The organism is Flavobacterium sp. RSSA_27 (assembly GCF_051547125.1).
Taxonomy (GTDB): domain Bacteria; phylum Bacteroidota; class Bacteroidia; order Flavobacteriales; family Flavobacteriaceae; genus Flavobacterium.
In genome coordinates, this window is the sequence record NZ_JBPTTN010000006.1 from 115,343 (window position 1) to 173,013 (window position 57,671).

Annotated in this window: 54 protein-coding genes and 1 tRNA gene (1 of these 55 cut by a window edge); 15 read left to right on the forward strand and 40 right to left on the reverse strand. The window is 37.1% G+C overall.

Features of this window, described 5'->3' with window-relative positions; genetic code table 11:
* Nucleotides 1–258 carry the beginning of a glycine--tRNA ligase gene (locus ACSVH5_RS09790; protein ID WP_438061257.1) on the reverse strand. 1,284 nt of this gene lie to the left of the window's left edge, so 258 of the gene's 1,542 nt are visible here — the first part of the coding sequence; it begins with the start codon at nt 256–258; its stop codon lies off the left edge, out of view.
* 97 nt (nt 259–355) lie between these two features.
* Here ACSVH5_RS09790 and ACSVH5_RS09795 point away from each other — a divergent pair, with 97 nt between their 5' ends.
* Both ACSVH5_RS09795 and ACSVH5_RS09800 read left to right on the forward strand, forming a co-directional pair.
* Nucleotides 356–1,039 carry a ComF family protein gene (locus tag ACSVH5_RS09795; protein ID WP_438061258.1) on the forward strand — a complete coding sequence of 228 codons (684 nt, stop codon included), beginning with the start codon at nt 356–358 and terminating at the stop codon, nt 1,037–1,039.
* Nucleotides 1,040–1,211: 172 nt separating this feature from the next.
* Nucleotides 1,212–1,820 (forward strand): superoxide dismutase, encoded by a 609-nt coding sequence (locus ACSVH5_RS09800; RefSeq protein WP_438061259.1) that lies wholly within the window; start codon nt 1,212–1,214, stop codon nt 1,818–1,820.
* 269 nt (nt 1,821–2,089) lie between these two features.
* Here the strand turns inward: ACSVH5_RS09800 and ACSVH5_RS09805 are convergent, their stop codons facing one another.
* The 16 genes from ACSVH5_RS09805 to ACSVH5_RS09880 all read right to left on the reverse strand — a co-directional run bounded on the left by ACSVH5_RS09805 (nt 2,090) and on the right by ACSVH5_RS09880 (nt 21,290).
* The gene (locus ACSVH5_RS09805) at nt 2,090–4,036 is read right to left on the reverse strand and encodes a prolyl oligopeptidase family serine peptidase (RefSeq protein ID WP_438061260.1); all 1,947 of its coding nucleotides are present in this window, start codon (nt 4,034–4,036) and stop codon (nt 2,090–2,092) included.
* Nucleotides 4,037–4,042: 6 nt separating this feature from the next.
* Entirely contained in the window at nt 4,043–4,984 is a 942-nt protein-coding gene (locus ACSVH5_RS09810; protein WP_438061261.1) for a DMT family transporter, read from the reverse strand.
* 4 nt (nt 4,985–4,988) lie between these two features.
* Nucleotides 4,989–5,789 carry an SDR family oxidoreductase gene (locus tag ACSVH5_RS09815; protein ID WP_438061262.1) on the reverse strand — a complete coding sequence of 267 codons (801 nt, stop codon included), beginning with the start codon at nt 5,787–5,789 and terminating at the stop codon, nt 4,989–4,991.
* A gap of 39 nt (nt 5,790–5,828) precedes the next feature.
* Nucleotides 5,829–7,040 carry a gliding motility-associated C-terminal domain-containing protein gene (locus ACSVH5_RS09820; RefSeq protein WP_438061263.1) on the reverse strand — a complete coding sequence of 404 codons (1,212 nt, stop codon included), beginning with the start codon at nt 7,038–7,040 and terminating at the stop codon, nt 5,829–5,831.
* A 10-nt stretch (nt 7,041–7,050) separates the two neighbouring features.
* Nucleotides 7,051–8,904, reverse strand: a complete 1,854-nt coding sequence (locus ACSVH5_RS09825; RefSeq protein ID WP_438061264.1) for a hypothetical protein — start codon at nt 8,902–8,904, stop codon at nt 7,051–7,053.
* Between the two features lie 25 nt (nt 8,905–8,929).
* Nucleotides 8,930–9,478, reverse strand: coding sequence for a hypothetical protein (locus ACSVH5_RS09830; RefSeq protein WP_438061265.1), 549 nt, complete (start codon nt 9,476–9,478; stop codon nt 8,930–8,932).
* Between the two features lie 23 nt (nt 9,479–9,501).
* Nucleotides 9,502–9,819, reverse strand: a complete 318-nt coding sequence (locus tag ACSVH5_RS09835; RefSeq protein WP_438061266.1) for a hypothetical protein — start codon at nt 9,817–9,819, stop codon at nt 9,502–9,504.
* Between the two features lie 121 nt (nt 9,820–9,940).
* Nucleotides 9,941–10,396, reverse strand: coding sequence for an META domain-containing protein (locus tag ACSVH5_RS09840; RefSeq protein ID WP_438061267.1), 456 nt, complete (start codon nt 10,394–10,396; stop codon nt 9,941–9,943).
* Between the two features lie 22 nt (nt 10,397–10,418).
* Complete coding sequence (locus ACSVH5_RS09845; RefSeq protein WP_438061268.1) at nt 10,419–12,149, reverse strand: amidohydrolase; 1,731 nt, start codon at nt 12,147–12,149, stop codon at nt 10,419–10,421.
* Between the two features lies 1 nt (nt 12,150).
* Nucleotides 12,151–12,513, reverse strand: a complete 363-nt coding sequence (locus ACSVH5_RS09850) for a hypothetical protein (RefSeq protein ID WP_438061269.1) — start codon at nt 12,511–12,513, stop codon at nt 12,151–12,153.
* A 12-nt stretch (nt 12,514–12,525) separates the two neighbouring features.
* Complete coding sequence (locus ACSVH5_RS09855; protein ID WP_438061270.1) at nt 12,526–14,391, reverse strand: amidohydrolase; 1,866 nt, start codon at nt 14,389–14,391, stop codon at nt 12,526–12,528.
* Nucleotides 14,392–14,675: 284 nt separating this feature from the next.
* Nucleotides 14,676–17,057, reverse strand: a complete 2,382-nt coding sequence (locus ACSVH5_RS09860; RefSeq protein WP_438061271.1) for a M28 family peptidase — start codon at nt 17,055–17,057, stop codon at nt 14,676–14,678.
* A gap of 19 nt (nt 17,058–17,076) precedes the next feature.
* Entirely contained in the window at nt 17,077–17,424 is a 348-nt protein-coding gene (locus ACSVH5_RS09865; protein WP_438061272.1) for a hypothetical protein, read from the reverse strand.
* Nucleotides 17,425–17,842: 418 nt separating this feature from the next.
* On the reverse strand, nt 17,843–18,250 hold the full coding sequence (locus ACSVH5_RS09870; RefSeq protein ID WP_438061273.1) for an endonuclease domain-containing protein: 408 nt from the start codon (nt 18,248–18,250) through the stop codon (nt 17,843–17,845).
* 548 nt (nt 18,251–18,798) lie between these two features.
* Nucleotides 18,799–20,337 (reverse strand): GNAT family N-acetyltransferase, encoded by a 1,539-nt coding sequence (locus ACSVH5_RS09875; protein WP_438061274.1) that lies wholly within the window; start codon nt 20,335–20,337, stop codon nt 18,799–18,801.
* Between the two features lie 56 nt (nt 20,338–20,393).
* Entirely contained in the window at nt 20,394–21,290 is an 897-nt protein-coding gene (locus ACSVH5_RS09880) for a restriction endonuclease (RefSeq protein WP_315142811.1), read from the reverse strand.
* Between the two features lie 213 nt (nt 21,291–21,503).
* Here ACSVH5_RS09880 and ACSVH5_RS09885 point away from each other — a divergent pair, with 213 nt between their 5' ends.
* Nucleotides 21,504–21,845 carry a single-stranded DNA-binding protein gene (locus ACSVH5_RS09885; protein WP_438061275.1) on the forward strand — a complete coding sequence of 114 codons (342 nt, stop codon included), beginning with the start codon at nt 21,504–21,506 and terminating at the stop codon, nt 21,843–21,845.
* 2 nt (nt 21,846–21,847) lie between these two features.
* On the forward strand, nt 21,848–22,270 hold the full coding sequence (locus tag ACSVH5_RS09890) for an HRDC domain-containing protein (protein WP_438061276.1): 423 nt from the start codon (nt 21,848–21,850) through the stop codon (nt 22,268–22,270).
* 115 nt (nt 22,271–22,385) lie between these two features.
* Here ACSVH5_RS09890 and ACSVH5_RS09895 read toward each other — a convergent pair whose 3' ends face one another.
* From ACSVH5_RS09895 to ACSVH5_RS09940, 10 genes are all read right to left on the reverse strand, one after another.
* Complete coding sequence (locus ACSVH5_RS09895) at nt 22,386–23,828, reverse strand: NADP-dependent isocitrate dehydrogenase (protein ID WP_438061277.1); 1,443 nt, start codon at nt 23,826–23,828, stop codon at nt 22,386–22,388.
* A gap of 115 nt (nt 23,829–23,943) precedes the next feature.
* Nucleotides 23,944–24,843, reverse strand: coding sequence for a histone deacetylase family protein (locus tag ACSVH5_RS09900; RefSeq protein WP_438061278.1), 900 nt, complete (start codon nt 24,841–24,843; stop codon nt 23,944–23,946).
* A 42-nt stretch (nt 24,844–24,885) separates the two neighbouring features.
* Complete coding sequence (locus ACSVH5_RS09905) at nt 24,886–25,080, reverse strand: hypothetical protein (protein WP_438061279.1); 195 nt, start codon at nt 25,078–25,080, stop codon at nt 24,886–24,888.
* Between the two features lie 121 nt (nt 25,081–25,201).
* The gene (locus tag ACSVH5_RS09910) at nt 25,202–25,723 is read right to left on the reverse strand and encodes a ferritin (RefSeq protein ID WP_438061280.1); all 522 of its coding nucleotides are present in this window, start codon (nt 25,721–25,723) and stop codon (nt 25,202–25,204) included.
* 92 nt (nt 25,724–25,815) lie between these two features.
* Nucleotides 25,816–27,186 carry a hypothetical protein gene (locus ACSVH5_RS09915; RefSeq protein WP_438061281.1) on the reverse strand — a complete coding sequence of 457 codons (1,371 nt, stop codon included), beginning with the start codon at nt 27,184–27,186 and terminating at the stop codon, nt 25,816–25,818.
* A gap of 61 nt (nt 27,187–27,247) precedes the next feature.
* The gene (locus tag ACSVH5_RS09920; RefSeq protein WP_438061282.1) at nt 27,248–27,877 is read right to left on the reverse strand and encodes a CatA-like O-acetyltransferase; all 630 of its coding nucleotides are present in this window, start codon (nt 27,875–27,877) and stop codon (nt 27,248–27,250) included.
* Complete coding sequence (locus ACSVH5_RS09925; RefSeq protein ID WP_438061283.1) at nt 27,877–28,566, reverse strand: HAD family hydrolase; 690 nt, start codon at nt 28,564–28,566, stop codon at nt 27,877–27,879. Before ACSVH5_RS09925 ends, ACSVH5_RS09920 begins: the two co-directional genes overlap by 1 nt.
* Nucleotides 28,567–28,708: 142 nt before the next feature.
* Nucleotides 28,709–29,698: an aspartate-semialdehyde dehydrogenase gene (locus ACSVH5_RS09930; protein WP_438061284.1), complete on the reverse strand. Its 990-nt coding sequence runs from the start codon at nt 29,696–29,698 to the stop codon at nt 28,709–28,711.
* Between the two features lie 191 nt (nt 29,699–29,889).
* Nucleotides 29,890–30,270, reverse strand: coding sequence for a large conductance mechanosensitive channel protein MscL (gene mscL, locus ACSVH5_RS09935; RefSeq protein ID WP_438061285.1), 381 nt, complete (start codon nt 30,268–30,270; stop codon nt 29,890–29,892).
* 53 nt (nt 30,271–30,323) lie between these two features.
* A complete protein-coding gene (locus ACSVH5_RS09940) occupies nt 30,324–32,765 on the reverse strand; it encodes a bifunctional UDP-N-acetylmuramoyl-tripeptide:D-alanyl-D-alanine ligase/alanine racemase (protein WP_438061286.1) in 2,442 nt (813 codons plus the stop codon).
* Nucleotides 32,766–33,080: 315 nt separating this feature from the next.
* Here ACSVH5_RS09940 and ACSVH5_RS09945 point away from each other — a divergent pair, with 315 nt between their 5' ends.
* Complete coding sequence (locus ACSVH5_RS09945; protein WP_438061287.1) at nt 33,081–33,818, forward strand: hypothetical protein; 738 nt, start codon at nt 33,081–33,083, stop codon at nt 33,816–33,818.
* Here ACSVH5_RS09945 and ACSVH5_RS09950 read toward each other — a convergent pair.
* From ACSVH5_RS09950 to ACSVH5_RS09975, 6 genes are all read right to left on the reverse strand, one after another.
* A complete protein-coding gene (locus tag ACSVH5_RS09950) occupies nt 33,813–34,511 on the reverse strand; it encodes a porin family protein (protein WP_438061288.1) in 699 nt (232 codons plus the stop codon). The genes ACSVH5_RS09945 and ACSVH5_RS09950 overlap by 6 nt on opposite strands.
* Nucleotides 34,512–34,617: 106 nt before the next feature.
* On the reverse strand, nt 34,618–35,574 hold the full coding sequence (locus ACSVH5_RS09955) for a TIGR01212 family radical SAM protein (RefSeq protein ID WP_438061289.1): 957 nt from the start codon (nt 35,572–35,574) through the stop codon (nt 34,618–34,620).
* 95 nt (nt 35,575–35,669) lie between these two features.
* Nucleotides 35,670–35,756 (reverse strand) — tRNA-Ser (locus ACSVH5_RS09960).
* Between the two features lie 56 nt (nt 35,757–35,812).
* Nucleotides 35,813–36,841 (reverse strand): asparaginase, encoded by a 1,029-nt coding sequence (locus ACSVH5_RS09965; RefSeq protein WP_438061290.1) that lies wholly within the window; start codon nt 36,839–36,841, stop codon nt 35,813–35,815.
* Nucleotides 36,831–37,967: a 1-acyl-sn-glycerol-3-phosphate acyltransferase gene (locus tag ACSVH5_RS09970; RefSeq protein WP_438061291.1), complete on the reverse strand. Its 1,137-nt coding sequence runs from the start codon at nt 37,965–37,967 to the stop codon at nt 36,831–36,833. The genes ACSVH5_RS09965 and ACSVH5_RS09970 overlap by 11 nt, the downstream gene beginning before the upstream one ends.
* Before the next feature lie 64 nt (nt 37,968–38,031).
* On the reverse strand, nt 38,032–38,799 hold the full coding sequence (locus ACSVH5_RS09975) for a TatD family hydrolase (protein WP_438061292.1): 768 nt from the start codon (nt 38,797–38,799) through the stop codon (nt 38,032–38,034).
* 84 nt (nt 38,800–38,883) lie between these two features.
* Between ACSVH5_RS09975 and ACSVH5_RS09980 the strand changes: the two genes are divergently transcribed.
* Nucleotides 38,884–39,330, forward strand: a complete 447-nt coding sequence (locus ACSVH5_RS09980) for a retropepsin-like aspartic protease (RefSeq protein ID WP_438061293.1) — start codon at nt 38,884–38,886, stop codon at nt 39,328–39,330.
* A 111-nt stretch (nt 39,331–39,441) separates the two neighbouring features.
* On the opposite strand, the gene ACSVH5_RS09985 is transcribed toward ACSVH5_RS09980, so the two are convergent.
* From ACSVH5_RS09985 to ACSVH5_RS10000, 4 genes are all read right to left on the reverse strand, one after another.
* Nucleotides 39,442–39,672: a ferredoxin gene (locus ACSVH5_RS09985; RefSeq protein WP_024980634.1), complete on the reverse strand. Its 231-nt coding sequence runs from the start codon at nt 39,670–39,672 to the stop codon at nt 39,442–39,444.
* Nucleotides 39,672–40,913 carry a peptidase U32 family protein gene (locus ACSVH5_RS09990; protein ID WP_438061294.1) on the reverse strand — a complete coding sequence of 414 codons (1,242 nt, stop codon included), beginning with the start codon at nt 40,911–40,913 and terminating at the stop codon, nt 39,672–39,674. Before ACSVH5_RS09990 ends, ACSVH5_RS09985 begins: the two co-directional genes overlap by 1 nt.
* A gap of 137 nt (nt 40,914–41,050) precedes the next feature.
* Nucleotides 41,051–42,409, reverse strand: coding sequence for an oxygen-dependent tRNA uridine(34) hydroxylase TrhO (gene trhO / locus ACSVH5_RS09995; RefSeq protein ID WP_438061295.1), 1,359 nt, complete (start codon nt 42,407–42,409; stop codon nt 41,051–41,053).
* A gap of 85 nt (nt 42,410–42,494) precedes the next feature.
* The gene (locus ACSVH5_RS10000; RefSeq protein ID WP_438061296.1) at nt 42,495–42,848 is read right to left on the reverse strand and encodes a potassium channel family protein; all 354 of its coding nucleotides are present in this window, start codon (nt 42,846–42,848) and stop codon (nt 42,495–42,497) included.
* A gap of 448 nt (nt 42,849–43,296) precedes the next feature.
* Between ACSVH5_RS10000 and ACSVH5_RS10005 the strand changes: the two genes are divergently transcribed.
* Genes ACSVH5_RS10005 through ACSVH5_RS10015 form a run of 3 tightly spaced genes read left to right on the forward strand, consistent with a single transcriptional unit; the run spans nt 43,297 to nt 48,969 of the window.
* Complete coding sequence (locus ACSVH5_RS10005) at nt 43,297–44,436, forward strand: efflux RND transporter periplasmic adaptor subunit (RefSeq protein ID WP_438061297.1); 1,140 nt, start codon at nt 43,297–43,299, stop codon at nt 44,434–44,436.
* Nucleotides 44,437–44,438: 2 nt separating this feature from the next.
* Entirely contained in the window at nt 44,439–47,612 is a 3,174-nt protein-coding gene (locus ACSVH5_RS10010) for an efflux RND transporter permease subunit (protein WP_438061298.1), read from the forward strand.
* Entirely contained in the window at nt 47,602–48,969 is a 1,368-nt protein-coding gene (locus ACSVH5_RS10015; RefSeq protein ID WP_438061299.1) for an efflux transporter outer membrane subunit, read from the forward strand. Before ACSVH5_RS10010 ends, ACSVH5_RS10015 begins: the two co-directional genes overlap by 11 nt.
* A gap of 221 nt (nt 48,970–49,190) precedes the next feature.
* Here ACSVH5_RS10015 and ACSVH5_RS10020 read toward each other — a convergent pair whose 3' ends face one another.
* Entirely contained in the window at nt 49,191–49,601 is a 411-nt protein-coding gene (locus ACSVH5_RS10020; RefSeq protein ID WP_159689320.1) for a BrxA/BrxB family bacilliredoxin, read from the reverse strand.
* Between the two features lie 99 nt (nt 49,602–49,700).
* Nucleotides 49,701–51,755, reverse strand: coding sequence for a methionine--tRNA ligase (gene metG / locus ACSVH5_RS10025; RefSeq protein ID WP_438061300.1), 2,055 nt, complete (start codon nt 51,753–51,755; stop codon nt 49,701–49,703).
* A gap of 155 nt (nt 51,756–51,910) precedes the next feature.
* On the opposite strand from metG, the gene ACSVH5_RS10030 reads away from it, so the two are divergent.
* The 3 genes from ACSVH5_RS10030 (at nt 51,911) to ACSVH5_RS10040 (ending at nt 52,954) form a co-directional block, all read left to right on the forward strand.
* The gene (locus ACSVH5_RS10030) at nt 51,911–52,138 is read left to right on the forward strand and encodes a CDGSH iron-sulfur domain-containing protein (protein ID WP_438061301.1); all 228 of its coding nucleotides are present in this window, start codon (nt 51,911–51,913) and stop codon (nt 52,136–52,138) included.
* A 20-nt stretch (nt 52,139–52,158) separates the two neighbouring features.
* Nucleotides 52,159–52,338 (forward strand): hypothetical protein, encoded by a 180-nt coding sequence (locus tag ACSVH5_RS10035; protein WP_438061302.1) that lies wholly within the window; start codon nt 52,159–52,161, stop codon nt 52,336–52,338.
* Between the two features lie 76 nt (nt 52,339–52,414).
* Nucleotides 52,415–52,954 carry a DMP19 family protein gene (locus ACSVH5_RS10040; protein ID WP_438061303.1) on the forward strand — a complete coding sequence of 180 codons (540 nt, stop codon included), beginning with the start codon at nt 52,415–52,417 and terminating at the stop codon, nt 52,952–52,954.
* Between the two features lie 54 nt (nt 52,955–53,008).
* On the opposite strand, the gene ACSVH5_RS10045 is transcribed toward ACSVH5_RS10040, so the two are convergent.
* Nucleotides 53,009–53,512 (reverse strand): outer membrane beta-barrel protein, encoded by a 504-nt coding sequence (locus tag ACSVH5_RS10045; RefSeq protein ID WP_438061304.1) that lies wholly within the window; start codon nt 53,510–53,512, stop codon nt 53,009–53,011.
* A gap of 519 nt (nt 53,513–54,031) precedes the next feature.
* On the opposite strand from ACSVH5_RS10045, the gene serS reads away from it, so the two are divergent.
* The 3 genes from serS (at nt 54,032) to ACSVH5_RS10060 (ending at nt 57,602) form a co-directional block, all read left to right on the forward strand.
* Complete coding sequence (serS, locus tag ACSVH5_RS10050) at nt 54,032–55,303, forward strand: serine--tRNA ligase (protein WP_438061305.1); 1,272 nt, start codon at nt 54,032–54,034, stop codon at nt 55,301–55,303.
* Nucleotides 55,304–55,427: 124 nt separating this feature from the next.
* Nucleotides 55,428–57,206 carry a tetratricopeptide repeat protein gene (locus tag ACSVH5_RS10055; RefSeq protein WP_438061306.1) on the forward strand — a complete coding sequence of 593 codons (1,779 nt, stop codon included), beginning with the start codon at nt 55,428–55,430 and terminating at the stop codon, nt 57,204–57,206.
* 84 nt (nt 57,207–57,290) lie between these two features.
* The gene (locus ACSVH5_RS10060) at nt 57,291–57,602 is read left to right on the forward strand and encodes a DUF4286 family protein (RefSeq protein WP_159689293.1); all 312 of its coding nucleotides are present in this window, start codon (nt 57,291–57,293) and stop codon (nt 57,600–57,602) included.
* The last annotated feature ends 69 nt before the right edge of the window (nt 57,603–57,671 follow it).

Below are 57,671 nucleotides of genomic sequence, written 5' to 3' on the forward strand. Positions count from 1 at the left end.
AAAAGCATCAACGTGGCCTGAAGCCTTCCAAGTGGTTGGATGCATCAAAATGGCAGCGTCGAGACCTACAATGTTCTCGTTCATTTGTACCATCGATTTCCACCAATATTCGCGTATGTTCTTTTTTAATTCTACACCGTTTTGTGCATAATCATAAACTGCACTCAAACCATCGTATATTTCGCTTGACGGAAAAATAAATCCGTACTCTTTTGCGTGCGAAACTACATTCTTAAATAAATCTTCTTGTTTTGCCATAGTGATGCAAAAATATAAAAAGTGGATTTAAAAAAAACAAAAAAGCAAAAGTTTGAAGCATTGATTTGCTTATTTTTATCAATAAAATTTGGATTAGATGCTCAAAAACCTTGTGAATTTATTTTTTCCACCAGTTTGTTCTGGATGTCACTCTTTTTTATTGACAAATGAAACAGTAATTTGTACTAAGTGCAGGCACGATTTGCCACAAACAAATCACCATATCCATACAGAAAATGAAGCTTTCAAGAAATTTTATGGCAGGATTCCTGTAATTCATGCTTCCGCTTTTTTGTATTTTCATAAAAAAGGGATGGTGCAAGAATTGATTCATAACTTAAAATACCGTGGGCATCAGGAAATTGGTACACAATTGGGATATTGGTATGCGCAAGATTTAAAAAATAATCTGGCTCTAAAAAATGTGGACGCAATTATACCCGTTCCTATTCATAAAAAAAGATGGCGTAAAAGAGGCTATAATCAAGTGGACACTTTTGCAGAAGCATTATCAAACGAATTGAACATTCCTGTCCAAAAAGAGGTTTTAATTCGGAAAATTGATTCGAAAACACAGTCCAAGAAAAATCTATTGGGAAGAAGCGAAGGAATTCATCATGTTTTTGATGTTCATTTTTCAGAAGAAGCGCACAACAAACATTTTTTAGTACTCGATGATGTTTTAACAACAGGCGCTACCCTAGAAGCCTGCTCAAGAGCACTTTTGACAATTCCTGGAGCCAAAATCAGCATTGTTTGCATGGCCATGGCGCATTCTTAATATTCTGTTTTCATCAAAATAGGAATCTTAAATTGAGCCTTTTACATTTTTCCTTTTAAAAAATAAGGATTCCAAAAACAAAATAGGAATTATAACAAAATTGTTTTTTAAAGTATAAAGTTAATTGTATAAATTTGGATAAATTTTTATAAATCAATTAAACTACGATATCATGGCATTTGAATTACCTCAATTACCTTATGCATACGATGCATTAGAACCACATATTGATGCTAGAACAATGGAAATTCACCATTCTAAACATCATAATGCCTATACCACTAACCTGAATGCAGCCATTGCAGGAACAGATATGGAGGGCAAAACCATCGAAAATATTTTAATCAATTTGGATAAAACCAATGCTGCTGTTCGTAACAACGGAGGAGGGTATTACAATCACAATTTGTTCTGGACTGTTATGTCTCCAAACGGTGGCGGACTTCCAACAGGCGAATTATTAGAAGCTATCGAAGCTTCTTTCGGTACATTTGATGAATTCAAGGCTAAATTTGCTAAAGCTGGAGCAACACAATTTGGTTCTGGATGGGCTTGGTTATGTGTGCAAAAAGGTGGAAAATTAGAGGTTTGTGGTACTCCAAATCAAGACAATCCCTTAATGCCTGGTGTAGGTTGTGGAGGAACTCCAATCTTAGGAATGGACGTTTGGGAACACGCTTACTACTTGCACTACCAAAACAGAAGACCGGATTATATTGAAGCTTTTTTCAATGTGATCAACTGGACGGAAGTAACAAGACGTTTTGTTTTGGATAAATAGAAAAATTGTATTCCAAACAAAAAGGAGGCTGTCAAAAATTTGACAGCCTCCTTTTTATTTTACTGATATTCCAAAAAATAGAGGTATTATTCTTTAGAGTTTCAATAGAAGAAGTATCCTTACTTGGTCTTATTTTTTTTGTGACCAAATAAGATATAGCTGGACACGAAAAATGACAAAGATTTCAGCAACTCCGCATCACAAAACTGCTTTTTAGTGTTTTCATCTACCAACAAAAAACCCACTCGCAGTGAATGGGTTTTGTTGGATTATTTTAAAAGATACTCTTGCATAAATCGGATAACGGCCAGTCGTTGGTAATCGACATTGGCTTTTTTCTTGAAGCCGTGACCTTCGTCTTTGGCCTCGAGGTACCAAACCGTATTGCCTTGTGCTTTGAGTTTGTCGCGCATTTGAAGGGCTTCGGTCACGGGAACGCGAGGGTCGTTGGTGCCTTGAATGATAAACAATGGTTTTTTGATTTTATCGGTATTGTTTAAAGGCGCCATTTTATCAAAAAAAGCGGCCATTTCCGGGATGCGTTCATCGCCATATTCTACTCTTCGCAGGTCGCGACGGTATTCCTCGGTGTTTTTGAGGAAGGTATTGAAGTTGGAAATCCCCACAATATCAACTGAACATCGGATTTTGTCGGCATAGTGAAAGGCCGTAGCCAAGGTCATATAACCGCCATAACTTCCGCCCATAATCATAATGCGGTCTTTGTCGAGTTCGGGTTGTTGGGCAATCCAATCCAATAGCGCGCCGATGTCTTTTACAGAATCTTCACGTAACATCCCGTTGTCTTTGGCCAAATAGGTTTTACCAAAACCCGCAGAGCCTCTCACGTTCGGGAAAATCATCGCTACGCCCATTTCGTTGGTGTAAAAATTGCTTGCTCCCAAGAAAGACGCTTGCGATTGTGCCTCTGGTCCACCGTGAATCTGAATCAGCACAGGTCTTTTTCCGGTGAATTTTGAAGCGGCTGGGTAATAAAATCCTGAAATGCCCAAACCATCAAAACTTTTCCATTCGATAAATTTTGGCAATGCCATATCAGATGCTTGCATTTCGCCCAATTCGCTTGCCGTCCATTGTTCGATTTTGCCGTTTTTTAGCGAAAGGCGGTATACATCCGAAGCGGTTTGTGCTGTCGATTGCGTAAAAAACAAACTTTGGTTGTCCTTGGTAAACTCCGCTCCGCCAATCAATCCTGTTGGAATATTTTTGACTTCGCTGTAGGATTGGTCTTTGGTATTCATCAAATACATTTTGTTGCGACCCGCTTCGTTAGTGATGAACACCAGTTGTTTTTTGTCTTCCGAAAAAGAAAAATTTTCTACATTCCAATTGATTTTAGAGGTTAGATAGTTCACTTTTTTGGTCTTCACGTCCAAAATAGCCAAACGCTCAAACTCATTGTCTTTATCAGTCAAAAACCAAATTTCGTTGGTCGAATTTCCAAATTTAGCTCCGCTTTGAATCACGCCTTTGCTGGCCCTGTCGGTTACTTCGGATAATTTACCAGAAGCGATATCCAAAGACCAAATATGAGATTCATTGGCCGAAATGTATTCGCCAATCAACAGTTGTGAATTGTCTTTGGAAAGGTCCAAAATACCCCATCCGCCACCTTTTACTTGCAACACCATTTTGGCCGCCGAAGGATTTTTTGGGTCCATATAATAAATATCGCGGTCTCCGCCGTTGCGTTTGGTTGAGGAGAAATAAAACCCTTTTCCATCGGCTCTCCAAGTAATGCCTCCGTTTTGTGAACGGCCGCCATCAGTCAGTAAAGTCGATTGCAGGGTTTTGAGGTCTAATTGATACAATTGCCCAAACTCATTACCGCCCACGTCTTTAGAATAAATCAGATACTCGCCTTTGGTAGGTTCGTAGCTCACGCCACTAACAGGTTCGTCGAAAAAAGTAATTTGGGTTCTCGCGCCCAAGGGTTGCACCACGCGATGCAATTGAGCTGTAGAACCAAAACGTGTCGTAATGATAATATCGTTTTTTACGGGATGAATTTCTGCCAAAGAAGCACCACGAGCCTCGGAGTATTTTTTTACTTGAACGGCTAATTCTTTCGGAATGAAAGCAATGTTTTCGGTAATCAAATTTTCGTTTGGCAAAATACCCGTGTTTTTTTGCTGTGCTTGTACTAAAGTCAAGCCGAGAAAAGTCGGGATTAAAATAAATGCATTGAATTTCATATTATTTTAGTTTTTGATTAGTATTCGTTTTCGTTGGCGTTGCATCGCAAAATTAATGATGTACAAGCCCGTTAAAGTGACCGTTCCGCCAATAATGATGGCCGCGGTAAGAATTTCGTCAAACAAAAAAGCGCCCAAAAGCACCGCCACAATCGGATTGATATAGGCATAAACGCTACTCAATTCGGTAGGTAAATGTTGCAAGGCATAAATGAAAGCAATAAATGTCAACACCGAACCAACGCCTACCAAATAGGCAATCGCCCACCAAGAAGCGGCAGGAATTTGTGTCAGCGGAATATTTGTGCCTGTAGCTCCTGTGAAAGCAAAAAGGCATACGCTAGAAATCAACATTTGTAATCCTAAACTAAAATAGGGATTAAAACTCGCGGCTTTTTTCTTGGTGTACAAGGTACCAAAAGCCCAAGTAATGGTAGCTGCCACCGACAAGACTATTCCAAACTGAAAATCAGGTCGAATAAAATCGGCCAAATGCTCATAGAAAATTACGCATACTCCTGCAAAAGCAATGGTGATACCAAAAACAGCCAATCGGGTAATGCGTTCACCATTGAAAAAGCTAATCATCGCAATCCAAATAGGTACCATTGCGCCAATAATCGCTCCTAACCCACTGGGAATGAATTTCACGCCCCATGTACTCAGTCCGTTGCTCAACGCAAAATTAAGCATACTCAAAATCAAGATGGATTTCCATTGTTTGCCTTTGGGCCAAGTTGTTTTTTTAACCAAAAAGAAACCCACATACAAAGCACCGCCCAAAAACTGACGGATGGCAGCCAACTGCAGTGCAGGCATATGTTTTACGCCTTCTTTAGACGCCAACCAAGTCGTACCCCAAGCAATACTTACCCAAGCCAAGGCCAACATAGGTAGCCCCAACGAAGTAAAGGGAGCCGTAACGGTATTTTTAATTTTTGTTCTCAAAAGATTATGGAGTTTCTACAAAAGTATACTTTAAAATCGTTTGTAGTTTATCACTACTAATCCTTTTTCCGGTTCCCGAAGAAATCGGGTCAAAAGTTGGCGCTACCAATTGCCATTCGAGCGCTTTTTTAGTATAATATTCTTCTCTGCTAGGATGATAAGGCGAGACAGCGTTGAAAGTTTCGTTCCAACACTTCAACCCTATAATTTTTTGAATGATGCCGATGCAATCCGTTTGATGAATGAAATTAATAGGCGCCTTGCCATTGGGTAGATTTTCTTTGCCCGATAACATTCGTATTGGATTTCGATCAGATCCTACGAGTCCACCAAAACGAAGGATAGTGGTTTGAAAATGAGGATTGCTTTGCAAAAGTTGCTCTACGATTACCAATTGGCGACCGCCTTCGCTATCGGGATTCAAAGGCGTAATTTCGGTAACCACATCATTATCTTCTCCGTAGACTGAGGTAGAACTTACAAACAGTACCTTTTGAACCTCAGATTGTGCGATAAACGGAATCAAGGTTTGCATTTTACCCACAAAATCCTCGCTGTTGTTGCTTCTTACTTTGGGCGGAATATCAATAATCACTATTTCGCTTCCTTTTAGAAAGGTTGTGACATCACCAGCAATGGTATTGGGTTGCAATTCCATCAAATACGGAAGAATCCCTAGCTTTTCTATTTGAGCTAGTTTTGAAGAAGAAGTTGTCGATCCTTTCACCGAAAAACCGTTTTTTATCAAGGCTTCCGCCAAAGGCAAACCTAGCCAACCGCAACCAAGAATACTAATTTGTGTCATTGTTACCCCTCTTTTTAGGATAACAAAGTTGAGTGAAAATTAATTCATAAACAAATAACCTGACTTTGAAAAGCCTTCCCCGATTTTTAAAATATAAAAGTAAGTCCCATTGGGCAACTTGGTGATTTTGGAATCTTCTACATTACAATTTGAAATTCCAGAAAAAACATTGGATGCACTGCCATAATTTTTGGTGGCATATACCTTTTTCCCCCATCGATTATAAATTTCAACTGAATTTGCAAGTCCACATTCTAGTAATCCATCAATTCTAAAAAAATCATTAAAACCATCTTCATTTGGCGAAACAAAAGTATAGATTGCTAATTTATTGCAAGGAGAAATTATGCCAGCATCATCGGTTCGACCGAGGGTAAAAATGCTAAAACCAGACACCTCATAAGGCGTAGTTATGGTTAATTTATCCTTATCGACAATACCTCCTTCATCCATCCATTTTTGTGAAGGAACATCCCAACGAACAATTCGTAGGGCATCGAGTGGTGTTCTAACAATGGCATCTGCAGTTGTTGCATTTTCAAAACTTAAAGTCAAAACCATTGCTGCTGTCCCGCCAACATTGTTTACTTCCCAATATTCAGTTGTACTGATCTCTTTGATAATCCCTGCGCGATTGCTGTGTGGATAAAGACCATTGGAGTTAGCCTCAAAAAACTCACCTGAATAAACTTGATTACTAGCTGAGATATCGCTTATGGTAGCTGCACGGTAGTTTGTGCTTTTACCAATTGGAAAATCAAAATCATCAGCTCCTTTTTTGAACGTCTTCCCTGCTATAAAGCTAGTAGTACTGGCATTGGTAGCAGTGGCATTTGTTTCAAAAAAGGGAATACCCAAATTGGGTTGTGCCGTAACAATTCCATCTTTGAAATCTACATTTTGATAAAAAGTAAGCGTGTTGCTTACATCAAAGCCTTGAGCATTATCAAAAATTGTTTTGTTCAAATCAATGGCACGCTGTCCCGAAATTTGTTGTTTTACAGCACCTTGAAAATAAGTACGTCCTTGTTGGTTTGCAGTAAACGAAAAAATACCATCATTGCTCACATTCTTAGTAAAAATCACTGTGCCATCATTACTAAAATTCCCTGATGCATTATTGGCAAAGGATTCATTACTGAAAACTATTGTATTGGGTAAAATAGTCATCTGTTCATTATTGATCCATTGCGCAAGTAGTGGCATTTCCAATAAAAAAAACAATCCCAAAGTATATAGAAGTTTTTTCATTGCCTCAAATTTATAAGGCTCTCCAGCCAGTATCACCTTTTGTTCCATCTCCATTAACGTCTTCTACGTACACTTCTACTCTACCTAAATCCGAATTGTAGCGCATTTGTCCAAAAACTGGTGTTGCAGGTCTTTCTCCCGTAGTACCTGACGGCAATTGAATCGCTCCCGTTGCTGGCATAATTTTCAAAATTCCTGTACTGCTAAGGGTAACCAATTTATTGGAGGCGTCACCTTCACTATCGATGAGTTTAGTAGGATCAGCGAGTTCACGAATTCTAACTTTACCCACTCCAATATCCAATCGTTCGGAAGGTTTATGCAAGGTGCTTTGGTCCAACCCAATACCAACTTTACCGCTTTTTAAAATGGTTAAGGCGTTTCTTCTATCATTTGCGCCTGGACCGGTACCATTTCCAACTTGCAATAAAGGATCACTATCGTCGGCAGCAGTTAAATTACCAGTAGTGCCATTGGTACCAGTGTTTCCTCCACCTATTGTAATCGCATTATAGTACCCTAGAACCGTTTCAGAATAAGAAGTAGAAAGATTATTGTTTCCTTGTACAAAGGCATTGTTTCCATTGGCTTTATTGGTTTCTCCTAGTACAAAGGCATTTAAATCATAAGCACTATTGCTTTTACCAAAAGCTACACTTGATTGTGCTTGTGCTTCATTGCCTTCTCCTGCTGTAAACCCATTAATCCCTGTAGCTGATGTTCCAAAACCAAAAGCAGCGCTTCGAGATCCACTAGCAGTGACACCTTGTCCAAAGCCAACAGAATTTGCACCAATTGTACCAGAATTAATATTTCCTCCTCTAACAGCTCCCTCAATATCGAGAGCTACATTGTCAGTAATCAAAGTTTTATTAATTCCAACTCTTCCAGCTTGATAAATGTTTTCGGTGTTGCTACTTGCATTTACATTCGTAACATTCACTTTCCAAGGTTCTTGTTGCAAAACCGACAAATCAATGGTAGGATTATCATTATCCTCATTCGTATAGGTTAAAATTTTAGTGCTACCGTCAAATGCTAAAGTGGTGTTAGTTTCTGTTGTCCCAGTGGCATTAATTACATAGGGATCTGAGACTATACCAGTTCCCGTAATCGTCACATTTGTACCTGCTGTTGTTACCCCTCCCTGACCAGCAGGACCTTGGATTCCTTGAGGACCTTGCGGACCAATAGCACCGTCTGCTCCAGCAATTCCTGGTATACCTTGAATACCTTGTGGACCTGTAGCACCTATATCACCTTTGTCTCCTTTTGGACCTGGAATTCCTTGAGGACCTTGGGGACCAACTGCACCAACTGCACCATCTATTCCATTTGCTCCAGCGGGACCTTGTGGCCCTGTGGCGCCAGTATCGCCTTTTGGACCTTGTGGGCCAATAGCCCCATCTACTCCTGGAACTCCTGGAATACCTTGTGGACCTACTGCTCCGGTATCCCCTTTAGGACCTTGAGGACCCGCAGCTAAATTAATAGTAACCGGAGTATTTTGTTCATTAATGTAGGTAAAAGTACCATTCCCATTGTCAACCATAGTAGTGATGGTTTCTGCTTTTTGTTCACCTAGGTTGATCCATCGATTGGAAAACCAATAATAAAATCCGGGTTTTAAATCAGCATTAGAAGTAGTATTAAATACCAACAAACCATTGACATTCCCCTTTTCAATAGTGGTTTGATCGGTAGTTGTTTGAAGTCCTACTCTTGGTATTAACATACCCGCTTTAGAAGAGCTAACATCCAATATAGCAGAAGAATTGGGCGTAGTGGTACCTATTCCTACTTGTGCTTGTATAGTTCCAAAAAATAAAAAAAAGAAAAGTAAGTGTATGACTTTAGTCTTCATATCAAAGCATCAAATGGATTAATTATCAGTGTTTTTTTTTCCAAATTTTACTGATCGTTAGACTCAAGCCCCAAGAATTGTAATAATTCCATTTGTTATCCCAGACTATAGCACCACCGACTTCCCAATTCCCGGGAATATGCCATCCGTATTCGAATCCTAAACGAGTTAATGTCAATGTTTTTTGATGGGCAATCTCTGCTCCTACACCACCAATAAAAGACCAATGTTTGCCTGGTTTAAAAATAGCTACAGGAACTACAGCTATTGGATAACTACGTTCGAGTAACTCTTCGCCTCCATGTTCTATTATGAAAGATTCTAAAATGATATCGTTTTGTAATCCGACTGCCCAAGCATTGGACAACCAATAATCGTAATTAATAGTAAAAGAGGGGACAACCAACCATTGGGTTTTCCCTTCAATTTTACCTTCGGAAAGATGTGCATGTCCTATCCCAAAAGTGAGACGCTGACTGCCTTTGCTTCCATGATCATCATGGTGGTTTTCATTTTGACTGAAAGCCATTAAACTCATAAGAGTGATGATTAAGTATCTTTTTTTACATTTCATAATCGTAATGAATTTGGTTTAAATTAATTGTCAATTCTTCTCCCAAGTATTTCAACTCTAGCTCTTTTGGTAACCATGAGGGCGCCAACAGAATCATATTCTAGTTCAATTTTACGCAATGAGTTATTGCTGCCGGGAAGTGTGAAAGCAAATGAAGACATACCTTTAGTCAGAATCCCAATAGCTCTAGTGTCAAATTCTTTACGTTCACCATCTGACATTTCTACTCTTACTTTTTTCAATTTTAAGGTGCCTTGAATACACTTAATTTTTATCTTGTCTACTCTTTTTTCATTACCTGTTGGAATTACAACATCTTTATCCGAGTTAAAGGCAATCATTTTTTCAGCAATTTTGACCCAATATCCATCACTTATTACTTGGGAAAAAGCATATGAAGAGCTTAGTAATAAGTAAATAAAAACGAAAAATGTTTTTGTCTTGTTCATATTTTTGAATGTATTAATTTATTTTTTTTTCTAAACGCATCACCGCCATATCTCCCATAATAAGATTCAATGTTTTTCCTTGATTGGTAACTGAATAGGTATTGATTTTTTTAAGAGTTTCTAAAAAAATCTGTTCCCCGGTCCTATCAACACACATTTTACGGGTTACTGCCATTGCCTCGTCAATTTTAATAGAATGGCCATTTATACTGCATTTACCATTAAAATAATTACAACCAGACCTTCCTGTAACTGAACTTTTAAAAGAATCAAAAGTGATGGTTGGTTTTTCCATGGGAAAGAGTTCTTCAATTGGTTTAGGAGTGTTCATTATGAAGTTCACTTGCCAAACCCCATCAATTAAATTGGCTTTCATAGTAGAATCGGCTGTTTGAGAAGCCTTATTTTTTGTTGTATTGCACGAGGAGATAATAATAACTAGCATTACTACTAAATATATTGCTCTCATATTTTAAGTTTTGTGTGAGTATTTATTTTCTTTTATAAACTGAACTCCCTTCTTTAATGGTTTCTAACACTTTGATATCCTTCAACTTCAAGGGATCAATCTTCAATGGATTTTGGTCTAGAATTACCAAATCAGCTAATTTACCTTCTTTAAGTGAACCTTTTCGATCTTCTTCAAAGAATTGATAGGCTCCCCAAATCGTTAAAGATTTTAGTGCTTCATAAGGTGTAAGTCGTTCTGCCTGACCCATTACAGAGCCGCTTCGGCTTAAACGATTTACGGTAGTATACATAATCATCATCAGATTCGGTAAGGCAACTGGAGCGTCGGTGTGACTTGTCACCCTAACACCTTTATTAAGAGCTGATTTAATTGGACTAATTTGATTGGCCTTCTCAGGTCCAATAATCTTTTTATACCAGTCTCCCCAATAAAAAGTATGCATCGGGAAAAAGGATCCAATAATTTTATATTTCTTGAGACTATCTATTTGATTCATTCGAATTAATTGGCCATGAATCAACGCTGTTCTTCGCTCTTTTGAGCCTAACTTTCTTTCTACTTTATCAAGCGCTCTGCACAGTTGGTCCAACGAAGCATCGGCATTACAGTGAATAGATAATTGCCAATTATTGGAGTAAGCCTCGTTCACCACTCGCTCTACTTCTTTGTCGTCAGGAAGTGCAGGATATCCTTTGTAGGTTTTAGGCTGTCCATCTGGTGGTAAAATGTAAGGAATCGTTCTCCAAGCGGTTCTTCCTTGTGGCGAGCCATCCAATGTTAGTTTAACTCCTTTAATTCTGTAATGATTTTTATAGTCTTTAGAATTCCATTCGGTAGCCATAAGTTCTTTTGCTACGGTATAATCTACATCAGAATTAACATCAAGTTTGAGCTTGCCTTTGTTAGCATAATCTACAAACGTTTTGTGATTACCGACCATAGCCCTCCCTTCATTGGCAGTAGTATAGCCATAGCTAAGCGCCAATTCTTGCCCTTTATCCATATAGAAATCACCTAACTCTGGGGTTGCGGGTGTTAATATTTTAAGCATATTGGGTATGGATGCCAATTCTTCTAAAACGCCATTGGGTTCTTTAGTACCTGCAACTCTGCGAATTAAACCTCCACTAGGATCTTTTGTATCCTTGGTAATGCCTACTTTTTCTAAACCTTTAGAATTCATCACAGAAAAATGTCCAGAAATATGCACTGCAATGACAGGAATGTCCTTAGAAACCTTATCTAAATCTTCTTTAGTAGGAAAACGATTTTCTTTTAGCGCTGCGTCATCAAAACCCATTCCTACAATCCAACCATTGGTTTTGTCGACACCATTGGCAGCATACCATTCCTTTAGCGTTGCTATTAATGTAGGGATGTCATCACACTTCCCATCTGGATTGGCCAATAAATTGGCCGTTACAGCTTGAGAACCAAAACTCGCAAAATGCGCATGTGCATCAACCATACCCGGTATTAGCGTTTTGCCTTGTAAATCAATCATAGTATGACCTTCGCCAGCAACTTTCATAGCTTCGTCTTCATTGCCTACAAAGGCAATTTTCCCGTCTTTGACTACTATTGCTTCCACATACTGAGGTTGGTCACCTTCCATGGTGATAATGTCTCCATTGTAATATACGGTCGCTGTGGAAGAAGATCTACCACCGTTTCCATTCAGAACACTATCCTTTTTTTTGCATGCCGTTAGTATCAAAACTACAAGGCAAAGAGTCATAATTTTTTTCATATCAATTCGTTTTTGTTACTTTCATTACTATACCAGTCATACCAGCTATCATTCCTATTCCATTTAAAACTATTCCTCCCCAACGCCAACCTTCCGAAGGCCATAAGCTAAGGTCTTTCGTAAATGAACCATAGATTACAAAACCTGCCATCAAAGCAGCTACAGTAGAGAGAATTATATAAGGCCATTTGAGATTTTGTTTTAAAAAATACCAAAATAGAAAGGCAAAGACTGCACAAAGTCCTGCTCCTAAAGCACTTGCTGTAGGCCCTATAGGTTGTTGACCAGTTGAAATCAAATACAAACCGTAAGAATTCCAGGCTATGCATCCGATGGCCCATAAAATTTGAAAAAATAAAACCATAAGTACTAAAATTTAATGATCCGCATCTTCATGAGCAGCTAGTATTTTTACTACGTGATTTAATGCGGCTTGTGCTAATCCGTCGGCATCTTTAGAATAGTTCATTCCCAGAATATCTTTAGTGTTTTTTAAGCTAACAGGTTGTTTTTTGCCTTCTACTACTGTTCCCCATACTTTTATATCTCTAATTTTCATTGCCTCACAACTGATAGGATTATCATATAGAATAGTAAAGTTGGCCAACTTTCCACTGCTAATCGACCCCATTTGATCTTCAACTTTTAAAGAATAAGCCGCATCGATAGTAACTGCCTTCAGAGCACCCTCTCTAGAAACCTTTTGTTCTGGAGCGACTACCCTACCTCCAGTGGTTAGTCTATTTACACCGCACCACATCAAATACAAAGGATCGGCTGGCGCCATAGGCATATCACTGTGAAAAGAATAGGAGACCCCTGCTCGCTCTACATCTCCCATACGTACCATACTCTCAGCTCTTTGGGGACCCAATCCATTTTTGCTGTAATTATCTGCCAGAGCCACTGGATAGTATGGATTTCCACTTACTACACAACCAAGTTTTGCTAAACGGTCTACTTGATCTTTGGCACTAACGGCAAAATGGACAATTACTGTGCGGTGATCTGTTCTAGGATTGGCTTTTAGGTTTTTCTCTAAAGTATTCAATACACGATCCAAACCGGCATCGCCATTCACATGAATATGAATTTGATAACCCGCATTCCAAAATATTTTAAAAGCTCGCTCAAAAACAGGCAAATCGGTCATCCACTCCCCGTGATGTTTGTCTAAATAAGGTTCTCTAACTTGCATCAATTGAGAATAAATTGCCCCATCCGAAAATAATTTCACTTGATTTTTTGCCAAAGAAGTTTTACCAGTATACCAACTTTCTAATTTTTTGGCTTCTTCAATAACCTGTGCATCATCTTTATATTTATCGCACAAGGTCTTTCCATCCGCCATAAAACTCCATCTAAAAGGCATATCGTTAGACGACATTACACTATTGACACCATCTTGCAAAGGCTTTACTAAGATTCCGCCTGGTTCATTACCAAACGTAATCCCTTTGGAATGCATATAATCTCTAGTGATATACAACCCTTTTTCCAGCTTTTCAGGAGTTGCTAATACGGTAGCTATTTTGGGGGCTACGGCAAACATACCTTGTTCCCAAAAACGCCCTTCGGCTAAGACGGATTGCTTTTGTGGGGTTTCACCCCAAGTCTTAATAAAATCAGCCGTAACATTATATTTTTGAAGGGCAACGGAATTGAGGACAATTTCATGGCAAGAACGTAGCCAAGCTATAATTGGGCGGGTGGTACTGATTTTATCCAAGTCCGTTTTAACCAATTTACCATAAAAATTAGGATGATATCCCCAAGTAACCAAAGGTTCCTCTGGATCGGACATTTTTTTCTCTGCTGCCGCCAATCGCGTCATAAAATCATTTTTGTCTTTAACTGCTTTGGCTGTACCTTCTGGCAATTCCCAATCTTCAATAGAAAGCACTTCCGAAGCCATGGTCAAGGCAGCTAAAACAGGGTGATCGTGTTGTGCAATAAAACCAGGTACAATGACCTTATCGTTAAACGTTTTATCCAAACGCGCTTTTCTATCCCCCAGAATTTTACTTACTTCATCCTTAGTACCTACTGCTAAAATCTTTCCGTTTTGAACAGCTACTGCCTCAGCCTTGGGCTTGCTTTTATCCATTGTAAGGATTTCTTTGGCCGTGTAAATGACAATGGGAGAATCAGTATTCATTGAACCACTCATGTCTTGTAAGGTCTGGGATGTTACAATAGAACAAAACAAACCCATAGCGAATAGGATGATTTTTTTAGTCATGATGCTTTTAGATTAAATTAGTAAATGTGATATCTTTCCTTTCTACAACTCTATGTTTAGAGTAGTATTAATTGTATCCCGAACAAAAAGTATGAGAATAAAAAATGCTGTTATTTTAGCAAAATCTTACTTGAAAACCAGTATAAAACATTGAAAACAAATGCAATACAATAAAATTAACATTTTTTTTAAACTTATAATACTTTATGTAAAATAATTTCAAAAAAAACACCCTACTCCAAATAAGTTGGAATAGGGTGTTTTTGAAAAATTTATAAAATGATTTATTTTTTTGGCAGTACCAAACTATCTTTTGCCACAGCCAATGAATCCGTTACAGGAACGACTAACTCTTTTGGAATAATCTGTTGTCCTTTTCTAATTTTTTTGCGAATGACCACAGCATCGTTGAGTACAAAAGGCGTAGGCATCATCCAATTGTCTCTCGGCTTAATGTTGAACAATGGATTTTGCAATAAATCAAAAGAAGATTCCAGTAATTCCATATCGATTACTGCTGAAGCATTGATACTAAAATCGAGTACCAATGGTGCATTGTTAACCACGTAATAGCTCAATAGTTTCTTCCCTTTTCGTTCTAAGGTCGAACTGGTATCCCCTAAATTTCTAGCACCATTGGCTCTAAAATTATAAAAAGTCATCGCCTCATCGGCAAAAATATCATAGCGATTGACTTTTCGATTCGGGATAATTTTGATTTGAATGTGTCGCAAATTGCCAGCTAGACTGTCTTTTGTGAATACAATCAAAGGTTTCTTTATACCTACAACAGCTGTAGTTGCGGCATAAGTAAAACCAGAATTGTATTTGCTAAACAACGGCATATCGTTAAGCGATTTCGCACTTTTAGGATTAGCACCCAAATAGGTTTGGGTCCAATCGTCTAGATTTACATCATACGTCACCCAAAACGCTTGGTTCGTATCTGCATTGTACAAGTACAACAAACTATTGGATTTTGCTTTTCCAATTTCGTAATCAGAATTAAAATGACCTTTGGCAAAAAACAACAAGGACAACACAAACAATCCCAAAGCCCATTTCCCCTTATGTAAAAAAGCACCAAAAACAGGCAACAACAATCCAAAAGTGAGTACGGTTAGGATAGCACTACCAAATAAGATTTTTAATCCTAAACCAACTGGGAACATTTGTATGAATGGCGCCAAAAGCAAAACTGCAGGAATCCCACAGATTAAATTAATTACCCAATTTGATTTTTGTGTCAAAACAAAAGCCCCAAAAGCAATCAAACCAAAATAGACTGGGATAATCAAAAATCCAGCACCCGCGAGTGAATTAGCAATAAATCCATTAATGACCATCCAAACTAGCAATACCATTACATAATGGTTCATCGTCACTTTTTTGGCAGAAAACCAATGGTACATCAAGAAACAAATCGACAAACTCAACAGTACAAAAGCCGCTATATAATCGTGTCCGTTATAAGTAAATCCGTTGAGTAAATCGTTGTATTGCGGATAGGCCCAAAGCAATCCTTTCCAGCCAAAATACGTCAATCCGCCCGCGATACCCAAGGCACCCAAAAGCGGAATCAGTCCTTTGAACAGTTCTCTGAAAGTAAAAATGCGTTTGGCTTTGCCAATGAACAAGAAAAACACAAAAAATACCCCCGCAATAATCGTCATCGGCAATACCCAAGAAAACGGATAACTGATAAACGCAAACGGAATCGTAAAATACACCTCATCTTCGGTAGCTTGCACGGCATCCAAATTGGCATTCGAAAAATACGTCAACAAAGGCATTAAGTAACGACCTTGGTGTGCCAAAGTATTTTTGGACAAATGCTGAGCATCATCCTGCTGGGTGTGGTAATTATAATGGTCGTCGATAAACGCAAAATTCAATCCCTGAATGTTACCTTTTTCTCTAAAAACGGTTAAGTCCGTATCGTTAGGTAACATTTTGTAAATACTGTACATCAACGAATTTGAAACAGGATAGGTCACGCTTGCATTTGAAAATTCGTTCACCAAACCTGCATTCCCCTTGTTGGTTTCCATCAACATATAACTCGGTCCCGAAGAGCCACGCGCTTCAAAATTGAGTGCCAATCCTACTTCTTTAGCCCAAGGATGTTGCGTCACGAACAAAGCAGCTCCGTTTAAGCCCAATTCTTCGGCATCCGAAAAAACAATAATGATGTCGTTTTTATGCTGTTTTTTGGATTGCAAAAAAGCACGAACGCCTTCAATAATTGTTGCTACTCCAGAAGCATCATCACTGGCTCCGTGCGAAAAAGAATGCGGCGCACTATCGTAATGCGAGAGCAACAACAACGCTTTTTTTGAATTCGTTCCCTTAATGCGTCCAATAATATTTTTAGACTGTACCAGATTTCCCCAATCGCTCATCGTGTAGCCTTCTTGCACTTGAGTAGCAATACCCATCGTTTTCAATTCTTGCACCAACATTTGTGCGACCACATCGTGATTGGAAGAACCTACATAATGCGGTTCCTTCGTCAACTTTTCCACCATTTTAAAAGCTCGTTTGGTCGAAAAACTGGCTAGATTTTGTTCTTCATATTCTATGGTTTGCGGCATTTGCAAAAAGTAACCTGCTGCCAAAACGAGCAACAGCACAAAAACCGAAAGTAAAGAGGCGTATTTTTTCATAATATTGGGGATGTGGTATTTAAATATCTTTTTTGACTAGCATATAATAGTCATTCTCTAAAATCATATAACCTTGGTCGTACAAGAAATAGTAGGTATTTCCTGTTTTGGTATTCAAAATCGAAGTAAAAAATTCAAAGTCAAAACCCTTGCTCATCAACTTGGCTCGAGTCGTTTTCGTTTTACCTTCTACATTCAATTCTGACAAAATTCGGTAATTTTTGCGCAACTTATTGTTAATATTCCGCATATAATTCGTACTATCCTTATTTATTTTATTGTTATAGGCATTTCGGCAGCTATCGCTACAAAATTTCTTGTCCTCGCGACCTACAATTTTTTCGCCACATTCTAGGCAGGTTTTCATACGCTATTTATTTTATCAATTGATACTTTTTTTATTCGAAGCCCAGCAAAAGGCTTTATTGGTTATCATTGGTTCCTGCTGTCCTTCCTATCTTTTTTGCCCCGAGAAAAATCGGGTCAAAAAAGGATATTCCCTCCCATCAGGGCTAGTTAGGGAACAAGGTTTTGTGTTTGTTTTCTCATTTTACACACCCCTAACCCCTCTAACTCCATATGATATTTATTTTGGAGTCGTTGAATCTTCGATTTCAAGAGGGGAATTAAAAAGTGCAAAATGATACGTTTTTCATTACTATTCACTTATATTCTCTCGTTTGACACACCCCTAACCCCTCTCAAGAGGGGAACTTAAATGTGCTAAATGATATGTTTTGGTTAGTATTCAAAATGTGTTTTTAAAAACTAAAGGTTTTGCGGTCCTAGCTCCCCTCTTGAGAGGGGCTGGGGGTGTGTTTTTCATATTCTATGATATAATACTCAATAGCTCGCAAAACATTCTCCATATCTTTCAAAACTTGTTCATCCGTAAAACGTAAAACCGTAATCCCTAACTGATTCATTCTTTTCTCTTTTACAGTGTCTTTATTATATACTTCTAAAAACTCGTGGGAATACCCATCGACTTCAATTCCTAACATCAACTCATAACAGAAAAAATCTAAAATATAATGATCTATAGGCTTTTGACGATGAAAATCATAACCATACATCTGTTTTCCTTTCAGCTTCAACCAAAGAAAAATTTCTGTTTTAGTAGAATCATTTCTTAATTGTCTAGCCAAATCTTTTAGCTTTGGGTCGTATGGAATGATTTTTCTTTTAGCCATTTCGTTATAATCTCAATAAATGAGGCGTTTGGTTTTATTGTTCATTTTTATTTTCTCACTTGACACACCCCTAACCCCTCTCCAGAGGGGAATTAAAAAGTGCTAAATGAGATGTTTTTCAATACTATTCACTTATATTCTCTCGCTTGACACACCCCTAGCCCCTCTGGAGAGGGGAATTCGATTGTGCTAAATGAGATGTTTTTCACAATTATTGACTTTAGTTTTCTCGCTTGACACACCCCTAGCCCCTCTCAAGAGGGGAATTCGATTGTGCTAAATGAGATGTTTTGGTTATTATTCAAAAATGTATTTTTTAAACACTAATGGTTTTACGGTACTAGCTCCCCTCTTGAGAGGGGTCGGGGGTGTGTTTTTATTTTTTTACAAATTTTCCTTTAAAACCCAAAAAATCCCCTTGTTACTCTTTAACCCCGATAGGAGCGGCATCCTTTTTTTCCCCTTTCGGGGGAAAAAAGATATAGCGGATAGCGGGACGCTATTCCCTGAAATGCCTTTTGTGCCTGTTCCTAAATAATCCCCCTTCACTATTTCTCTCCGTTTTTTATCTTTTTTATTTCATACAAATCGGTTCTTCGGTCTTTGAGGATGCGCACGCTGCCGTGTTCATGCAGCTCTTTGAGCAAATCCAAATCGACATCTACAATCAGTGTCATCTCGGTGTTGGGCGTGGCTTCGGCTTTGATGCCGTTGCTCGGAAACGCAAAATCCGAGGGCGTAAACACGGCTGATTGCGCATACTGAATATCCATATTGTTGACCTTGGGCAAATTGCCGACACAACCCGCTATGGCGACAAAACACTCGTTTTCAATGGCTCGCGCTTGGGAACAATGTTTGACTCTGGTGTAGGCGTTTTGCGTATCGGTCAGGAAGGGCACGAACAAGATATTCATCCCTTCATCGGCCATCAATCGGGAGAGTTCTGGGAACTCGACATCGTAGCAAATCATCACGCCTATTTTCCCGCAATCGGTATCAAAGGTTTTGATTTCGGAACCGCCTTTCATTCCCCAATGTTGCACCTCGTTGGGCGTAACGTGAATTTTGGCATACATCTCAAAAGTCCCGTCACGCTTACATAAAAACCCAACATTATACAAATTTCCGCCTTCTAAATACGGCATACTTCCCGTGATGATATTGATGTTGTACGAAATGGCAAACTCCTGAAACCGCTTGCGAATTGGGTCCGAATATTTGGCCAATTCGCGTATGGCTTCGGCCTCGGTGAGGTGATTGTAATCGGCCATCAAAGGCGCGGTGAATAGTTCTGGAAACAACGCAAAATCGCAACCATAACCCGAGACCACATCGATAAAAAATTCAGACTGTTCAAACAAGGCGTCGAGATTGGAGAGCGAGCGCATTTGCCACTGAATAAGCCCTAGCCGAATCACCGATTTTTCGGTATTAATGAGCTTGGGACTTTCGTCATAATAAATGTTGTTCCATTCAAGCAAAACGGCAAATTCCTTCGAATCTTCGTCGCCTACTAAATAATTTTTGATGACGCGCAACACGTGAAAATCGTTACTCAACTGAAACGACAATACGGGGTCGTGTAGTTGTTTGCTTTTGATTTTGTCGATGTATTTTTTGGGCGACATTTTATCGGCATACTGCCCATAATTGGGAATGCGTCCCGCAAAAACAATGGATTTGAGGTTGAGTTGTTCGCACAATTCTTTACGAGCGTCATACAAGCGGCGTCCTAAACGCAGGCCGCGATAATTGGGATGAATAAACACATCGATACCATACAAAATCTCCCCAAACGGATTGTGGGTCGAAAACGAATAATTGCCCACGACCTCCAAATAATTATGGCGTTTGTCGACCAACTTTTCGTCTACAATCAACGACAAGGCCGAACCCACCACTTTGCCATCGGCCAAAATCACCAACTGTCCCTCGGGAAAAATAGTCAATAAGCGCTCGATGTCCTCGGCACGCCAATAGGAATCGGCCATTTCGGGATAGGATTCCACCATCGAGTTCTTGAGTTGCTTATAATCCTCAAACGCCAAATTGCGCAATTCTACTTTTTTGATTTTCGTTTGCATAGGGTGTGGGGTTTTAGGGGTTAGTGAATTTGTTTTTTATAGCACGGATTTATGGATTAGTCTTCTTCGAAAAAGTCATTATCAATTTCTTTAATCTCATAAATAGTCTTTACTTGTACACCTACATTATATTGATGCATTAAATCAACTAGTTTCAAACCATCTATCAATATAATTCTGTGATGAGCTTCTTTGGCCTTTTTAACTGCGGCATCATCAAAAGTAGAGGTGGTTATAAAAACTCCTTTACTAGTATCTCCACTCATTGCCCCAATAAAATTCCTAATATCTTTTTCTCTAACTTTATTTTCGTTGTAACGTTTAGCTTGAGTATAAATTTTTTCTAACCCTAATTTGTCTTCATTAATTATTCCATCAATTCCCCCATCACCAGATTTAGATGTTTCGATAAAATCTCCATAACCCATTTTTTTTAGCAAAATTAAAATCACCTTCTCAAAATAATATGGGTCTATTTCTTTTAGTCGTTCTAAGAGTTCTGTTTTTACTTCGGTTTCGATTGTTGAAAATCCAGAATCAATTAAATCTTGTGGGGATGCATTTTCAATCTTAATGATTTCATCCTCTATTTCGTTTACTTTTTCACTCGTTACAGTCTCACGATGATTAATAAAATCTGAATCATTTTGAAGGTCTTGCAGAGGTAAATTTCCTAGTTCTAAAATTCTTTTTCCTTTTTCTGTTATTTGAACAAAACCTCTTTTGGGATACATTACAAATTTCCCCATTTTTAAATAAGATTTCCCCCAAAGTATTCTATCAATCAATACATTTGCTCCGGAACTAGTTTTTTGGTTCATTAATTCTATAGGGAGTTCAGAATAATATAGATCTCTCACCTTGGATGCTAAATCTCTACTTTTAATCGACTCAACTGTATTTAGAATTTCAAGTACTGGGATAAACGTTTCATGATATTTAGGTAATTCCATTTTATTTAGGTTTAATTAGCAATTCTCCCAAATATACTCAAAAATTTCCATTTACAAACGGTTACAAACAATTACAACCGAAAGTAAATGGGATGCAACCGACTAATTATCAATCGGCACCGCATCTTTGCCCTGTCGAAATGATACAACGACCTTGTTATTCATCCGACACGAACTTTTTAATTATATGCCTAACTTTTAAATTTACACGCCATGAATGCAATGAAAAACAGAGTACAATTAATCGGTCACGTAGGAAACGAACCAGAAATCAAAACCTTCGAAGGAGGTAAAAAACTAGCCAACCTTACTATCGCTACCCACGACACTTACCGCAACGACAAAGGTGACAAAGTAGAACAAACCGAATGGCACAAAGTAACTGCCTGGGGAAAAACTGCCGACATCATCGAGAAATACGTGACCAAAGGCAAGGAAGTAGCCATCGAAGGCAAACTCACCCACCGCAGTTACGAAGACAAGAACGGGGAAAAACGCTACATCACTGAAGTGATAGTGAATGAAATTCTTTTGATAGGCAAATTAAATCAGTAGCTATGAATGTACAGGTATTTTCCGTTCGGGTAGATGCTCCTCATTTGGCGCACGACCAGCAACAGCTTAATGATTTTATCGCCTCGGTAGAATTGGTACAATCCGATACTCATTTCATCGAATCCGATGCGAGCTATTGGTCGGTTTTGTTGCACTATAAAGAGAAAATCAATCTCGCGCCCCGTGAAAAAGAGTCGCTCACCGACTTGACCCAAGACCAAGTCGATAGATTTCAACAATTGAAAAAATGGCGAAATGCGCTAGCAAATCAACGCGATGTAAAACCCTTCATGATTTGTCACAACAGCCATCTGATTCAAATAGCGGTGCAACATCCCAAAACGAGTTCCGATTTTCAATGGATTAAAGGATTTGGAACAAAACGAACACAACAGTATGGGGATGAAATTATTGCGCTCATATAGCTCAACCATAAAATAGAAAACCACCGAATCCCTTCGGTGGTTTTCTATTTTAAGTTAATTGCTTCACAACATATGCAAAGCTAATAGTATCACAATTAGAAAAACAGCATATATTTTATTGACCTTGACCCAATGAGTAACCGGCTTTCCCATCAAAATTATAAAGGTTCTCAGTTTTAATTGCATCAATATTTAGCGCTTCGGCATTGCTCAATAAGGATATAATCGCTGCTTTACTCATGCTTTTCCCTTCGGTTGGTTTGAATCTGCATCGCCAATGATCGGTACAAAAGGTTTCTTTAAATCCATCAGGCCATACTTTAATTCCGCGATTTGTAATCATTGAAAGCGTTATCCCATTATCTTCAATTTTTTTGACTGTCGCAGCCAATTCGTTTGGATCAGAACCCGCCCAATGTACAAACAAATCTACGCCTACAAGTTCTTTCGATGCTGCTGCTTTACGAACGTATTTAGGTAATTGCAAGGCAGCATTATTAGCGTATTTCACTTCTTTAAGAATACTAGGTTTAGCTCCAAGATTAGCAATAACTGCATCGGCAAATTCAGTAGTACCAACCTTCACCTTGCTAATGCCTTCCGTGAAGATATCGTAAGTATGTGTGCCATCTTCTAAAGTTTTTAACCAAGCATTTTGCACCTTTTCAGCTACATCGGTTTGTCCTATATGATTCAACATCATGATCGCTCCTTGCAATAATCCAGAAGGGTTCGCTACATTTTGACCCGCTCTTCTTGGAGCAGATCCGTGTATGGCTTCAAACATGGAACATTCTTCTCCAATATTAGCCGAACCTGCTAAACCAACCGAACCAGTGATTTGAGCCGCCACATCGCTCAGAACATCACCATATAAGTTAGGCATTACAATAACATCAAAAGCTTCAGGTGTATCGGCCATTTTTGCAGCACCAATGTCAATAATCCAATGTTCATTTTCAATTTCTGGATACTCTTTGGCAATTTCATCAAAAACCTGGTGAAACAACCCATCGGTTTGCTTCATGATGTTATCTTTAGTAAAACAAGTTACTTTTTTACGGTTTTGCTGTTTGGCATACTCAAAAGCGTAACGAATAATTTTTTCGCAACCAGGTCTACTAATAAGTTTCAAACATTGAACTACCTCATCCGTTTGCTGATGTTCAATACCTGCATATAAATCTTCTTCATTTTCTCTTACAATAACAATATCCATTACTGGATGCTTGGTACTTACAAAAGGATGCAAACTTCTACAAGGCCTTACATTGGAATACAATCCCAAAAATTTACGGGTAGTTACATTCAAACTCTTATACCCTCCACCTTGTGGAGTAGTTATCGGGGCTTTCAAAAAGATTTTATTTCTTCGGATAGTATCCCATGACGACGCTTCAATTCCTGATGTGTTTCCAGCCAAATACACTTTCTCTCCTACTTCAACTTCCTCAATTTTAATTTTTGCTCCCGCCGCAATTATAATTTTGAGTGTAGCGTCCATAATTTCTGGACCAATTCCGTCACCTTTGGCAACCGTAATTTTTGTCATTTCCATTTTTGAATATGTTTAAGTTACTTATTACAAAAGTGAAAAAAAATAATTATATAGTTTTATTTATGTTTTAAATATTATACATTAAAACATTTTATCAATAAAAATAATACTTTATTTAAAACAAGGCTTTGGCCACTCGAAATGTATTCGCGTGCGCCTCGATTATGGTTTTTATCGCTGGGGAATAACCGCCACCCATACTCACTTGTACAGGAATTCCAAATGTTTTACAAAGGCCTAAAACATAGCTATCGCGCGATTTGCAGCCTTCTAAAGTACAGCCTAATTTTCCTAATTTGTCCGTGCCCAAAATATCCACACCCGCTAGGTAAAAAACAAAATCGGGACGATGTGTGTTTAGTAATTCTGGAAGTGTTTCTTGTAAAATTGCCAAATAAGTAGTGTCATCCGTCTTGTCTGGCAAAGGGATATCGTAATCTGAGGTTTCTTTTCGAAAAGGATAATTACTTTTACCATGCATCGAAAAAGTGATAACATTAGTATTATCTTGGAAGATTTCGGCTGTGCCATTGCCTTGATGTACATCGAGATCAACGATGAGGATTTTTTGGCACTTTTTCTGATTAATGAGGTACTGAGCGGCAATCGCTTGATCATTAAGCAAACAAAAAGCCTCTCCTCTGTCCGAGAACGCGTGATGCGTTCCACCAGCAATGTTAAAAGCAATGCCGTTTTCCAACGCGTGATCACAACCCGCAACTGTACCTTGAGCAATGCGCAACTCTCGCTCGACCAACGCTGCTGAAAGTGGAAATCCGATACTTCGAACGGCTTTAGCGTCAAGGGTTAATTCAATAAGAGCCTTAACGTAACTTGCAGTATGTACAGCGTGCACCAAGGATAAATCGATACTATCAGGAGCATAGAAATCTGTATACTCTGCGGTTCCTTCGTGAAGTAATTGTTTGGGAAGCAGTTCGTATTTGAGCATCGGAAAACGATGCCCTTCAGGTAAAGGATGGTTGTAAATAGGATGGTTGGCAATAAAAAACATAAAACACACAGTTGAGTGTGCAATGTAGTAGCAATTTTAGAATTACGCTACTTTTTGAATCAAATCAAACATAGGACAACGACCACAACGTTTGTTTTCGCCTTTCTCGTATTTTCCGCAACATTTTGACTTGCAGTTTTCGGCAACTTTGATTTTGGCCAAAAGCGTTTTTTTCTTTTGGTCATTCTTTTCTTTTTTGCCTTTTTTCTTGTCCTTTTCTTTGTCTTTTTTACTCATGATTTTGAGTCTTATTTTCGAGGACAAATATATGTTGTTTTTATCTATTCTAAATAAAGTTTAACATTTTAAAACATAAAAAACCCGAATATCGTATTCGGGTTAAAAGTTTGAAAGAAGATTACTTAGTTGCAGCAGCTGCGGCAGCACTTGCAACGGCAACTTGCTGAATATCGCGGTCAAACAAATACAATCCTCCTTTATCGTCACCAATCAAATTGATTTTATCCAAAATAGATTTAGCGGTTGCTTCTTCTTCAATTTGTTCAGCCACATACCATTGCAAGAAATTGTGCGTGGCATAATCTTTTTCTGCAAAAGTAATATGCACCAATTCATTGATAGAATTTGAAACAAAAATCTCGTGTTTGTACAATTCCTCAAACATTCCTTGAAACGTATCATAGGTCGTTCTTGGTGCTTTTAAGTCGGTAATTTGTGCATGTCCGCCACGTTCATTCACATACTTTATTAATTTCAACATGTGAGCTCGCTCTTCATCAGACTGGGCATACATGAATTGTGCAATACCTTCCAATCCACTAGCTTCAGCCCAACAAGCCATTGACAAATAAATCTGTGAAGACTCTGCTTCTATTCGAATTTGATTATTTAGTGCGACTTCAATATTTTTAGACAACATGATTTTCTTTTTTTAAGTTAATGACAATTTTAAAATCGATTTTTAGAGAAATACTAAGGTACTAATTAGAACACAATTGTAAAGACAAAAAATTAAAAACCATCATAAAATTTCTGCATCACAAATTGCTTCAACTTGGTATCGTAATAGCCACTAATATAATACTTCTTATGTTTGAAAGTACTCTGCAAAGTGGCTTGAGGATTTTCATAATAAAATTGATTCATAAAATCAACGGCCAATGGTTCTGGTTTAGAAGGAATATGATTTCCTTTTTTATCCAAAACACTCTCAAAATAAACATTCACCGGAATAAAGTAAGAATTGCTTAAAAAATCTCCCAAATTAGGAGTAAAACCCGGTGAGAACTGCTCTACTTCAACATCACCTCCTATCGTTAGAAACAAGTTTTTGTTGGTTTTATAAACAGTAACCCCCAAATCAGTAGCCGACAATTGCTTCAAAAACTTAGCAGTTGTTTTGATTTCTTTTGGCCGTTGATTCATAACTTGTGCGTACAAAGGTGAATTTTTGAAAGTGATCGTATCATTTTTGGTCACACTAAATTCTTTGATTACCGCATCGGTTTCAAAATCTTTACAACCAAAATGCAGTTCTTCATCATTCGCAGCCACTTGATATATTTTGTTTTCGTGATAATACGAATTCGACAATCCATTAAGACGTTTCAAGGAAAATTGTGGAATGCTACGCTCAACGAGTTGTAAGGTCTTAAAATCCAATTGAAACAACTGTGTTTCATTTATATTATGGTCGAAGGTGAAGAGAATATCGTTCTCTCGCACATAAAATTTGGATTTACTTGTAGCTTTAAACAACGGATTATAGGCACGTGTTTCTATTTTTTCTAAAGGCAAAACAGCCAAAATCGTTGATAAATTGATCGTTTCTTTTTTGCGATTTACAAACTCAAAACCACTAAAATCAAGCAGGTATTGTGTTTTTTTTCCGTCTTTAAAAATATAAAGTACCAAGGCTTCGGTAGTAATCTTTTTGGTCAGAATATAAAAATTATTGTTTTCATTAAAGGTGTGAAGCACCGTTTCTCGTTGTAAAGGCAACTGAAGGAAATTGGTTGTCGTCTTCTTTGCTACCAAATCATAATGAACCGCAACTATGTTCTTAAAATTAGAATCGGCCCAGTAAACCGTGGGATTTTCGTCCTGTCCAAAGGAATAACCCGCCATCAATTTGTAACCAATATCAGGTCTTTTGGTCACCATACTGTCTTTAAAAAACAAGAAAGGACTGTACTTAAGAATCGTAGTTTTTTCTTTATCGGTAGCAAAAACAAAGACGTTATCATTTTGCCTATCAGAGGTATTGATGATTTGATGGTACTCTTTTGCTTTTTTTAATTCTAAAGGATGAGAGGCTAATCTAATTTGACCAAAAGTCAAAAAAGTACTCCCTAGAAATAAAAGAATCCCTACTTGCTTCATAATGATTTATATTAAAAATAGTACAATTCTTCCCGCAAAGAGCATACCAGAAATTAAAGACTTACTCGTTCATAATTTGCTGAAAATAATCCACAAATTGACCCAAATGCAATCCATCCATTAAACCGTGATGAACGTGCACCGACATATTCATTCGTTTGCTTCCATCATTTTTCACCACCATTTTTCCAAAAGAAATTTTTGGACAACTATCTGGAAAAGTAAAACTTCGAGCGTGCGATAAAGACGTAAAATCCAACCAAGGCACAGCCGAAAAATGAATTAGATTATCCGAATCAAAAGAACGAGTAAACAAGCCAGTGGTGTTTTGAATGCGTTCGATTTCTTCTAGCGCATTTTTTTCAAAAACAGTAAAATCGGGATGAAATTCAATCAACGAAAAACCAAAAGTTCCATCAGAACGACCAATTGTAGGAGAACCATCAATTCTATCATAAACCACTATAGTGTCGTTTTCTATGCGGTATCTAAAATTTTCTATAGCATTGACCGCTTGTAAGGTTTTGTGCAAATAGTAAATAAAAAAAGAAGATGCAATGGATTTGGCTTTTTCGTATGCCTTGGTGCAGTCAATAGCCACAGTAGCACCAAAAAAAGGCTCGCTCATTTGTCTAAAAAAATGAAAATGCTCTTTTCTGTTCCAATTTTCAAGGTCAAACGGCTGCTTCATTAGGTTAAAAGTGGAATTATATCGGTTAATTGTTGCAAGGTCGTAAAATTAGGATGCTCTACTTTGTGGTCTATTTTCTCGTGTGCCCAAGTCGTGTGAAACGGAATATGTGCAGCATAACCACCTATTGAAAGCACCGGCAAAACATCAGATTTTAGAGAATTACCAATCATATAAAACTCATCGGGTTGTATTTCCAAGCGTTTAATCAAATCTAAATAATCGATTTCTTGTTTGTCAGACATCACTTCAATATGATGAAAATAAGGCCCCAAACCCGAATTGTGTAATTTTCGTCTTTGGTCTAATAAATCACCTTTGGTCGCTACAACCAATTTATATTTTCCACTCAAAGCTTCCAAGGTTTCGGTTACGCCGTCTAGTAAATCAACCGGTTTTTCTAGTAAATCTTTTCCGTATTGCACAATTTTAGCAATCGCTTCAATAGAAATAGTATTATTAGAAATTTTCATAGCAGCCTCTATCATCGATAAAATATAGCCTTTGATGCCGTAGCCGTATAATTTTAAATTGGCAATTTCTATTTGAAACAATTCAGAAGAAATTCCTTGATGCGAAAGGTAATCTTCCATCAAACCGCAGAATTTTTTTTCGGTTTCATCAAAATACATTTCGTTGCCCCAAAGCGTATCATCGGCATCGAAAGCAATTACTTTAAGCTTTTTCATTTTTAGTCCAATTTAAAAACAAATTTAAGGTTTAAAAGTACAACATTTCATTGGGGTTGCGCTGCTTTTGAAAGTAAAAAAAAGCATAAAAAAAACCGCTTCCAAGTGAAGCGGTTTAGGTTGTATTGCGGGTTATAGAGTTTTAAACTAAGTTCGCTGCGATTAAGTATTCTGCAATTTGGATCGTGTTTGTTGCAGCTCCTTTTCTTAGGTTATCAGCCACAATCCACATATTCAAAGTGTTGGCTTGGCTTTCATCACGACGAATTCTACCTACAAAAACTTCATTTTTTCCTTCAGCATAACGAGGCATTGGATAGGTAAAAGTATCCAAGTTGTCTTGAACTACCACTCCATCGGTATGGTGTAAAATGTTACGCACCTCAGCCACATCAAAATCATTAGTAAACTCAACATTCACCGCTTCACTATGACCTCCAACTACTGGTACACGAACAGCAGTAGCCGTTACTTTTATAGAATCATCGCTTAAGATTTTTTTGGTTTCGTTTACCAATTTCATTTCTTCTTTGGTGTAACCATTGTCTTCGAAACTATCACATTGTGGGATACAGTTGCGATTGATTTTATATTTATACACCATTTCGCCTTCAATTCCTGCTACTTCATTTTCGAATTGTTGTACTGCTTTTACACCCGTACCAGTGATAGACTGATAGGTAGAAACAATTACACGTTTGATGTTATATTTTTTATGCAAAGGTGCCAATGCCAATACCATTTGGATAGTGGAACAGTTTGGATTAGCAATGATTTTGTCTTCTTTAGTCAATTGACTAGCATTGATTTCTGGAACCACTAATTTTTTGGTTGGATCCATTCTCCAAGCCGAAGAATTATCAATTACAGTAGTACCTGCAGCTGCAAATTTTGGAGCCCATTCTAACGAGGTTCCTCCTCCTGCAGAAAACAAAGCAATATCTGCTTTCATATCAACTGCCGTTTGCAATCCTACTACTTTATATTTTTTTCCGTTGAACTCTATTTCTTTTCCTACTGATTTTTCTGAAGCAACAGGAATTAACTCTGTAACAGGAAAATTACGCTCTGCTAATACTTTCAACATGATTTCGCCTACCATTCCGGTAGCACCTACAACTGCTATTCTCATTGTATATAAATTTATAGTGTCTTATTATTGAGACACAAAAGTACGTAATAAGGTAAAGAAAACAAGGCGATTCACAATTTTTAACAAATTGTTATATTTCAAACAAAAATAAATGTTTTTAATTTTTAAGACAAAAAAACCGCCTCTTTTTGGGAAAAGAGACGGTTAAGTTAGACACTAGTGTAGCGGTATTATTTCTTTAATAAATCTCTAATTTGAGTCAATAATTCTTCTTGAGTTGGTCCAGCTGGAGCTGCTGGAGCAGGGGTTTCTTCTTTTTTCTTCATACTGTTAATCGCTTTTACCATCAAGAAAATCACAAAAGCAATCACCAAGAAACTGATTACCGCAGCTAAAAATTTACCGTACAAAATACCTCCGTCAGTTTTTAGACCGGCTAAATCTTCTACTTGAGCTGCTTTTAAAGCTGGATTTAACAAAGCTGGCGTGATGACATCGGCCACCAAAGAATTAACAATAGCACCAAAAGCACCACCTATGATAACTCCTACTGCTAAATCCATTGCATTGCCTTTCGCAATAAAATCTTTAAATTCTGAAATCATTCCCATAATAGTTCTAAATTTAGTTAATACAAACAAATGTAAATAAAATAAGTTGTACTTTACTCTCTGTAAAACACCCTTTTAACGCGTTGGGAAATACTAGTTAAGATTTCGTAGGGAATCGTATGTAGTTTCTCGGCCATTTCGATTACGGTTGGGCTTTCGCCAAAAATAATCACAGCATCGCCTTCTTGACAATCAATAGTCGTAACATCTACCATTAACATATCCATACAAACGCTTCCTATAATCGTTGCTTTTTGCTGATGAATCGACACATATCCCACTCCATTTCCCCAAAGTCGTGCGATTCCATCGGCATAACCAATGGGTATGGTAGCTACTTTGGTAGGCTTTTCGGCCATAAAACGACGACCATAGCCTACAGAATCTCCTGCAGGAATCGTTCGGATTTGGGATATAACAGATTTAAGCGTACTCACATTTTCTAGTTCTTTTTGTTCTTCGGCATCATTAGAAACACCATACAAACCAATGCCTAAACGTACCATATCGTATTGTGCTTTCGGAAAATTACTAATGCCTGAAGTATTCAAAATATGTCGAATAGGTTGAATATTCAACTCGGTCATCAATCGGCTGGATAAATTTTCGAACAACTCGATTTGAGATGCAACAAAAGCTTGATGGTTTAGGTCGTCACTGGTGGCCAAATGCGACAATATACTTTTTACGGAAACCAATGTATTTCCTTTGAGTATTCCAACTAATTCCTCGATGGTATCTTTTTCAAAGCCCAAACGATGCATACCCGTATCGAGCTTGACATGAATAGGAAAGTGTTTAAGTTGCTTTTGTTCGGCAATTTTCAAAAAGGAACGCAAGCCTTTCAAACTATAAATTTCGGGTTCTAATTGATGTTGAATTATCGCAGAAAAACTCGTCGACTCAGGATTCAAGACCATAATCGGCAGATGAATTCCTGCTGTTTTCAAGGCAATTCCCTCATCGGCGAAAGCCACGCCTAAATAATCTACTTGGTGGTGTTCTAATAATTTGGCAATTTCAAAACCGCCATTTCCGTATCCAAAAGCTTTGACCATCACCATCATTTTGGTAGACGGTTGTAACTTAGAACGGAAAAAATTAAGATTGTGACTTATAGCATTGAGGTTGATTTCTAAAACCGTTTCGTGTGTTTTCTCCTCGAGTGCCAAAACAATATCTTCGAAATGAAAACTTCTTGCTCCTTTAATCAAAATAGTCTCATTACCAAAAGTGGCGCTATCCAACTGAGCTAAAAAATCGGCTGTAGTAGGATACGTGATACAATTGACAAACTTATGTTTAAAAGCAGTTATGGTCGTTCCAATACCAATCACGCGATTGATTTTGTTCGAAATAACAAGCTGTGATACTTTGGAATACAACTCTTCGTTCGACAATCCGCTTTGAAAAATATCGGATAAAATCACTGTTTTTTTCTTGTACTGTTTTTGACTTTCTAAGAAATCCAATGCAATTTTTAAAGATTGAAAATCGGAGCTGTAACTGTCATCTATAATTGTGGTGCTATTGATACCGTCTTTGACCTTTAGGCGCATTTCGACAGGATACAACAAATACATTCGGTGTTCGATAGTTACCCTATCATAGCCCAAATGCAACAATACCATCAAACAATGAATCGCATTTTCGATAGAAGCATCATCTTGAAAAGGAATGATGATATCAAAAGCATACGAGTGTAATTTAATATGCAGTTTGGTTTTATCTAAAATGCTAGATTTTTGGATAAAAACATCGGCAGTATCATCTTTGAAACTCCACGAAAAGGTTTTTAATGTTGGTTTCAAAAATGCATCGATGGTTTTATTTTTATTGTAAATCAACAAATCACAGTGTTTAAAAAGCTGTAATTTTTCTTTAATTTTTTCACCAATAGAAGAAAACCCTTCGTCGTGAGCCGAACCAATATTTGTCAAAATCCCAAGCGTGGGCTGAATGATTTTTTCTAAATGTCCCATCTCATTTACCGTAGAAATACCAGCTTCGAAAATTCCGAAATTGTGTTGCTTGGCTATCGCCAAAACAGACAAAGGAACACCTACTTGTGAATTGTAACTTTTGGGACTACGAATGATAGAATAATCAGGGCTTAGCAAGAAATTGAGCCACTCTTTTACGATGGTTTTTCCGTTGCTACCCGTGACTCCAATTACTGGAAAATGAAATAAACTACGATGATAACTCGCCAATTCCTGTAAGGCTGTTAACGTATTTTGTACCACCAAGAACTGTGCTTTTCCTTCACAATTCTCAGGAATGTACTGCACTACAAAATGAGTAACACCTTGCTGAATCAAATCAATTATATACGAATGCGCATCGTTATTGGGACCAATTAAAGCAAAAAACAAAGTATGTGGTCCGTTTTGCAAGGAACGACTATCGATAGAAACTGAATCAATAAGTAAGGAAGCATCGCCTTCGAACGAGGCATTTATTTGTTTTGCAATCGTAGCAATTGTAAGATTCATCAGGCATTGGGTTTGAAAGTAAAATTAGTAAAACACAACTAATCCGAACCGTGGTTTTAATTTTATTTAACGAAGTTCTCTCCTATTTCTTGCTACGCCAATAAAACGTGCCTTCACATTAGAAAAGTTAGCCACAAATTTCAAGAAAATGGAAAAACTTTGACAGCTGCTTGGCTAACTTTTTTACCACTGATGCACTGATTTTCAAAGATTAAAAAAAGTGATGAATAAAATAACACAAATGGTACTAATTTTATAAAATCTAAAATTGAATTGCCCTAATTTTAAGATTTTAAGAATTCTTGCCTTGAAAAGTTGGATCAAATAAAGACCAATTATAAAGTAGTGCTTATTCGAGTTATCTACGGTGGGAATTATAAAAGCGAATGCCTTGAAAAAAACCCAAAAGCTATTTTACCTATATTTGTAGATGAAAACCCATCAATTTTGAAAAAAATACTTCCTTTATTTTCGTATTTATTCCACCCAATTTTTATTCCGTTGATGGCGACGTTATTTTATTTCTATTATAACGAAAGCCTTTTTGAACTAAAAGAAAAAGGATTTGTAGTAGTACAAATTATGATTTTAACTGTTGTGGTTCCTTTCCTTATTTATCTTTTACTCAAAACACTCAACAAGATAGACTCAATAATGGCTTATGACTTAGAACAACGAAAAATTCCTTTGGTGCTTCAGAGTTTTTTATTCATTCTATTAGTAAAAAGAAGCATCACCATTGATCGTTATTTTGAATTGCATTTCTTCTTTTTGGCCGCCTTAATGAGCACTTTAATTGCGCTTTTGTTGCTTTTTGCAAAAATAAAAGCCAGTATTCATATGCTTGCTTTTAGTTCATTGACGGTATTTGTTATAGGACTGCATTTGCATCATCCCGATTATTTTCCCCTTTTTGTCCCTTTTTTAATTTTTATGAATGGTGTTATCGCTTCCTCGCGATTGGTGATGCAAGCACACACGCCAAAGGAATTGATTATTGGTTTTTTGTCTGGATGTATTCCTCAGTTATTGCTCTTGGTTGTTTGGTTATAAAATATAAAAAAGCAATCCAATATTTAAACTTTGTAGTTGAACGTTTGCGGTGTCTATTTGTGCTGATTTGAATAAGGAGTTTAGGCCATACTGCACGTAAACATTGAAGGTATTATAACCCGATGCCAAGTATACCCCATAGCCTAATTTATTCAAGTCGGTGTTGTTTTTAATTGTTACATTGCCTAGTGCGGCATCATACACGTTGCGATCATATACCAAATAACTCAATTTAAAACCCGCGTAAATGCGCCAAAACTTGGTGCTTTCAAAAGTAGAAGCACGCCATCTTAACTCAATCGGTAAATCGGCAGTAAGTGTTGTGAATCGGTTGGTGCTATAAGTTCCCTCTCCCAAAATAGCATAATTGGGTGATTGATTGGTACCAGACACTCCAAAGTTGTGATTGTAATTATTGTAGGTCAATCCGAGTCCTGCAGCAATAGCATGCGTCCTGTTTTTGTTCAAAGGCATATCGCGTAAAAAACCGCCTGTAAAACCTGTAGATATCTTATCTCTGGAATACTTTTCTGGACCATTGATTAAATTATTGTATGTAATTCCTATGTAGAACTGGTCCTCTCTGTATAGAGAATCTATTTTGATTCTAGGTCTTTCTTCATTACCAATAAAATCTTGAGCAAAAGCTACACTCCAAGAAGAAAAAATAAAAAGAAAGATAAAAACGCGCATACTACAAGAAGTTAAAATGATTGACCAAGATTTATTCATTGGGTTTGCCAAAACACAAATATACTACTTTGCACTCAAAATGGTTGCGGAGTACAAAAACCAACTTCTATTGGTTTTGAAAATCATACGCAGCGCCTTGAATTATATTTCGATTTGCAATCTCCTTATCCATATAATTCTGAATCAATGTTTTCTTTAATCCCCAATTCGGAGCGATAAGCAAATCCCAATCTGAAATACCAAACAAACGCTGAATGATGATATCGGGTCTAAGCAAAGGAATCAATTGACACAATAAATTAGTATACTCTTCTAAAGTAAAGAGCGGAAAGGGATTTCGTTTGTAATGCACCCCAAGAATAGAGCCTTCTACGATATGCAGATGATGGAATTTGACAAATTTTATTTGAGGAAACCGATTTATTTCGTGAATATATTGCAACATCATTTCGTTGGTTTCCCCCGGAAAACCAAACACGGTATGTACACACAAATCAATCGGACTATGAGCAAAGAGCGCTACCGCATCAACAAATTCTTGATGAGAACATCCTCTGTTGATTTGCTGCAAAGTGGCATCATAAATAGACTCCATTCCCATTTCGACATCTACATCCCAGCGATCACAATAGGATTCTAACAGCGTAACTTTATCAGCATCAAGACAATCTGGGCGCGTGCCTACGGATAAACCAACAATTAATTCGGGTGCAACAGCTAAGGCCTCATCATAGCATTTCTTTAAATACTCCACCGTCCCATACGTATTGGTATTGGGCTGAAAATAGATAATGAATTGTTCAGCTTTATAATTTTTCTTGGCACGTTCAATACCTTGAAGTACTTGTTCGGTAATAGACGGTAATTTACGGGAAAGTTCTGGGGTAAATGAATCGGTATTGCAATAGGTACAACCTCCAAAGCCTTTACTTCCATCTCGGTTGGGACAACTAAAACCAGCGTCTACAATTACTTTGTAAACTTTTTTTCCGTTGTATTTTTCCCGTAGAAAGGTGCCATAATTATTATAGCCTTTTCGCTCTGCTGTTCCACTTGTTCCCATACTGCAAAAATACTCTTTTTTAGGAAGTGAATACTTTTAGCAAGATGATAAATAAAAAAAGCCTCCTTTTTACAGGAAGCTTCAATTTCATTTTGCAGAGAGGAAGGGATTCGAACCCTCGATACAGTTACCCATATACTAGCTTTCCAGGCTAGCTCCTTCAACCACTCGGACACCTCTCTAATTGGGATTGCAAATAACATAAAAAAAATTGAGTTAGAAAAGGAAAAAGTAATTATTATCCCATTTCTCCTCGTATTGCATTTTCGAAGGTATTTTTAAAATCAGAAGCTGGAATATTTAGCCCCAAAAGATGCATTAACTTAGTAATAGCTGCCTCTGTCGTAGAGTTTTTCCCAGAAATAACGCCAATCTTTTTCAGCTCTGAACTGGTTTCGTATTTTCCCATATTGACACTTCCACCGGAGCATTGTGTTACGTTGATAATATGTATACCCGAAATAATAGCTTGTTGTAGTAACTCAATAAACCATACTTCAGTAGGCGCATTTCCTGAACCATAGGTTTCTAAAACAATTCCTTTTAAATCAGGAATATGTACCAGTGTTTCCAATACTTTCTGATTGATACCGGGAAACATTTTTATAATCACCACATGAGTATCGAAAACTTTATGCACACGCAAAGGTTGTGTGTCATCAAAAGGCAGCAATAAATCTTTGTTGACCTTTAAATGAACCCCCGACTCAATTAAAAAAGGATAATTAGGAGATGTAAAAGCATTAAAATGTTCTGCACTTATTTTTGTTGTACGATTGCCACGGTACAATTTGTATTCAAAATACAAACCTACTTCAGTGATCACGGGTTTTCCATTTTCTTGCAAAGATGCAATTTGTATAGCCGTAATCAAGTTTTCTTTCGCATCGGTTCTCAAATCTCCAATGGGCAATTGAGAGCCTGTAAAAATCACTGGTTTCCCTAAATTTTCCAACATAAAACTCAATGCGGAAGCTGAATATGACATTGTATCGGAACCATGCAATACCACAAAACCATCAAAAGCTGAATAATTTTGCTCAATCACTTCAGCTATTGCTACCCAGCTTGCTGGACTTATATTTGATGAATCGATTGGGTTCTCAAAAGAAATGGTTTCAATAGCACAATCCAACAATTTCAATTCAGGAACTCGTTGCAAAAGTTTACTAAAATTGAACGCCTTTAGTGCACCTGTTTCAAAATCCTTTTGCATACCGATGGTTCCCCCGGTATAAATAAGCAATATTTTGGTGTTAGAGTGCATCGGTATACTTCAATTTGTTGACCACAGGATTCGCATACATGGCTAAAAAACCTTCTAATATTTGAGGATTATCGTGGTCAATTCTCATTTCTAGACGGCGTTCGAACAATGATTTTTCATTTTCGGTATATCGGTGTTGGTATTGATTGGTTTTGTGTAACAAATCATAAGCAATAAAATTAGTTGGCCATAATTTGTAATTGGACAAAATTGCATCATCGATGGTTTGTGCCAAGGCTAAAACTTGTTTATTCGCGTTTTCCTCTTGGGCAACAATTGCATCAATTTCAGTATCGATTACTTTTCCTAGGTGAATATGAATGCGTTTTTTTTGCCCCAAAACACCCCTCAAAATATTTTGAAAATCTTCGTTTTTTTCTTTAATATAAATTTCATTATTGGCCTCTGCCATTAATTGTGGCATCTTGAGCACATCGGTAGGATCATATTCATAGGAAATAGAAACGGGTACAATTTTAATTTTTTTAAAATAATCCATCCCATTTTTTTCTTCTGACCCCATAGCAAGCATTTTAAGCACACCTGGATTGGTAGCATCATTACCATCTTTTGTTCGCCCTTCGCGTTGAGCGATCCAAACCGAACGGTTTTCGTGCAATAATAACTGTACGATATACTCGGAAAGTAATTTAGAACTCTGTAGCATTTCTCTAGGAGAAAGACCTCGTAACACTAGAAAATTTCGATTGAGCTTGGCTAATATTTTAAGGAAAGACTTCTTTACAAGATTATCTCCAATAGCTGATGCAGTCATTTCTAATCCATGTTCAAACAAAGTTGCGTTAAGCAAAGTTGTATCTAACAGAATATCGCGATGATTGGACATAAACAGATACGAAGTGTTTTTCTCTAAATGCTCAAATCCAGAAGTCGTCAACCCTTCAGAGCTTTTCTCTAAAATCTTCCCTACGGAGTGGTAGATAAAATTGCATTGAAAATCACGAATAGAATGTGTTTTTTTGAGTTGTTCCTTCCAAACAGCGTCAGGAACCTCAGGAAAAGTAAAATTCATTAACGCCTTCATCATCGGATGCTGCACCACTTCGGCAAGTGCCTCGTTTACTTCGGAATCATAAAAAGGCCGAATGGAATCGAATTTTTGCATTTTGATTTTCTTTTTTTAGCTAACAAAAGAACAAAAAAAAACGGAAACTAAAGACACTATTTCCTTAAATCCCAAAGACCCTTTTGGAATTGGCAGTGGTAATAGCTGCAATTTCTTCTAGACTACAGTTATAAATACTTGCCAATTTTGATGCTATATTGGCAAGATAACTGCTCTCGTTTCGCTTGCCGCGAAAGGGAATCGGAGCCAAATAAGGAGCGTCGGTTTCGAGTACAATGTTTTGCAAATCAATGCGATTTAAGAACTGATCAATTTTTCCGTTCTTAAACGTTGCTACACCGCCAATACCCAACACCATATTATAAGAAATAGCTTGTAGTGCTTGTTCATAGGTTCCCGTGAAGCAATGAAATATCCCAAATAATTCAGGGCTTTTCTCGTCTTCTAGAATTTCGAAAATTTCATCAAAAGCCTCACGACAGTGAATCACAATCGGTAATTTGTACTGCTTTGCCCACTGAATTTGTTGTCTAAAAGCTATTTGTTGTTCCTTAAGATGTGTTTTGTCCCAATACAAATCGATCCCTATTTCGCCTATGGCGTAGAACTTACGCTTGGCTAGTTGGGAGGCTACATGCGCTAACTCCGCTTTGTAATTGTCTTTTACATAAGTAGGATGCAAACCCATCATCAAAAAAATATTTTCAGGATAATCCTGTTCCAAATCATACATCGCTTGTGTACAAGTAGAGTCGATAGCGGGAATAAAAAAGCGAGAAACTCCAGCATTTATGGCGCGTTGCATCATTTCGCCACGGTCTTGATCAAATTCTTCAGAATATAAATGGGTATGCGTATCGGTAAGTATCATTGTATCATTTTTGCGGGACAAAGTTAGCGTTTTGCCATAGTAGTTTTAAAATTTTTAGGCTACTTTTGAAAAGGCACTTTTATTATGGAAAATCTACACACAATCTTACAAACCGAAAACTACCAAAAAATCCGATTCAAAATCATCAAAACGCAGCATTTATTGGTCAAAGCCAAAATCAATGGTATTGCGGGTAATTTCATTCTCGATACAGGTGCTTCAAGCAGTTGTGTTGGGTTTGAAGGCATCGATTTCTTTCAGTTAAAGGCCAAAAAATCCAAAACCAAAGCTGCAGGCGCAGGCGCTACTGGAATGCTAACCCAACTTTCTACCGACAACAAGTTGCAATTGGGCCGCTGGAAAACACCTAATGCTGCGCTAATAATTTTCGACTTATCACACGTCAACGAAGCCCTTACCCAACACAAAGCCAAAGCAGTACACGGTATTATTGGCGCCGATATTCTCCTAAAAGGCAAAGGAATTATTGATTACTACAATCACTATTTGTATTTAAAACAGGATTTTTAGGGCAATTGCTAAGGCACCACTAGGTCAGTTCACTTCTGTCTTGTGGAATGGAGCGGGACCATTATTTCCTAAAAAAACCAATTTTTTTGGCTCCTAAAAAACAAGCAAGTATTAGGTTTCTTTGACCGAAATAATTTTTACGGGACAAGCCTTTGCGGCAAGTTCGCAACTTTCTACGATGGTGTGATCGGGAGATTTTAGGGTGTAAAAACCTTTGGCATTGACACTTTTGATGAGTACCGATTTACCGTCTTTTTTGGACATTTGAAACTGTACGGGCGCCATTTCTACGCAGTAATTGCAACCGATGCATTTGTCTCTTTGTAAGGTGATGATGACCATTAGGCTTCTACTATTTTGTATAATTTGTCGGACATTCGGATTCTAAACGGCAGTTTGAGGGTGCAATCGTCTCCTTTGGTAGCACGCTCAGCCGAGGTATCGTTGACAAACATTTCTTCGATAATCATTTCTTGTGCGCCGGTGCTTGGACCTGTTACCAAAATTTTATCGCCCACTTTGATATCGTAGGCTTCGATTTTGAATTGACCAATTTCGGCTTTGGGGAAGAAATGGGTGCCTTTGCCCACATAGACTTTCTTTTGCGTAGCCACTGAACCGGAAACATCGCTCCATTCGCCCAATTCTTGTCCTAAATAATAACCCGACCAGAATCCGCGGTTGTACACGGTGTTCAAAGCCTCCATCCACGTTGCAATTTTGTCTTTGGAGAACGTGCCATCATAGTAGGCGTCAATCGCTTCGCGGTAGGTTTTGATTACGGTAGCCACATATTCTGGAGCACGGCCACGACCTTCGATTTTAAGGACTTGAATGCCTGAATCGATGACTTGGTCTAGGAAATCTAGGGTGCATAAATCTTTGGGCGACATCATATACTCGTTGTCCAATTCGATTTCGAAACCCGTTTCTTGGTCGATTACGGTATACTTTTTACGGCAATTTTGTTTGCAAGCACCGCGGTTGGCTGAAGAGTTATGCGAGTGCAGACTCAAATAGCATTTACCCGAAACGGCCATACACAAAGCGCCGTGACCGAAGATTTCGATTTCTACCAAATTCCCGTTAGGCCCTTTGATTTGTTCTTTTTCGATTTGTTCGGTGATTTTTTTTACTTGACGCAAACTCAATTCGCGACTCAACACCATAGTATCCGCAAAAAGGCTGTAGAATTTGATGGTTTCGATATTGGTCACATTCAATTGAGTCGAAATGTGAACTTCCATCCCCACGCTTCGAGCCATAGCAATTACGGCTTGATCCGAAGCAATTACCGCAGTGATGTTGGCTTCCTTGGCTTTATTGATTAAAGTTTTGACCACAGATAAGTCGTGGTCATAAATGATGGTGTTTAAGGTCAAGTAACTGCGTACGTTTTTGGCTTCGCAGCGTTTGGCAATTTCGGCCAAATCATCCATAATGAAGTTTACCGAGGCGCGGGCACGCATGTTGAGTTGTTCTACTCCAAAATATACAGAGTCGCAACCATTATCTAAAGCGGCTTGCAAGGATTCGAAATTCCCAGCAGGTGCCATTAATTCTATTTTGTTGTTTGTTGTCATTGTGTGTATTGTTTTGACACAGATTTCACAGATTTTCACAGATTAATTTGTGAAATCTGTGTTTAATTTATTTTATAGATTGAACCTTTGTCAACGATTTGAACTTTGACAAAGGTGATAGATGAAAGTTTAGAAAACTAGCTTAAAATTTTATACAGTTTATCAGATAAACGGACTCTGAAAGGCACTTCAAATGTTACTTTGTCGCCAGCTTGTGCGATTGTTTTTTCGCTGCCGTTGACTAACATTTTTTCGAGTACAAATTGTTCGTTTCCTGTTGTAGGTCCAGAAATAAGAATGGTGTCTCCTACTTGTAGTTCGTTACTTTCAATCACAAAAAGAGCTACTTGCGCTTTTACAAAATAGTGTTGAGCGTTTCCAAGAAGTGTTTTTTTGATTTTGATTCTTTGACGAATTTTAGTTGGAGTAGTAGCCACAGCTAAAGGCGCGTCGGGAAGGTCGCCAGAATGTTTGAAGGGTAATTTGTCTGATTTTCCTTTTCGGAAGACTTTGTTGCCTACTTGTTTACCTTTTCTCAATTTTACTTGCTCCACTAGTGGCAAGTTGATGATGTCTAAACATTCGGTAGAACAGCAATTTTGCATTGCTTCTTTGCATTCATCACATTGAATGAACAACAAATGACAGCCAACATTCTCGCAATTGGTATGATTGTCGCAAGGTTTCCCACATTGGTGGCATTGCGCGATAATATCGTCAGTAATACGCTCACCCAAACGATGGTCAAAAACGAAATTCTTTCCGATAAATTTACTTTCTAGATTTTCTTCTTTGATTTGTTTGGCGTAATTAATGATGCCTCCTTCTAATTGGAAAACATTTTTAAAACCTTGGTGTTTGAAGTAAGCCGAGGCTTTTTCGCAACGAATTCCACCCGTGCAATACATCACTAGATTTTTATCTTCTTTAAATTCTTGTAATTGTTCGTTGATGATAGGCAAGGATTCACGGAAGGTTTCCACATCTGGAGTAATAGCACCTTTAAAATGACCAATTTCACTTTCGTAATGGTTTCTAAAATCAACTACAATCGTGTTTGGGTCTTCTAATATTTCATTGAATTCCTTGGCTTTGAGGTGTACTCCAATATTGGTTACATCAAATGTTTCGTCGTTTAATCCGTCGGCCACAATTTTGTCGCGCACTTTTACAGTAAGCTTTAAAAACGAATGATCATCGTGCTCTACGGCTACATTCAAACGAATGTTGCGCATAAATTCATAAGCTTCGAGGGTCTCGCGAAAGGCTTCTAAATTTTCGGCAGGTACAGACATTTGGGCGTTGATTCCTTCTTTGGCTACATAGGTTCTACCTAGTGCATCGAGTTTATTCCATTCGATAAATAAATCGTCGCGAAATTTTTTGGGATCTTCAATTTTGGCATACGCATAGAAAGACAACGTTAGGCGTTGTTTTCCGGCTTGGTCAATAAGCTCGGCTCTTTCTTCTGCGCTTAAGGTGTTATACAGTTGCATGCTATAAACGTTTAAGTGAGAATAATGTAACGAATTCTAATTGGAAGAATTCGGGCGCAAAGGTAAGCAATAAAACTAAGTAAACTTAACTTTTTTGTGAGGTAGCAGCTGAGATTAAATATCCAATAAAAATGGCTGGAAAAAGCACACCAATCGTTTGTTCGAATAGTGTGAAAGTTTGAGATAAAGGGACTAACGGGGTTACATCACCATATCCAGTTGTGGTCAATGTAGTAAAACTAAAATAAGCAATTTGAAAAATAGGGTGATTTTTTTCAATTAATTGGTTGTTAAAAACATAAGCATCTGGATGTAAAAGATGAATGAATACGTGGATATAAGTAAACAATAGCCCAATTATTAAATAACAGGCGATTCCTCCCTGAATTTTATGAAAATCATTATCAATAGAACTAAACGTTTTGTTTATAAATACCATAAGAAGCAGACTTAGTAAACAAATCCAAATAAAAACAGCAAAAAGTTGAACTACTTTATTACTGAAATAATCATTATCAATTAATTGCAAAATCAAGGCGCAAAAGGCTAAAAAAATGCCAAAATATTTTACTTTTTTAGAGCTATTCGTGGCATAAAGACCTAATATAGTATTAGACGCAAGAATTATTGTTGAGAGATATTTAATAATAGTGCTCGCATGAGTTAGCGGTAGGAATACAAATATTATGATACACAATTGGAATAAAAAAACGGGGAGAATCGTTGTATCCTGCCATTTTGAACGCAATGATTTCATATAAATTAGATTAAAATTTATTAAATATAAAAAAGAAAATAAATTGATACTTAATAAAAACAGTTAAAATTATATTTTTTTATTAAATTTGAGGGTTTAGAACCTAATATTCATCTCAAATATTTTTATTATGCTATATTATCGTTACTACTTAAAAACCACTTTGGTATTGCTTGGACTTTTCATTTTAGGGTCATGCGGTAAAAAGGAGCAGCAAGCTCCACCCCCATTATCCGCTCCTTTTATTACGATAACTCCTAAAGACGTTCCTATTTATAAGGAATTTGCTGGACAAACTTTTGGTGATTTAGACATCGAATTAACCGCAAGAGTGGATGGTATATTAACAGCAATACACTTCACTGAAGGTCAAAAAGTTAGCAAAGGACAATTGCTTTATTCAATTGATCCATTAGAATATAACACAAAAGTTGAGCAAATAAAAGGACAAGTTGCCTCTTCACAAAGTGCCTTAGTGAATGCCGAGGAAGAATTGAAAAGAATAAAACCTCTTGCCGACATGAATGCGGTTAGTAAAAGAGAATTGGATGCAGCAGTTGCTAGGGCAAAAGCAGCAAAATCAAACCTCGAGAGCGTAACGGCAACTTTAAAAAACCAACAACTAGAGCGCAGTTATTGTGACATTATTTCACCAATTGATGGTGTGATTGGCATTAGCAATGTTCGCGTTGGTGACTATATTTCTCGATTAGGAAATAACGCAAAATTAAACACAGTTTCAAGATTAAGTCAAGTTAGAGTTCGTTTTACCATCAGTGAAAGTGAATTTTTAGACTACAGAAAAAAAGTTGATCTTACTGCAAAAAAGGAACAAAGCAATATGGAATTGCTTTTATCCGATGGCTCCACACATCCCTACAAAGGCAGACTGAGTTTGACTGATGCTAAAATTGATCCAACTACAGGTACTATGACTATTGAATGTATTTTCCCTAATCCCAATAACATATTAAGAGCAGGGCAATTTTCAAAAGTAAGAACTATGGTTGAAAATCAACACAATGCCATTGCTATTCCGCAAAAAGCCGTAACAGAGATTCAAGGTATTTTTCAAGTGCTAATTATTGACAAGGAAAATAAAATTCAAAATAGAATCGTTGAAGTAGGGCAAAAAGTTGGCAAAGAATGGACCATTTTGAAAGGCTTACAATCTGGGGATCGTGTGGCCATTGTTGGAAGTTTGATGTACCAACCTGGTACTGTAGTAACACCAGTGCCTTATGTTGAAAAAGAAAATAACACTTTATAATTATGGATAATTTTTTTGTAAGAAGACCTATTGTTGCAATTGTATTGTCCATCTTTATAGTAATTATTGGTGGCGTTTCACTTACTTCTACTCCAATTGCACAATATCCAGAAATTGCACCTCCTGTTGTTCAAATTTCAACTAGTTATAGAGGAGCAAATGCATTAAATGTGGAGCAAGCAGTTGCTACACCCATCGAGCAAAAGGTAAATGGTGTCGAAAACATGCTGTACATGCAATCGACCAATACAGGAGATGGATCAATGAACTTGTCTGTTACCTTTGATATGGGGACTGATTTAGACAATGCTACTATGCTTACACAAAATAGAGTCTCCTCTGCAACAACAACTTTACCATTAGAGGTAAAAAATTCTGGGGTTACCACCAAAAAATCCTTAGCAATGCCAATGTTGCTGTTTTCACTTTATTCTCCAAACAAAAGTTTTGATTCTAATTTCTTAACCAATTACGCCAATATAAACATTGTAGATGCATTAGCTCGTATAAAAGGAGTTGGAGAAGTGATGATTTTTGGAGGAAGTAATTATGCCATGCGTATTTGGGTAAAACCCGATGTATTAGCGAAATACAACCTAACTATTCCAGATGTAATGAGTGCCGTAAGAGAGCAAAATGCTATTGCTCCTGGAGGTAAATTTGGAGCTCCTCCAGCAGATGGCGGCAATGAATTCACTTATAATGTCACATTAAAAGATCGATTGGTTAATGTTGAAGATTTTGAAAATATTATATTAAAATCAAATATCGACAATCAACAGGTTCGATTAAAAGATGTAGCCACTGTAACCTTAGGGGCTGAAAGTTATGCCTCAAGTGCTACATTAAATGGAAATCCATCAGGAACTATTGGAGTGAAACAAATGCCAGGTTCCAACGCATTAGAAGTAGCTGCAGCAGCCAAAAAAGTAATGGAAGATTTAAGCAAAAAATTTCCACAAGACCTTAAATATTCGGTTTCACTTGATACTACAAAAGCAATTACAGAAGGAATTGATGAAATCTTGCATACTTTGTTAGAAGCTATTGTTTTGGTAATTATTGTGGTATTTGTCTTTTTACAAAATTGGCGTGCAACTTTAATTCCTTTGCTAACAGTACCAGTATCATTAATTGGTGTATTTATATTGTTTCCTCTTCTTGGGTTTTCTGTAAATGTGCTTTCATTATTAGGTCTAGTATTGGCAATCGGGATTGTAGTGGATGATGCAATTGTTGTTGTAGAAGCCGTAATGCACCATATTGAACATGGAAAAACACCTAGAGAAGCCACCAATCAAGCTATGAAAGAAGTGTCTGGACCTGTAATCGCAATCGCAATTGTACTTACTGCCGTTTTCATACCAGTAGCATTGACTCCAGGTATTACTGGTAGACTCTATCAACAATTTGCGATTACAATTGCCATATCAGTAATCTTTTCAGCACTTAGCGCGCTTACATTAAGCCCTGCTTTGTGTTCCATTTTATTGAAACCTAAAAAAGAGTCAACAGGGGTTTTAGGCAGGTTCTTTGATAAATTCAATCAAATGTTTGAATCTTTCACCGGAAAATATACTGGATTTGCAGGACATTTGGTAAAAAAGACAACTCGAAGTCTTATTTTTATTGGAATATTAGTGCTCGGTATCGTTATTTTAGGAGGTAAAATCCCTAGTGGATTCGTTCCTGAAGAAGATCAAGGGTACATGTTTGTTAATGTTGAATTACCTGGTGCATCTTCACTAAAAAGAACACAAGCGGTATGTGAAAAAGTAAATGCCATATTAGCCCAAAATAATGGTATAGAATTTTATACCACTGTTGCTGGTTTTAGTTTACTAAAAAATTCAGTAGCCACCAATAATGCTTTTTTCTTTGTTTCTTTAAAAGAATGGAAGGAACGTGAACAAGATGTATTTAAAATTATTAAAGAGGTTAATGGAAAACTAGCTTATGCCATTCCAGAAGCTACTGCATTTGCTTTTGGCCCCCCTCCAATTTCTGGTATTGGAAACGCTGCAGGTTTTACTATGATGCTACAAGATAAAGGTGGTAATACGCCTCAGTATTTGTTTGAAAACGCAAAACTATTTATGGCCGAAGCCAAAAAACGTCCTGAAATTGGTAGCATTAGAACCACCTTCAATCCTTATGTCCCTCAAATTAGTATGGCTATTGACAGGGAAAAAGTTACTGAAATGGGATTGTCTTTAGCCGATGTTAATATGGCTATTGGAGCCAGTTTAGGTGGCCAGTATGTCAATGAATTCAATAAATTTGGACGACAATACATTGTGTTAATCCAAGCATTACCTCAGTACACTTTGAATCCGGAAGACATCAATAAAATTTTTGTACGAAATAAAAAAAATGTAATGATTCCGATTTCAAGTATTGCAACCATAAAAAAAGAAAGTGGCCCAGAATTTACAACTCGATTTAATCTATATCGAGCGGCAGAAATTGGAGGTACTCCTGCTCCAGGCTTTACTTCCTCCGAAGCTAGACAAGCTTTAGTAGAAACCGCAGAAAAAGTATTGCCAAAAGATATGGGATACGAATGGGCGGCCATGAGTTTTCAAGAAAAACAAGCCGAAGGAAAAGGAACTACCGTTTTTATCATGGCACTTTTGTTTGTTTTCTTAATATTAGCAGCACAATACGAAAGTTGGAAATTGCCATTCAGCGTTCTTTTAGGAACACCATTTGCAGTTTTTGGAGCCTTTTTAGGATTGTATTTATGCAAATTATTTAGTCCCGATTATGTAAACAATGTATTTGCTCAAATTGGTTTAGTAATGCTTATTGGATTGGCCGCAAAAAATGCCATTTTAATTGTAGAGTTTGCCAAAGAAGAATATGAAAAGGGAACACCTTTAGTAGAAGCGGCACTATCAGCAGCAAAACTGCGTTTTCGACCTATCTTGATGACAGCATTTGCCTTTATATTAGGTGTTGTTCCATTATTAACAGCTACTGGAGCGGGAGCACAAGCGCGAAAAGTAATGGGTATGACTGTATTTAGTGGAATGTTAGTCGCCACCATTCTAGGAGTATGTTTGATTCCCGTTTTATTTGTTTTTATCGAATCATTTGGTAAAAAAAAATCAGACCCAACTCCCCTATCTCAAGAGAATAATGATACAACTAAAGCTTTGAATCATGAAGAATAGAGCCATACTTTGGATGACAATACTCATCCTTTCCTTTGTACCAATTAGTTGTTTAGTAGGGCCAAAATACAAGGACCCAGAATTACAATTAAACAGCAAATATTCAAATCAAACCTCATCCGATTCAACAGCAACTGTTCTGAATGTAAAATGGTTTGATATCTTTGATGATGAAGTATTAAAAGATCTTATTCAACAAGGAATTGCTAACAATTTCGACTTAAAGATTGCCATTTCGCGTTTGGATCAAGCCAAAGCTAGTTTAGGCTTAGCCAAAGCCAATATTCTTCCTTCCTTTCAATATTCAGGTGAAATAAACACAAACGAAAGTCCATTTCAACCGAATACTTTATTAGGGAATATGAGTTGGGAGCTTGATTTTTGGGGTAAATTAAGACATGAAAAAAGAGCCGCACAAAATGAATTATTAGCCACTCAGGAAGCTCAAAAAGTAATTTTAGCAGGTTTAGTAAGTGATATTGCTACCACTTATTTTCAATTAAGAGATTTAGATAATCAGTTGGAAATCACTACACAAACTCTAAAGCTACGTAAAGAATCTTTAACAATTATCGATGATCGCTTTAAAAGTGGATACACGTCTGAATTGGATAAAGTGCAAATCGAGCAACAAGTTGCTATAGCAGAAGCCGCTATACCAAATATCAAAAGGCAAATTACCGCTACTGAAAACGCTTTGTCTGTATTGATTGGTAAATCTCCTGGTCCAATTGCAAGAGGAAAGAAAAATATCGATCAGAAAAAAATTGTAGATCTACCTGTAGCTATCCCTTCAACTTTACTTCAAAACCGCCCAGATATTAAGCGTGCCCAACTTCAATATGCAGCTGCAAACGAACGTATTGGTGTAGCCCAAGCGATGCGTTTCCCCTCATTTAACATAGCGGCTATCGCAGGTTTTGCAAATGCACAAATTGGCGACTTATTTAATGATGGTTCTTATAACCAAGGTGCAGCAGCAAGTGTTGTTGGCCCAATTTTTCAATTTGGACGAAATAAAAGAAGAGTAGATATCAATAGACAAATAGCTGAACAAGCTAAGTTAAATTATCAAAAAACATTTATAGTTGCAGTTTCTGAAGTAGAAAATGCCATACAAAATGTAGCTACTTTTAAAGATGAATTCGAAGCTAGAAGCAGACAAGTAGTCGCTGCAAGAAAAAATTATGAATTATCCTCAGCAAGATATTACAATGGTTATGTTTCTTATTTAGAAGTTTTAGATGTACAGCGGTCTTTGTTTGATGCAGAAATTAGTCAATCTCAATTATCCCAAAGACAATTGACTGCCATGGTACAGTTGTATAGAGCATTGGGTGGTGGCTGGAATCAATAAAGAATTGACAGTCAACAATTGTACTAAATTTTCAACAATGGAACGCGGATGCAAAAAATAACTGCTGATTTTATAAAAATTTATTTTTTATCCGTTTAAATCTTGCCCATCCAAGTTCCATTTTCAAAATGGATATAAGTATAAGGATGGTCAAAAAAATATAGGGCATAAAAAAAACATCCATATTCGGATGTTTTTTTATGCTCTATAAAATGATACGATTAGCAATATTCATTGAAAGCGTCTTTTAAGTTGTCTGCAATCATTTCTGCTGGACGACCTTCGATGTGATGACGCTCTAACATATGCACTAATTCTCCGTTTTTGAACAAAGCCATAGAAGGCGATGATGGAGGAAAAGGAAACATATGTTGTCTTGCAGCATCAACCGCTTCTTTGTCAACACCAGCGAAAACAGTAATTAAATGGTCTGGTTTTTTTGCACCATCTAAACTCATTTTTGCTCCTGGACGTGCATTTCTTGCAGCACAACCACATACAGAATTCACAACTACTAATGTTGTTCCTTCTGCTTTTATAGCAGCATCTACTTCTGCTGCATTATGTAAATCTTGGAAACCAGCAGCAGTTAATTCTGCTTGCATTGGTAAAACCATATCTTGTGGATACATATTCTTTATTTTTAGTTAACTGAATTAAGGCGCAAAGTTACAAAGTTTGCCAAAAAATTATAAGAACGAATTATAAAGTTTTGTTATAGTTACTGCTATTTAATTTATCGTTTCACCATTACTTACACCCTCTGCATCTGGATTAACGAAAACCAATTTCCCTTCTGCATTAGAAGTCATCAAAATCATACCTTGGCTTTCTACACCACGCAAATTTCTTGGTGCTAAATTTACCAAAACAGTTACACGTTTTCCAATGATATCTTCGGGTTTAAAACTCTCTGCAATTCCTGAAACGATGGTGCGAACGTCAATTCCAGTATCTACTTTTAGAATCAATAATTTATTCGCTTTTGGCATTTTTTCGGCTTCCAAAATAGTTCCTACACGAATATCCATTTTGGCAAAATCTTCAAACTGAATCAACTCCTTCTGTGGTTCCGCTTTTTTATTTTCAGCACTATTAGCCGTTTTCGTAGCTTCTAATTTGTCGATTTGTTTTTGAATTGCTTCGTCTTCAATTTTAGAGAAAAGTAATTCGGCTTCGCCAATTTGATGACCTGATGGTAATAAATTCCAATTGTCAAAGTCCAAATTCCAATTATTGACATCGATTTTTAGCATACGTAACAATTTTTGTGACGTAAACGGTAAGAAAGGCTCGCAAAGTGAACTCAAAGCAGCCGCAATTTGCAAGGCTACATACATTTGGGTTTTGGTACGCTCTGCATCGGTTTTGACCATTTTCCAAGGCTCTTCGTCTGCCAAATATTTATTTCCTAAACGCGCTACATTCATCATTTCTCCCAAAGCTTCTCTAAATCGGTATCTTTCAATAGAACTCGAAATCACCGCTGGATAAGCTTTCAATTCTTCTAAAGTTTGCTCGTCTACTTCAGACAATACATTTGGAGTTGGAACAATTCCATCGTAATATTTATTGGTTAAGACCACCACACGATTGATGAAATTTCCAAAAATAGCCACCAATTCATTGTTGTTTCTAGCTTGAAAATCTTTCCATGTAAAATCGTTGTCTTTGGTTTCTGGCGCATTCGAAGTCAAGGCATAGCGCAACACATCCTGCTGATTAGGGAATTCTTCTAAATATTCGTGCAACCAAACCGCCCAATTTTTAGAAGTCGATAATTTATTCCCTTCCAAGTTCAAGAACTCATTAGCTGGAACATTATCGGGTAAGATATAACTGCCTTCCGCTTTCAACATTGCTGGAAAAATCACACAGTGAAAGACGATATTATCTTTTCCTATAAAATGTACCAATTTGGTATCTTGATCTTTCCAGTACGGTTCCCAATCTTTACCTTCTCTGGCTGCCCATTCTTTGGTAGACGAAATGTAACCAATTGGGGCATCAAACCAAACGTATAATTTTTTTCCTTCGGCACCTTCAACAGGAACATCAATTCCCCAATCTAAGTCACGAGTAACGGCACGAGGCTCTAATCCGCCGTCAATCCATGACTTTACTTGACCGTACACGTTAGGTTTCCAATCATTTTTATGACCTTCCAAAATCCATTCTCTCAAAAACGCATCATAACGATCTAGAGGCAAGAACCAGTGTTTGGTCGATTTCAAAACAGGCGTTTCGCCCGTGATGGTTGATTTAGGATTGATTAAGTCGGTAGCGTTTAGTGTAGAACCACATTTTTCACATTGATCTCCGTAGGCTTCCTCGTTGCCACATTTTGGACAAGTACCTACTACAAAACGATCGGCCAAAAACTGATTGGCTTTGGCATCGTATAATTGTTCGGTAATTTCTTCGATAAAATCACCTTTGTCGTATAATTTTTTGAAGAATTCAGAGGCCGTTTTGTGATGAATTTCTGCCGAAGTTCTAGAATAATTGTCAAATGAAATTCCGAAATCAGCAAAGGATTTTCTAATGATTCCATCGTATTTATCAATTACTTCTTGAGGTGTAATCCCTTCTTTTTTGGCTTTCATCGATATAGCCACGCCGTGTTCATCACTTCCGCAAACAAACACAACATCTCTTCCTTGCAAACGCAAATAGCGAGAATAAATGTCCGAAGGCACGTAAACTCCCGCCAAATGCCCTATATGAATGGGTCCGTTAGTATAAGGTAATGCTGCTGTAATGGTATATCTTTTTGGATTCTGCATCTTAATTCTGTTTTATTGCCTGCAAAAATAAGATTTTTTATGATAGGGACACAGGGACAAGTCACGACTTGTCCGTACTTCTATAAAAAAGAAGATTTGAAAAGCGAAATATCAATTTAAATTTTATGACCTTTGAAGCCAAAACAAAACAAATTATGAGCAAGACGAAACTAACAATCAACAAAAACGGATCTATAAAAATTGAAGGCGATTTTGAAATAGTAGATCAAGACGGAAATGTGTACGGATTAGAAGGAAGAGCTACTTTAGGTTTATGCCGATGTGGTTTGTCTTCGAATAAACCTTTTTGTGACGGTTCTCACCGCAATACTTTTGAAGGCGAATCCAAAGCATTTGATTTACCTCCAATGAAGAAAAATTAGATTCAATAAACAGTAAGGTTATGGCTAAGGGACCTGAAAAAAACACCAAAAACAAGGCGTTGCATACCAAATTGCTCAATCGGAAAAAAGCAAAATTGCAAGAAGAAAAAAGAGAAAAAGCCTTGCGATTAAAAGCTTTAGTGGCCAAAATAAATGCCCAAAAAAGAACCGACGAATCGGACAGCAATGATATCAAGTAACAGATAAATCTTAATTACATTCAAAATCAACTTTTTATTCGAAATTTGTCGTCAATCGCTTTAAAAACTAATCCATATGGAATTCGGTAAAATCATTATTTCAGAAACCGCTGCAGCAAGCGAAAACCCTCAAGACGTTGTCAACTCCAATATTTCTGTAATCAATTTAATGAGAGAAGAAAAAGTCGATGACGATTTAATTCACGAAGACGCCTTAATGAGTTATTATTTAGATTATTATACTTCACAATATACCGAAGGAAATTTTGCTCAATTCGTCTACAATTCACGATGGAATCTAGAATTAAACGAACTTATTGAGGAAGGCCTGCAATTGTTAGGTGCTCACCATCATTTAGCACTGTTTCAACAGCAATGCAAAAAGGTTCAATTGATGAGTAGTGTAAAGCGAGAAAAATTCTTTAAAAGCAAACTAGAAGGGGTAAATCCAATTAGAGACCTACTCAACAATGATACTTTTTTTGAAATAGAAGAAAACTTAGTGGCCTTAAATGCCCATTTTTTAAAATCCCATCCCGACACGGAAATACTTACAGTAGATGAAATGTTTGCTGTTTTAGAAGAATTTGTAGGACACGAAATCAAAAGGTCTTAATCCCAAAAAAGCCATTCGTAATGAATGGCTTTTTATAAAATTATTTAGTAACAATTAGAATTTATAAGTGATTCCAATTTTGGCACCACTTGTAGCGTTACCTCCGCCACCTTCGATGTTAATTCCGAAATTTTTATTGAAGAAATACCTTCCTCCAATTTGTACGCCAAGTCCAATATCTGAATCTTCAGTACCATTATAATTTCTATCATCGTAGTTAAAAATATAATAGTTCAATCCCAATCCTCCATAAAAATCCCATTGGCTAGGAATATTTAATACTTTATTGAAGTGATAGTTAACATTTGCACCAAGACCTGTTACAGAATAGTCGTAATATGTCCCTGCATAACGCTCATTGTGCGTGCGGTAAGATAGTTCTCCACCTACTGTAAAGTTACTACCTACACCATAGTCAAGACCTACATAAACTGGAGTTCCCCAACCAGAAGTTCCTATTCCGGCATTCAATTGTACTCTTCCATTTTCTAAAGGAGCTTGTGCAAAAACACTAATTGCAGAAAAGCAGAAAACTGCTAAAAAAAGAATTTTTTTCATTGTAATGGTTTAAAAGTTCGCGGCAAAAATAGACTATTAAAGCTATTTTCTTAACCTTTTTTAATGTTTTGACTAGTTATAATTTGTAAAGTCTTTAGTATGAGTTTTTAATAAACGATCTAGTTGCATTTCTGACTTTGCTTTGTAAAAAAGAAATAGTAATTTATAAACATCCGTGTGGATATTATAGAAAATGCAATAGAAGTAAAATAATGTTTTCGTTACATTTTTAATGGTTAGTCAATTACGAATATTGTAAATCAGTCATTTGGGTCAAATCTTGTTCTTGAAAAAACGAATTCCACCCCAAAAAGAAATCATTCTAGAACAGAAAATTAAAAATTAAATCCCTGTCAATTCATAAATAAGGAAAGCCTTCATTGAACATAAATCAAAGAAGGCTTTTTTGTGAAATTAAATCGAGAAACCTTTTCCTAAAACTTTGTCTAGTACTTATCAAACATTTCGTTAAATTTGTGGGCGCAAATAGCCATAAATACAAGAGTTAAAAACAAAACTATGTTACAAATCGCATTTATTAGAGAAAATCAAGAAAAAGTAATCAACGCTTTAGCCAAAAGAAACATTGACGCTAACAGTATTGTAAACGAAGTGGTACAACTAGACGAACAACGTCGCGCTACTCAAGTGGCTTTAGACAACACTTTATCTGAATCTAATAAATTGTCCAAAGATATTGGTGATTTGATGAAAAGTGGCGAGAAAGCAAAAGCTGCTATTCTTAAAGAAAAAACAGTTTCTTTAAAAGAAAAAAGTAAAGAGTTGGCAGAAAAAGCAGACGCTTTGGCTGAAGAACTGACTCAAAAATTATATACTTTACCTAACCTTCCTGCGGATATTGTACCAAACGGAAAATCGGCAGACGATAACCTAAACGTTTTTCAAGAAGGCGACATTCCTACGTTGCACGAAGGGGCTTTGCCACATTGGGAATTGGTAAAAAAATACGACATCATCGATTTTGAATTGGGTGTAAAAATCACCGGTGCGGGATTCCCTGTTTATAAAGGTAAAGGAGCTCGCTTACAACGTGCGTTAATCAATTATTTTTTGGATAAAAACACAGCTGCGGGCTACAAAGAAATGCAGGTACCACATTTGGTAAACGAAGCTTCAGGTTATGGAACGGGTCAATTGCCAGACAAAGAAGGACAAATGTACCACGCTACTATTGATGATTTGTATTTGATTCCAACGGCTGAGGTTCCTGTAACCAATTTGTTTAGAGATGTTATTGTAAGTGAAAACGAATTGCCAATTTTATGTACTGCTTACACCCCTTGTTTCCGTCGTGAAGCGGGTTCTTATGGAGCACACGTACGTGGATTAAACCGTTTGCACCAATTTGATAAAGTAGAAATTGTTCGTATCGAACATCCAGAGAAATCATACGAAGCTTTGGATGGTATGGTAGAACATGTAAAAGATATTTTGCAAGAACTAAAATTACCCTACCGAATTTTGCGTTTGTGCGGAGGAGATATGGGATTCACTTCGGCTTTGACGTATGATTTTGAAGTATTTTCAACTGCACAAGACCGTTGGTTAGAAATTTCATCAGTATCTAACTTTGAAACCTTCCAAGCCAACCGTTTGAAATTACGTTTCAAAGACAAAGACGGCAAAAATCAATTGGCGCATACCTTGAACGGAAGTTCTTTGGCTTTGCCTAGAGTTTTGGCCGGAATTTTAGAAAACTACCAAACTCCAGACGGAATTGTAATCCCAGAAGTGTTACGTCCGTATTGTGGTTTTGATATTATTGACTAGAAATAGTCTTTATTTTTACCTCAGATTCGCAAATTTCATTTTTATTGTACAATAAAATAATTTGCGAATTTGTGGTTATATGGTTTATCTTGGAGAAAATAATGTTTAGTGAAAAATTCGAACAATGAAAAAACTCTTTCTACATATCGCACTGTTTTTTTCATGGATTTGTTTTTCGCAAAACGAGCAGCTAGCTCAATATTTTTATGAAAAAGGAGATTTTGAAAAAGCCAAAGTAGCCTACGAAGAACTGCTCAAAAGTATCCCGCAAAACTCCCAATACTTTCTCAGAACGGTAGATTGCTACCAACAATTACAACAATTTGAACTGGCAGAAAAAACAATTCAAACACGTTATTCTAAATACAAACAAGCTTTTTTATTAGTCGAAATGGGCTACAATTGGCAGTTGCAAAAAAACGAAGCCAAAGCCAAAAGTTATTATGAACAAGCGCTAGAAAGCATTCGTAAAAACCCCAATGAAGTGTATGGTGTTGCCAATGCTTTTGAAAAAAAAGTGATCTTAGAATACGCCGTAAAAGCCTATCAAACTGCAGCTGAATTAGACGAAACCTTTAACTTCAATTATCAAATGGCCTTACTTTATGGTCAATTGGGCAAAACCGATTTGATGATTACCACATTTTTGGATGAAGCCTTTATTAATCCACAAAATTCGAATTTGATTCAGCATCAATTGTCTCGTTATATGTCGGATGAGAACGATACGTCATTTTCTGATTCTTTAAAAAAAGCGTTAATTTTGCGTACTCAAAAAGACCAAGATATTTTTTGGAATCAGTATTTAAGCTGGTTTTATGTGCAACAAAAAGAATTTGGCAAAGCCTTTATTCAAGAAAAAGCCATTTACAAGCGCAATCCAGAATCCTTGGCCGAAATTGTAAGCTTAGGACAAATGGCCATTGAGGAAGACCAAACCGAAGCGGCAACTGAAATCTTGGGCTTTGTTTTAGAAAACACCAAGGATTTGGAAACGTTGATACAAGCCAACACCTATTTGATCGAAATGAAACTGGCCAAAGCAAAACCAGCTGATTTTATTGCCATTGACTCACAACTTAAAACGCTATTACAGCAATTTGAAATCAATCCGTTTACACTGAAATTGCAATTAATTCAAGCACATTTTACGGCTTTTAGTTTAAAAAAACCAGAAGAAGCAAAAGCAATTATTACTAAAGCATTGACGCTACCGTTAAATGATTATCAAATTGCTGATGTGAAAATGGAGTTGGCCGATATTTTTTTATTGGAAGAAAAATACAACCAAGCTTTGCTGTATTATTCCCAAATTGAATTGGATTTGAAGAACGATGTCATGGCACATGAAGCCAGTTTAAAAGCAGCAAAAACAAGCTATTTTAAAACCGATTTTGAATGGGCGTTGAAGCAATTTAAAGAACTAAAATCTGCCAATACGCAATTGATTGCCAATGATGCTTTGGAATATTTTTTATTGATTAATGACAATACCGTTGCCGATTCTACTCAAACGGCTTTAAAGCAATTTGCCAAAGGCGACTATTTGATGTATCAAAAACGCAACGAGGAAGCTATTGCACATTTCCAAAAGATATTACAGCAATTTAAAAGACAAGAGATTGAGGCTGTCACCCTTTTACGATTAGGTAAATTATATGAGGCGACTGGTAATTATACTCAGGCCTTACAGCAATATCAGGCGATAATTGCCCAACATAGCGATGGCATTTACATAGACGAGGCCTTGTTTTTTGCAGCGGAACTGTACGTGAAGTACCTAAACGACCCCGAAAAAGCAAAGCCACTTTATGAAAAAATGATTTTTAACCATCAAGACAGTATTTACTTCGTTGAGGCAAGGAAAAAATTCAGACAATTAAGAGGCGATAAGAATTTGTAAAAGAGTTTAATCGATGATTCGGTTAACCGGTTAACCGATTAAACAAATCAACGATTAAACAATTAACCGATTAAACAACAAAAGATGATTATATACAACGTTACCATCAATATTCACGAAAGTGTACACGACAAATGGATGATTTGGATGCAGCACAAGCACATTCCAGAAATATTAGCGACAGGCAAATTTACAAATGCAAGAATGGTTCGCGTTTTGGTCGAAGAAGAAATGGGTGGACTTACCTATTCGGTTCAATACACCACAGATAGCAGAGAAACCTTGCAAAAATACTATCAAGAAGATGCACCTGCTTTGCGTGAAGAAGGACTCAAATTATTCGGCGATAAAATGCTAGCATTCAGAACCGAATTAGAAGTGATTTCGGAGCATTAAAGTAGCATCAACCAGTTTGCGATGAATCCTACCATAAAGATTTACATAGCCTAATTACATTAAAAAATA

What these genes read in the sequence shown, in the direction of transcription:
- ACSVH5_RS09820 (WP_438061263.1), bottom strand. Translation starts at nt 7,040, where the DNA reads ATGAAAAAACTTCTATATACTTTGGGATTGTTTTTTTTATTGGAAATG.
- ACSVH5_RS09845 (WP_438061268.1), bottom strand. Translation starts at nt 12,149, where the DNA reads ATGAAAAAAATTATGACTCTTTGCCTTGTAGTTTTGATACTAACGGCA.
- ACSVH5_RS09795 (WP_438061258.1), top strand. Translation starts at nt 356, where the DNA reads ATGCTCAAAAACCTTGTGAATTTATTTTTTCCACCAGTTTGTTCTGGA.
- ACSVH5_RS10000 (WP_438061296.1), bottom strand. Translation starts at nt 42,848, where the DNA reads ATGGTATTTATAAACAAAACGTTTAGTTCTATTGATAATGATTTTCAT.
- ACSVH5_RS10010 (WP_438061298.1), top strand. Translation starts at nt 44,439, where the DNA reads ATGGATAATTTTTTTGTAAGAAGACCTATTGTTGCAATTGTATTGTCC.
- ACSVH5_RS09880 (WP_315142811.1), bottom strand. Translation starts at nt 21,290, where the DNA reads ATGGAATTACCTAAATATCATGAAACGTTTATCCCAGTACTTGAAATT.
- ACSVH5_RS09805 (WP_438061260.1), bottom strand. Translation starts at nt 4,036, where the DNA reads ATGAAATTCAATGCATTTATTTTAATCCCGACTTTTCTCGGCTTGACT.
- ACSVH5_RS09940 (WP_438061286.1), bottom strand. Translation starts at nt 32,765, where the DNA reads ATGAATCTTACAATTGCTACGATTGCAAAACAAATAAATGCCTCGTTC.
- ACSVH5_RS10060 (WP_159689293.1), top strand. Translation starts at nt 57,291, where the DNA reads ATGATTATATACAACGTTACCATCAATATTCACGAAAGTGTACACGAC.
- ACSVH5_RS09825 (WP_438061264.1), bottom strand. Translation starts at nt 8,904, where the DNA reads ATGAAGACTAAAGTCATACACTTACTTTTCTTTTTTTTATTTTTTGGA.
- ACSVH5_RS09900 (WP_438061278.1), bottom strand. Translation starts at nt 24,843, where the DNA reads ATGTTTTTTATTGCCAACCATCCTATTTACAACCATCCTTTACCTGAA.
- trhO (WP_438061295.1), bottom strand. Translation starts at nt 42,409, where the DNA reads ATGCAACTGTATAACACCTTAAGCGCAGAAGAAAGAGCCGAGCTTATT.
- mscL (WP_438061285.1), bottom strand. Translation starts at nt 30,270, where the DNA reads ATGGGAATGATTTCAGAATTTAAAGATTTTATTGCGAAAGGCAATGCA.
- ACSVH5_RS09840 (WP_438061267.1), bottom strand. Translation starts at nt 10,396, where the DNA reads ATGAGAGCAATATATTTAGTAGTAATGCTAGTTATTATTATCTCCTCG.
- ACSVH5_RS09925 (WP_438061283.1), bottom strand. Translation starts at nt 28,566, where the DNA reads ATGAAAAAGCTTAAAGTAATTGCTTTCGATGCCGATGATACGCTTTGG.
- ACSVH5_RS09965 (WP_438061290.1), bottom strand. Translation starts at nt 36,841, where the DNA reads ATGCACTCTAACACCAAAATATTGCTTATTTATACCGGGGGAACCATC.
- ACSVH5_RS09970 (WP_438061291.1), bottom strand. Translation starts at nt 37,967, where the DNA reads ATGCAAAAATTCGATTCCATTCGGCCTTTTTATGATTCCGAAGTAAAC.
- ACSVH5_RS09835 (WP_438061266.1), bottom strand. Translation starts at nt 9,819, where the DNA reads ATGATTGCCTTTAACTCGGATAAAGATGTTGTAATTCCAACAGGTAAT.
- ACSVH5_RS09930 (WP_438061284.1), bottom strand. Translation starts at nt 29,698, where the DNA reads ATGAGAATAGCAGTTGTAGGTGCTACCGGAATGGTAGGCGAAATCATG.
- ACSVH5_RS09920 (WP_438061282.1), bottom strand. Translation starts at nt 27,877, where the DNA reads ATGAAGCAGCCGTTTGACCTTGAAAATTGGAACAGAAAAGAGCATTTT.
- ACSVH5_RS09885 (WP_438061275.1), top strand. Translation starts at nt 21,504, where the DNA reads ATGAATGCAATGAAAAACAGAGTACAATTAATCGGTCACGTAGGAAAC.
- ACSVH5_RS09905 (WP_438061279.1), bottom strand. Translation starts at nt 25,080, where the DNA reads ATGAGTAAAAAAGACAAAGAAAAGGACAAGAAAAAAGGCAAAAAAGAA.
- ACSVH5_RS09985 (WP_024980634.1), bottom strand. Translation starts at nt 39,672, where the DNA reads ATGGTCATCATCACCTTACAAAGAGACAAATGCATCGGTTGCAATTAC.
- ACSVH5_RS09895 (WP_438061277.1), bottom strand. Translation starts at nt 23,828, where the DNA reads ATGGAAATGACAAAAATTACGGTTGCCAAAGGTGACGGAATTGGTCCA.
- ACSVH5_RS10045 (WP_438061304.1), bottom strand. Translation starts at nt 53,512, where the DNA reads ATGAAAAAAATTCTTTTTTTAGCAGTTTTCTGCTTTTCTGCAATTAGT.
- ACSVH5_RS09955 (WP_438061289.1), bottom strand. Translation starts at nt 35,574, where the DNA reads ATGGGAACAAGTGGAACAGCAGAGCGAAAAGGCTATAATAATTATGGC.
- ACSVH5_RS09800 (WP_438061259.1), top strand. Translation starts at nt 1,212, where the DNA reads ATGGCATTTGAATTACCTCAATTACCTTATGCATACGATGCATTAGAA.
- ACSVH5_RS09975 (WP_438061292.1), bottom strand. Translation starts at nt 38,799, where the DNA reads ATGATACTTACCGATACGCATACCCATTTATATTCTGAAGAATTTGAT.
- ACSVH5_RS09860 (WP_438061271.1), bottom strand. Translation starts at nt 17,057, where the DNA reads ATGAAAAAATACGCCTCTTTACTTTCGGTTTTTGTGCTGTTGCTCGTT.
- ACSVH5_RS09815 (WP_438061262.1), bottom strand. Translation starts at nt 5,789, where the DNA reads ATGACACAAATTAGTATTCTTGGTTGCGGTTGGCTAGGTTTGCCTTTG.
- ACSVH5_RS09910 (WP_438061280.1), bottom strand. Translation starts at nt 25,723, where the DNA reads ATGTTGTCTAAAAATATTGAAGTCGCACTAAATAATCAAATTCGAATA.
- ACSVH5_RS09890 (WP_438061276.1), top strand. Translation starts at nt 21,848, where the DNA reads ATGAATGTACAGGTATTTTCCGTTCGGGTAGATGCTCCTCATTTGGCG.
- ACSVH5_RS10015 (WP_438061299.1), top strand. Translation starts at nt 47,602, where the DNA reads ATGAAGAATAGAGCCATACTTTGGATGACAATACTCATCCTTTCCTTT.
- ACSVH5_RS10030 (WP_438061301.1), top strand. Translation starts at nt 51,911, where the DNA reads ATGAGCAAGACGAAACTAACAATCAACAAAAACGGATCTATAAAAATT.
- ACSVH5_RS09875 (WP_438061274.1), bottom strand. Translation starts at nt 20,337, where the DNA reads ATGCAAACGAAAATCAAAAAAGTAGAATTGCGCAATTTGGCGTTTGAG.
- ACSVH5_RS09990 (WP_438061294.1), bottom strand. Translation starts at nt 40,913, where the DNA reads ATGACAACAAACAACAAAATAGAATTAATGGCACCTGCTGGGAATTTC.
- ACSVH5_RS10005 (WP_438061297.1), top strand. Translation starts at nt 43,297, where the DNA reads ATGCTATATTATCGTTACTACTTAAAAACCACTTTGGTATTGCTTGGA.
- ACSVH5_RS09865 (WP_438061272.1), bottom strand. Translation starts at nt 17,424, where the DNA reads ATGAAAACCTGCCTAGAATGTGGCGAAAAAATTGTAGGTCGCGAGGAC.
- metG (WP_438061300.1), bottom strand. Translation starts at nt 51,755, where the DNA reads ATGCAGAATCCAAAAAGATATACCATTACAGCAGCATTACCTTATACT.
- ACSVH5_RS09870 (WP_438061273.1), bottom strand. Translation starts at nt 18,250, where the DNA reads ATGGCTAAAAGAAAAATCATTCCATACGACCCAAAGCTAAAAGATTTG.
- ACSVH5_RS09915 (WP_438061281.1), bottom strand. Translation starts at nt 27,186, where the DNA reads ATGAAGCAAGTAGGGATTCTTTTATTTCTAGGGAGTACTTTTTTGACT.
- ACSVH5_RS10035 (WP_438061302.1), top strand. Translation starts at nt 52,159, where the DNA reads ATGGCTAAGGGACCTGAAAAAAACACCAAAAACAAGGCGTTGCATACC.
- ACSVH5_RS09980 (WP_438061293.1), top strand. Translation starts at nt 38,884, where the DNA reads ATGGAAAATCTACACACAATCTTACAAACCGAAAACTACCAAAAAATC.
- ACSVH5_RS09855 (WP_438061270.1), bottom strand. Translation starts at nt 14,391, where the DNA reads ATGACTAAAAAAATCATCCTATTCGCTATGGGTTTGTTTTGTTCTATT.
- ACSVH5_RS10040 (WP_438061303.1), top strand. Translation starts at nt 52,415, where the DNA reads ATGGAATTCGGTAAAATCATTATTTCAGAAACCGCTGCAGCAAGCGAA.
- serS (WP_438061305.1), top strand. Translation starts at nt 54,032, where the DNA reads ATGTTACAAATCGCATTTATTAGAGAAAATCAAGAAAAAGTAATCAAC.
- ACSVH5_RS10055 (WP_438061306.1), top strand. Translation starts at nt 55,428, where the DNA reads ATGAAAAAACTCTTTCTACATATCGCACTGTTTTTTTCATGGATTTGT.
- ACSVH5_RS10020 (WP_159689320.1), bottom strand. Translation starts at nt 49,601, where the DNA reads ATGTATCCACAAGATATGGTTTTACCAATGCAAGCAGAATTAACTGCT.
- ACSVH5_RS09830 (WP_438061265.1), bottom strand. Translation starts at nt 9,478, where the DNA reads ATGAAATGTAAAAAAAGATACTTAATCATCACTCTTATGAGTTTAATG.
- ACSVH5_RS09950 (WP_438061288.1), bottom strand. Translation starts at nt 34,511, where the DNA reads ATGCGCGTTTTTATCTTTCTTTTTATTTTTTCTTCTTGGAGTGTAGCT.
- ACSVH5_RS09850 (WP_438061269.1), bottom strand. Translation starts at nt 12,513, where the DNA reads ATGGTTTTATTTTTTCAAATTTTATGGGCCATCGGATGCATAGCCTGG.